The following is a 56,501-nucleotide window of genomic DNA, read 5'->3' on the forward strand; positions in this document are numbered from 1 at the left end:
CTGCAGCTGGGTGACGTGATCCTGAGCATCAACGGCGAGCCAGCCGGTGACGGGCGCAAATCGATGAACCAGGTGGCGCGGATCAAGCCCAACGAGAAGATCACCATCGAGGTGATGCGCAATGGGCAGCAATTGAAGCTGATCGCCGAGGTGGGGCTGCGGCCGCCACCGGCGCCGGCAGTCGCCAAAGAAGAAGAGAAGTAACGCTGCAATCCTGACTGTTTCGCAAACCTGTGGGAGCGGCCTTGCGTCGCGATGGGGCGCGTAGCGGCCCCAGGATTTCAGCTTCGCAGCATATATCCCTGGGGCCGCTTTGCGGCCCTTTCGCGACGCAAGGCCGCTCCCACAGTGGACCGCGTCAGCGGCCCCTCTTGCATCAATGCAGGATCTGGCTCAGGAACAACTTGGTCCGGTCACTGCGCGGCCGGTCGAAGAAGTCATCCGGCGCCGCCTGCTCGACGATCTCGCCCTTGTCCATGAAGATCACCCGGTTCGCCACGGTCCGGGCAAAGCCCATCTCGTGGGTCACGCAAAGCATGGTCATGCCATCTTCGGCCAGGCCCACCATGGTATCGAGCACTTCCTTGACCATTTCCGGGTCCAGCGCCGAGGTCGGTTCGTCGAACAGCATGATCTTCGGCTTCATGCACAACGCACGGGCAATCGCCACACGCTGCTGCTGGCCACCGGACAACTGCCCAGGGTACTTGTGCGCCTGCTCCGGAATACGCACCCGCTCCAGGTAATGCATGGCGATTTCCTCGGCCTTGCGCCGGGGCATCTTGCGCACCCACATCGGTGCCAGGGTGCAGTTCTCCAGGATGCTCAGGTGCGGGAACAGGTTGAAGTGCTGGAACACCATGCCCACCTCACGGCGGATCGCCTCGATCTGCTTGAGATCGTTGGTCAGCTCCACGCCATCGACCACGATGCGCCCCTGCTGGTGCTCTTCCAGGCGGTTGAGGCAACGGATAGTGGTGGACTTGCCCGAGCCGGACGGCCCGCACAGCACGATACGCTCACCCTGGCGCACGTTCAGGTTGATGTCCTTGAGCACATGGAACTGGCCGTACCACTTGTTCACGCCCTGCATCTGGATGATGCCTTCGGGGCCGGCAGGCTGCTTGATCGCTTCACTCATTTCGAAACTCCTAACGCTTGTGGCCAGTGTCCAGCTTGCGCTCCAGATGCATGGAGTAGCGGGACATACCGAAACAGAAAATCCAGAACACCAGGGCGGCGAACACGTAGCCCTCGGTAGCCATGCCCAGCCAGGCCGGGTCGGCGGCAGCTTGCTTGACGCTGTTCAGCAGGTCGAACAGGCCGATGATGATCACCAGGCTGGTGTCCTTGAACAGGGCAATGAAGGTGTTGACGATGCCAGGGATCACCAGCTTGAGCGCCTGCGGCAGAATCACCAGGCCCATCGCCCGCCAGTAGCCCAGGCCCATGGCCGCGGCGGCTTCGTACTGGCCCTTGGGGATAGCCTGCAGGCCGCCCCGCACCACCTCGGCGATGTACGCCGACTGGAACAGGATCACGCCGATCATCGCCCGCAGCAGCTTGTCGAAGCTCATGCCCTCGGGCAGGAACAAAGGCAGCATCACCGACGACATGAACAGCACCGTGATCAACGGCACGCCGCGCCAGAACTCGATGAAGGTCACGCACACCACCTTCACCGCCGGCATCTTCGAACGCCGCCCCAGGGCCAGCAGGATGCCCAGCGGCAAGGCGCCGACGATGCCCACGGTGGCGATCACCAGGGTCAGCATCAGCCCGCCCCACTGGCTGGTCGCTACGTTTTCCAGGCCCAGGACGCCCCCGTGCAGCAGGGTGTAGGCCAGCACGGGGTACAGCACCAGGAAGCCCAGGCCATAGAAGGCCTTGCGCGGGAAACGCTTGATGAACAGTGGCGCGGTGCCGAGCACGGCAAGCCACACGGTCAGGTCCACGCGCCAGCGCAGCTCGGCCGGGTAGTAGCCGTACATGAACTGGCCGAAGCGCTGCTGCACGAACACCCAGCAGGCGCCCTCCTTGGTGCAGTCGGCACGGGTGGTGCCGACCCAGTTGGCGTCAAGCAACGCCCACTGCAGCAACGGCGGCACGATCAGCCACACCAGATAGATGGCGAACAGGGTCAGCAGCGTGTTGAGCCAGCTGGAGAACAGATTGGCACGCATCCATGCGAGCACGCCGACGGTTTTCACCGGTGGCGGCATATCGGGTTTGAAAACATGGGCATTCACGGGCGTATCCTCACCGCTCGATCAGCGCAATGCGCTTGTTGTACCAGTTCATCAGCAGCGAAATGCTGATGCTGATGGCGAGATAGACACTCATGGTGATGGCGATCACCTCGATGGCCTGGCCGGTCTGGTTGAGCACGGTACCGGCGAACAGCGAAACCATCTCCGGGTAGCCGATACCGGCCGCCAGCGACGAGTTCTTCGCCAGGTTCAGGTACTGGCTGGTCAGCGGCGGAATGATCACCCGCAGTGCCTGGGGGATGATCACCTTGCGCAGGGTCGGGCCCTCGCGCAGGCCCAGCGAGCGCGCGGCCTCGGTCTGGCCATGGCTGACCGAACGGATACCGGAGCGCACGATTTCGGCGATGAACGCTGCGGTATAGATGGTCAACGCCAGGGTCAACGCCAGCAGCTCGGGGATCAGCACCCACCCGCCGACGAAGTTGAATCCTTTCAATTGCGGCACTTCCCAGTGCACCGGGCTGCCGAACAGCAGTACGCAAACGCCCGGAATGGCGATGAACAGCGCCAGCCCCACCCAGAACTTGTGGAACGGTACACCGGTCTCGTCGAAGCGCTTGTTGGCAAAGCGCACCATTACCACGATGGCCAGCAGCGCCAGGACCAGGGCCACGACGAACGGCCAGAAGCCTTCGGCCATGGACGCGCCGGGCATGTTAAGGCCACGGTTGCTGATGAAGAAGGTGTCGTCGATATTGATACTGCCCCGCGGTCCCGGCAGGGTCAGGAACACGGCGAAGTACCAGAACAGGATCTGCAACAACGGCGGGATGTTGCGGAAGGTCTCCACATACACGGTCGCCAGCTTGTTGATCATCCAGTTCGGCGACAACCGCGCCACACCGATGATGAAGCCGAGGATGGTCGCCAGCACCACACCGATGAAGGTCACCAGCAGGGTGTTGAGCAGGCCGATGACGAACACCCGCGCATAGCTGTCGGATTCCACGTAGGGAATCAGGTGCTGGGCGATGCCGAAGCCGGCACTGCGGTCGAGAAAGTCGAAGCCCGAGGTGATACCCCGGTGTTGCAGGTTGGTTTGCGTGTTGTGGAACAGGTACCAGCCCAGGCCGACCACGAAGACGATCGTGAGGATCTGGAACAGCCACGCGCGCACACGCGGATCGTTAAGGGACAAGCCCTTGGGTGCGCCGATTTGATTTTGCATGAAGTGCCCCGGACAGTAGGGATTCGAACAGCCTGCGGCGGCGGGATGCCGCCGCAGGGTGCAGCCATCAGCGCACAGGTGGCGCGTACTGGATGCCGCCGTTGTTCCACAGGGCGTTCATGCCACGGTCGATCTTCAGGTCGGTGCTCTGGCCCAGGTTCTTCTCGAACACTTCGCCGTAGTTACCGACTTGCTTCACGATTTGCACTACCCAGTCCTTGGGCAGCTTGAGGTCCTTGCCGTACTCACCATCCGCGCCCAGCAGGCGGGCGACGTCCGGGTTCTTGGTGCTCTTGGCTTCGGCCTCGACATTCTTCGAGGTGATGCCCGCCTCTTCGGCGTTGAGCATGGCGAACAGGGTCCACTTGACGATGCTGAACCATTCTTCGTCGCCCTTGCGCACCACCGGGCCCAGCGGTTCCTTGGAGATGGTTTCCGGCAGTACCACGTACTCGGTCGGCGCGGCCAGCTTGGAGCGCTGGGCGAACAGCTGCGACTTGTCCGAGGTCAGCACGTCGCAACGGCCCGACTCCAGCGACTTGGCGCTTTCGTCCGAGGTGTCGAAGGTGATCGGGGTGTACTTCAGGCCATTGGCGCGGAAGTAGTCCGATACGTTCAGCTCGGTGGTGGTACCGGCCTGGATGCAGATAGTCGCGCCATCGAGTTCCTTGGCGCTGGATACACCCAGCTTTTTGTTGGCCAGGAAGCCAACGCCGTCGTAGTAGGTAACACCGGCGAATACCAGGCCCATGCCGGCATCACGCGAGCTGGTCCAGGTGGTGTTGCGCGACAGCACGTCGACTTCGCCCGACTGCAGGGCGGTAAAGCGTTCCTTGGCGTTGAGCTGGCTGAACTTGACCTTGGTGGCATCGCCGAACACGGCGGCGGCCACGGCGCGGCACACGTCGGCGTCGATACCAACGATCTTGCCCTGCGCATCAGGTACCGAGAAGCCTGGAAGACCGTCGCTCACGCCACACTGGACGAAGCCCTTCTTCTTTACCGCATCGAGGGTGGCGCCGGCCTGGGCGTTGCTCACGGCGCCCAGCGCGGCGGCAGCGGTCAGGACTGCCAGGGTGGTTTTCAACATCTTCATTCACAACCTCCAAATCGCTCTTGTTGTATCGAGCCGGAATTGCACCGCACCCTTTTGAGGCGTGTCCGACCCGTATTGGCTTGTTATTGGGTCAAATGGCGCAATGGACTGTTCTGTGACAGCCTTCGCGTGCTAAGGGTGTTACCGTCACGGCCTGCCCTTTGCATCACAGGTTGAATTGCAAAGCGCGTACCAAAATTTCTGGCTGTAGCGTTTAAGCGCTCGTCAAGTAGGGAAAGTTGTATCGTTGCGACATTCTTTTTCAGACAATCATTTCCAGCGCCTTCTTTTCACGCACGCCATAACAAGACCCGCACACTTTCGGAGCAGTCATGACCAACCCGTTGATTCTCGAACCGCAGAAAACCGCAGACGCCTGTGTGATCTGGTTGCACGGTCTGGGTGCCGACCGTTACGACTTCCTACCAGTGGCCGAATTCATGCAGGAACGCCTGCTCAGCACCCGTTTCGTCATGCCCCAGGCACCCACCCGCCCGGTAACCATCAACGGCGGCTATGCCATGCCCAGCTGGTATGACATCAAGGCCATGACCCCGGCCCGCGCCATCGACGAAGCGCAGCTGGAAGAATCGGCCGAGCAGCTCATTGCCCTGATCAAGGCCGAGCAGGCCAAGGGCATCAGCCTGTCGCGGATCTTCCTGGCCGGTTTCTCCCAAGGCGGTGCGGTGGTGCTGCACACTGCCTATATAAAGTGGCAAGAAGCGCTGGGTGGCGTGATCGCCCTGTCCACCTACGCCCCCACCTTCAACGACCAGCATCAGTTGAGCGCCTGCCAGCAACGCACCCCGGCCCTGTGCCTGCACGGCGTGCACGACCCGGTGGTGATCCCGTCCATGGGCCGCACCGCCTTCGAGTACCTGAATACCTGGGGCGTCGCCGCCCGCTGGCACGAATACCCGATGGAACATGAAGTGGCGGTGGAAGAGCTGAACGACATCCACGACTGGCTGGGCCAGCAATTGCAATAAGCCAAGGCAGCCTGTAGTTGTGAGGCTATTCCGCTACGCCGCGCCTGAATCTTGCATTACACTGCCCGGCGTACATTCCTTAACCAGTTGATGAGACGATCGTGCTCAAGGCACTCAAGAAAATATTCGGCAAGGGAGACGCCGCGCCACAGGCCGTCGCTCCTGCTGCCAGCGTGACCCCGCCTGCGCCCGCGCCAGCCAGCGAGGCCCGGCCCGCAGCAAAGCCGGCCACCCCGCGCGCCAACCGCACTGCCGAGGCTGAACAGCCTGCCGCCGTTACGCCAGCCACCGACAAGCCGGCCAAGGACAAACCGCGTCGCGAGCGCAAGCCCAAGCCGCAGGCCAGCCTGTGGAAACCCGAAGACTTCGTGGTCGAGCCGCAAGAAGGCAAGACCCGCTTCCACGACTTCAAGCTGTCCAACGAGCTGATGCACGCCATCCACGACCTGGGCTTCCCGTACTGCACGCCGATCCAGGCACAGGTGCTGGGTTACACCCTGCGTGGCCAGGACGCCATCGGCCGGGCCCAGACCGGTACCGGCAAGACGGCGGCGTTCCTGATCTCGATCATTTCCCAGCTGCAGCAGACGCCGCCGCCGAAGGAACGCTACATGGGCGAGCCACGCGCGCTGATCATCGCGCCCACCCGCGAGCTGGTGGTGCAGATCGCCAAGGACGCCATCGCCCTGACCAAGTACACCGGCCTGAACGTGATGAGCTTTGTCGGCGGCATGGACTTCGACAAGCAGCTCAAGGCCCTGGAAGCGCGCCACTGCGACATCCTGGTGGCCACCCCGGGCCGCCTGCTGGACTTCAACCAGCGCGGTGAGGTGCACCTGGACATGGTCGAGGTAATGGTGCTGGACGAAGCCGACCGCATGCTCGACATGGGCTTCATCCCCCAGGTACGCCAGATCATTCGCCAGACGCCGCCGAAAAGCGAGCGCCAGACCCTGCTGTTCTCCGCCACCTTCACCGACGACGTGATGAACCTGGCCAAGCAGTGGACCACCAACCCGGCCATCGTCGAGATCGAGCCGGAAAACGTGGCCAGCGAAACGGTGGAGCAGCACGTGTATGCGGTGGCCGGCAGCGACAAGTACAAGCTGCTGTACAACCTGGTGACCCAGAACAAGTGGGAACGGGTGATGGTATTCGCCAACCGCAAGGACGAAGTGCGGCGCATCGAGGAAAAACTAGTGCGCGACGGCATCAATGCCGCGCAGTTGTCGGGCGACGTGCCGCAGCACAAGCGTATCCGTACCCTGGAAAACTTCCGCGAAGGGCGAATCACCGTGCTGGTGGCCACCGACGTGGCAGGGCGTGGTATTCACATCGATGGCATCAGCCACGTGATCAACTTCACCCTGCCGGAAGACCCGGACGACTATGTGCACCGCATTGGCCGGACCGGCCGTGCGGGGACCAGTGGCGTGTCGATCAGCTTTGCCGGCGAGGATGACTCCTACCAGCTGCCGGCGATCGAAGAGCTGCTGGGGCGCAAGATCAAGTGTGAAATGCCACCGGATGAGCTGCTGAAGCCGGTGCCGCGCAAGCACCATTGACCTGTGCCGGCCTCTTCGCGGGTAAACCCGCTCCCACAGAGGTACTCCACAGCTTTCGAAACCTGTGCAGTACCTGTGAGAGCGGGTTTACCCGCGAACCGGGGCTACGCCCCGGCCATCAAACAAGGATCTACCAGCGCCCAGCGGCATCCTGGTCACTCTGCTTCCCTTCCACCCACCTTGCCCCTTCCTGGGTATTTTCCTTCTTCCAGAACGGCGCCCGGGTCTTCAGGTAGTCCATGATGAAGTTGCAGGCATCGAACGCCGCCTGCCGATGGGCACTGGCCACGCCGACGAACACGATCGGCTCGCCCGGTTCCAGCGCACCGATGCGGTGCAGCACCTCCACCTTGAGCAACGGCCAGCGCTGCTCGGCCTCGACCACGATCTTGGCCAGCGCCTTTTCGGTCATGCCCGGATAGTGCTCAAGGAACATCCCCGCCACTTCGCGGCCATCGTTGAAGTCCCGCACATAACCGACAAAACCGACCACCGCACCCACGCCGACATTGGCCGCATGCATGGCATTGGTCTCGGCCCCCGGGTCGAACGCGCCTTCCTGTACTCGTACAGCCATGTTCAGCCTCCGGTCACCGGCGGGAAGAACGCCACTTCATCGCCCTCTACCAGCGGCTCATCGAGCTTGCACAGCTCTTCGTTGCGCGCACACATCAGGTTCTGCTCGGCCAGCACTTCGTACTGCCCGCCCTTGGCCACCAAAGCCTGTCGCACATCATCGAGCACCTTGAACACGCCCTCCACCCGCTCGGCATCCACGCCCAACAGTTCGCGGTAACGGGCGAAGTACATCACCTTGACCTTCATCACGCCTCCACCTTGTAGTGGCCGCTCTTGCCGCCAAGTTTTTCCAGCAGGCGCACCTGCTCGATGACCATACCTTTATCCACAGCCTTGCACATGTCGTAGATCGTCAGCGCGGCCACGCTGGCGGCGGTCAGCGCCTCCATCTCCACGCCAGTCTGCCCGGCCAGCTTGCAGCGGGCGACGATGCGCACGGCGTCCTGCCCCTCGGCACTGAGCTCGACCTTGACGCTGGTCAGCATCAGCGGGTGGCACAGCGGGATCAGGTCACTGGTCTTCTTGGCCGCCTGGATCCCGGCGATGCGCGCCACGGCGAACACGTCGCCCTTGGGGTGTTCACCGTCGACAATCATCTGCAAGGTCTGCGGCAACATGCGCACCCGCGCCTCGGCGGTGGCCTCGCGCTCGGTCACGGCCTTTTCAGTGACGTCGACCATGTTGGCCCGCCCCTGGGAATCAAGATGTGTCAGCACTGCTCTGCTCCTGTGAAGGGAACTCGCAGTGTAAACCTGTGAGTCAGGTTTGAGCAGAGGGATGCGTCAACCGGTACGGCCTCTTCGCGGGCGTGCCCGCGAAGAGGCCGGGCGGCGAACCGCCCGGCGCAGAGGGTTACAGATGCGACTCGGCGTACTCGGCCAGCACCGAGCGTGGCACGCCCTGCAGGGTGATGTGCACGCCATGGGGGAAGTCCTTGAAGCGCTCGGTCAGGTAGGTCAGGCCCGAGCTGGTCGCGGACAGGTAGGGGGTGTCGATCTGCGCCAGGTTACCCAGGCAGACCACCTTGGAGCCGGAGCCGGCACGGGTGATGATGGTTTTCATCTGGTGCGGTGTCAGGTTCTGGCACTCGTCGATCAGGATCAGGCTCTGCTGGAAGCTACGGCCACGGATGTAGTTCAGCGACTTGAACTGCAACGGCACGCGTTCGAGGATGTACTCGACGCTGCCATGGGTGCTTTCGTCATCCATGTGCAAGGCTTCGAGGTTGTCGGTGATGGCGCCCAGCCAGGGCTCCATCTTCTCGGCCTCGGTGCCCGGCAGGAAGCCGATCTCCTGGTCCAGCCCCTGCACACTGCGGGTGGCGATGATGCGCCGGTAGCGCTTGCTGACCATGGTCTGCTCGATGGCCGCGGCCAGGGCCAGGATGGTCTTGCCGGAACCGGCGGCGCCGGTCAGGTTGACCAGGTGGATATCCGGGTCGAGCAGGGCGAACAGCGCCAGGCTCTGATGGATGTCCCGCGGCTTCAGGCCCCAGGCTTCCTGGTGCAGTAGCGGTTCCTGGTGCAGGTCGAGCAACAGCAACTCATCGTTGCGGATACCCTTGATCCAGCCGACGAAGCCCTGTTCATCGATGATGAACTCGTTGACATGCACCGCCGGCAGGTTGTCGATCAATTGCACGCGGTGCCAGGTACGGCCACGCTCCTGGCGGGTATCGACCTTGCTCACCCGGTCCCAGAACGAGCCGGTGACCGAATGGTAGCCCTTGGACAGCAAGGACACGTCATCGACCAGCTGGTCGGTGCTGTAGTCCTCGGCCGCGATGCCACAGGCACGTGCCTTCAGGCGCATGTTGATGTCTTTGGTGACCAGCACAACGTCCAGGTCGGTGCGCCGGGCCCGTACTTCGAGCAACTGGTTGATGATGATGTTGTCGTTGAGGTTTTCCGGCAGCAGCTTGTTCGGCTCGTTGCGCGGGGTCATCAGGATGGACAGGAAGCCCTTGGGTCCGCTCTTGCCACGCTGGATCGGAACGCCCTGCTCGACATCGCTGGGCGAGGCGTCACCCAGGGTCTGGTCGATCAGGCGAATGGCCTGGCGGCATTCGGCGGCGATGGTCTGTTTGCCGGTCTTGAGCTTGTCGAGTTCCTCCAGCACCGTCATCGGGATGGCGACATGGTGCTCCTCGAAGTTCAGTAACGCGTTAGGGTCGTGAATCAGGACGTTGGTATCGAGCACATACAGGATAGGCTTGCTGGAGGAAGGGTTGCGTCCTTGGTCATCCATACTCGGTCACCTTATGTCGAAGCCACACGGCGTGGTCTGTTACGCCGCAGAGTGACTGCCGCTGTCCCCGTATCCGCGTTGTTACGGGCGGGAAGCGAACCTGGCTAGGTGGGCCTGGATGACGCCACCTGTGCTGCAGGAATCGGCTGTCTGGTTTCTTCATACCGCAAAAATGATGACTAAAAAAAGTCTTTTTACGTGTAGGTGAAGTTTATTTTTCCAAATGACGAACAGGGGTTGGCGAGGGGGCGCGTGAGGACTACAGTAAAAATTCAGGCTGGCCTTGCCGAGGCCATCGCCAGCAGCCCATGCACGGTACCTGTGGAAGCTGGCGTGCCGGCGATGGGCCGCAAAGCGGCCCCCTACTCCCGCCAGGCATACGCCTGACAGTCCTCCCAACCAATCCCGCTCTGCGCGGTATTGCGCAACAACCACTCCACCGCCGGCTGCGCCTTGGGCAGGCTGTCATGGAACTGGATCACCCCTTTGCGCCACAGCAGCATCAAGGTCAGCACCCGCTGCGCCGAGGCCTCGGCGCTCAGTGCGCCATCATCCTGGGCATCGATGTCCCACAATGACACCCGCAACTGCTGGCTGGCCATGAATGCCTCGCCATCGGCCCGACGCTGCCCGTAAGGTGGCCGGAACAACGGCACATACTGCTCCGGCAGGTCTGCCTGCACCCGCGCCTGGCTACGCCGCAACGAGTCCTGCCAACCATTCCACAGCGCATGGGAGCGGTACTCCCAACCCTGTATCCCCACGCACTGCCCGCCATAGAGCTGACGCAAGGCATTCGCCACCCCGGCGTCGCGGCGTTGCTGCAGGCGGTTGCCGAGCACGAAGAACGTGCCTTCAAGCTTTTGCCGGCGCAGGTAATCAGCCAGCAGGTCGGTGCTGCCGCCCTCCGGCCCGGGCCCGCCGACGAAGGTCAGCAGGAACATGCGGTCGTTCAGTTCATCCCCGTTGCGCTCGCGCGAGGACAGCCGCTCCAGCTCGCTACTGGTCTGTGGCAGCAACGCAGCCTTGCGCAGTTGCTCGTCCAGGTAGCGCACATGGAACTGGTGACTCGGCTCGACCCAGCCGGTGTAGAACGTGCCGACATCGGCAGCGAACGTCGCCGCTTGAGCACGCAACTCCGCCATCGACGTTACCGGGTAACAGAACGACGCATCCTGCTCGCAACTGCGCTGCGCCTGTTGATAACCTTCCCACAACCGCTGCCACATGCGCGCCCGCACCAGGCGCACCTTCTGCAGGTTGATCTGCCGCAGCCCCAAGCGTGCCGCCAGCGCTGCGTCGTCCAACTGCTCGCTTTCGTGCAGCACCTGGGCGAACGAGAGGATTTCGGCGCGCGAGGCCACATCGAACAGCGCCGGGCTGTCCAGCTGTTCGGGCCACAGGCTGCGGTCCAGGCTCACCTGGGGTAACGGGGCAGCTTGCACGGCCAGGCTCAGCAGAGCGGCCAGCAAGGCAGAGGCAATGCGCACGGTTGAAGGCTCCGCAACGGCAAAACGCGCACTATAGCGTCTGTACCGGCCATGGTCTGTGACTATCGTCGCCATAGTTTGGACTTGCACCGCCCAGCCCGTAGAATTCCCGGCCAACGATGCCAGGAGCCGACCCGATGCTGACGGTGATTTCCCCCGCCAAGACCCTCGATTACGACACCCCGCCGGTGACCGAGCGTTTCACCCTGCCCCAGTACCTGGACGACTCCCAGGAACTGATCCAGCAACTGCGCGACCTGTCGCCGGCGCAGATCAGCGAACTGATGCACCTGTCCGACAAGCTCGCCGGCCTGAATGCCGCGCGCTTCGGCAGCTGGACCCCGGACTTCACCCCGGCCAATGCCAAGCAGGCGCTGCTGGCGTTCAAGGGTGACGTGTACACCGGCCTCGACGCCGAGAGCCTGGGCGAGGATGACTTCAGCTACGCCCAGCAGCACCTGCGCATGCTTTCGGGCCTGTACGGCCTGCTGCGCCCGCTCGACCTGATGCAACCCTACCGCCTGGAAATGGGCACCAAGCTGGCCAACGCCCGCGGCAAGGACCTGTACGCCTTCTGGGGCACACGCATCAGCGAATGGCTGAACCAGGCCCTGGCCGAACAGGGCGATGACGTGCTGCTGAACCTGGCCAGCAACGAGTATTTCAGTGCGGTGAAACGCAGTGCGCTCAAGGCCCGGGTGATCAACGTCGACTTCAAGGACCTGAAGAACGGCCAGTACAAGATCATCAGCTTCTACGCCAAGAAAGCCCGCGGCATGATGAGCCGCTTCGTCATCCAGCAGCGCATCAGTGACCCGGAGCAGCTCAAGCAGTTCGATGTGCAGGGGTACTACTACAGTGCCGAGCAGTCGAAGCCTGACCACCTGGTGTTCCTGCGCGATCATCCTTCCGAGTGATCCTGTCACGCCCTCTTCGCGGCTGAAGCCGCTCCCACAGCCCCCCCACTGAACTCAAGACCAGTGCACAACCTGTGGGAGCGGCTTTAGCCGCGAAGAGGCCAGCAGCCATTACGCACCTCTCCTGCCCCGCAACAGGGCGCACTTCATATCGCCATTACGTCATAAACCTGGCGTCAATAAATCGCCACTACCCTACTTATAGCCAAACGCCATAAGACCGTTCGTAGCTTTTTTGACGAATTTTTCAAAATATTTTTCGATGCTGGCATAAAAATATCTCGCAACAGTTTCGCCCTTTATATATCGGGGTAAAACACCCGTGTGCTATCAGATTGAAATTGTCCGCCACTGAAAAAATATTTAGAAATCTTTCATCCGCGCCGAACCCACTCCGGAACTTCTGCTACGACGAATCGCTCATAGTGCCGTAACGATTTTCCTGCCCCCGGGCTGTGAGAGATGACTTACAAGTGACAACGGCAGGTATCCACTACCAGCCCCAACAACTTCGACAGGTATGACAGGCACCCCCTGAAAACCCTGTCCACGCAGGAGAGACGCGTCCCTTACATATCGTCCTAGTGGTTGATTTCAAAGGATTTTTCCACTTGAAAAAACAAGCACAGCAACGCGCCATGTAGCGCATTGCAATAAAGACGGCTGCATTCCAGGGCACGTTTTTTAATTAATGGCTTTTTACTGCCACATTTGAGTGCATAACTTTTTGCGCTCCGGATTTATTTTGCCTGCGCTCGGCGAAGTGTGCATTTCGCCATGGATCCGTGCGCCCGAAAACTGTTGTTAATCAACCCAGCCCGGCTCTTCCCGGAGAGGCCGGCGTGATAAACACATGAGGTGATAGCGATGCGTATCAGCATCTTTGGTTTGGGTTATGTGGGTGCAGTCTGTGCAGGCTGCCTGACGGCGCGAGGCCATGAAGTGATCGGTGTGGACGTGTCCAGCACCAAGATCGACCTGATCAATCAGGGCAAGTCCCCCATCGTCGAACCTGGCCTGGAAGCACTGCTGCAACAGGGCATCGCCAACGGCCGCCTGCGCGGTACTACCGATTTCGCCGAAGCCATCCGTGCCAGCGACGTATCGATGATCTGCGTGGGTACCCCAAGCAAGAAGAACGGCGACCTGGGCCTGGAATACATCGAGTCGGTGTGCCGCGAAATCGGCTACGTACTGCGCGATAGCGAGCGCCGTCACACCATCGTGGTACGCAGCACCGTGCTGCCAGGCACCGTGAAGAACGTGGTGATCCCGATCCTCGAAGACTGCTCGGGCAAGAAAGCCGGCGTCGACTTCGGTGTCGCGGTCAACCCGGAATTCCTGCGTGAAAGCACCGCGATCAAGGACTACGACCAGCCACCGATGACCGTCATCGGCGAACTGGACAGCGCCAGCGGCGACATCCTGCAGGCCCTGTACGAAGAGCTCGACGCACCGATCATCCGCAAGCCGATCGAAGTGGCCGAGATGATCAAGTACACCTGCAACGTATGGCACGCCACCAAGGTCACCTTCGCCAACGAGATCGGCAACATCGCCAAAGCCGTAGGCGTGGATGGCCGTGAGGTGATGGACGTGGTCTGCCAGGACAAAGTGCTGAACCTGTCCCAGTACTACATGCGCCCTGGCTTCGCCTTCGGCGGCTCGTGCCTGCCCAAGGACGTGCGCGCCCTCACCTATCGTGCCGCCAGCCTCGATGTACGCGCACCGCTGCTCGACTCGCTGATGCGCAGCAACGAGTCGCAGGTGCAGAACGCCTTCGAGCTGATCGAAGCCCACGACAAGCGCAAGGTCGCCCTGCTCGGCCTGAGCTTCAAGGCCGGCACCGACGACCTGCGTGAAAGCCCGCTGGTGGAACTGGCCGAGCGCCTGATCGGCAAGGGCTACCAGCTGGACATCTACGACGAGAACGTCCAGTACGCCCGCGTCCACGGCGCCAACAAGGACTACATCGAATCGAAGATCCCGCACGTGTCGTCGCTGCTCAACGCCGACTTCCAGAAGGTGATCGACAACGCCGACATCATCGTCCTGGGCAACCGTGACGAGCAGTTCCGTGCACTGGCCCAGCAAGCACCGGCCGGCAAGCACGTGATCGACCTGGTCGGCTTCATGAGCAAACCGACCTGCGCCACCAGCCGCACCGAAGGCATCTGCTGGTAAGTGCTGGCCGGGCAGCGGGGGCCTCCCCACCCCCGCTGCCCACCTTTTCCCGAATTCTCGACGGATGCTGAACATGCAAAGGCTCCAGACAGTGCTGTTGCAGTGCGCCGGTTGGCTGCTCTACATGAGTCTGCTCATGCTGATCGCCCTGGCCCTGCCAGCCGATATCTTCGACTCGCAGTCGAAGCACTTCATATTCCTGGTCGGCGCAGTCGGCATCTGGCGCTATTCCATGGGCGCCACCCATTTCATCCGCGGCATGATCTTCCTCTACGGCGTGTATCCGTACCTGCGCCGCAAGGTGCAGAAGATGGGCAAGGACACCGACCCGTCCCACGTGTACCTGATGGTGACCAGCTTCCGCATCGAAGCACTCACCACCGCCCAGGTGTACAGCTCGGTGATCCGCGAGGCGATCAACTGTGGCTTCCCCACCACCGTGGTCTGCTCGCTGGTGGAAATGTCGGACGAACTGCTGGTGAAAAGCCTGTGGGCCAAATACAACCCGCCAGCCCACGTGAAGCTGGACATCGTGCGCATCGCCGGTACCGGCAAGCGTGACGGCCTGGCCTACGGCTTCCGTGCCATCTCGCGCATGCTGCCGGACGACAACGCCGTGGTGGCGGTGATCGACGGCGACACCGTGCTGGGCGATGGCGTGGTACGCAAGACCGTGCCGTGGTTCAAGCTGTTCCCCAACGTCGGCGGCCTGACCACCAACGAGTTCTGCGAAGTGCGTGGCGGCTACATCATGAGCGAGTGGCACAAGCTGCGCTTCGCCCAGCGCCACATCAACATGTGCTCGATGGCCCTGTCCAAGCGCGTGCTGACCATGACCGGGCGCATGTCGATGTTCCGCGCCAGCGTGGTGACCAACCCCGAGTTCATCGCCGACGTCGAAAGCGACTCGCTGATGCACTGGCGCCTGGGCCGCTTCAAGTTCCTTACCGGTGACGACAAGTCCAGCTGGTTCAGCCTGATGCGCCTGGGCTACGACACTTTCTACGTGCCGGACGCCGCCATCAACACGGTCGAGCACCCGCCGGAGAAGAGCTTCCTCAAGGCCAGCCGCAAGCTGATGTACCGCTGGTACGGCAACAACCTGCGGCAGAACTCCCGCGCGCTTGGCCTGGGCCTGCGCCGCCTGGGGCTGTTCACCAGCATCGTGCTGTTCGACCAGCGCGTGTCGATGTGGACCAGCCTGCTGGGCCTGACCGTGGCGGTGATCGCCAGCCTCAAGTTCGGCCTGGGCTTCCTGCTGGTGTACCTGCTGTGGATCGGCATCACCCGCCTGATCCTCACCATCATGCTGCTGTGCTCCGGCCACAACGTAGGCCCGGCCTACCCGCTGATTCTCTATTACAACCAGATCATCGGCGCGCTGATGAAGATCTACGTGTTCTTCCGCCTCGACAAGCAGTCCTGGACGCGTCAGCCCACTGCCCTCAAGCGTGACCTCGCCAGCTTTCAACAATGGTTCAACACCTGGTCCTCGCGGACCATGACCTTCTCGGCTGCCAGCATCTTCGTCGCTGTGCTGTTCATGGTCGTGTGAGCCCAACCCGGATCGGAACTAACAGGAACAAACCACATGAATACCGCCGTGAACGTCAACGTCGTGCATGAGTCCGAAGCCCAGCGCCAGCATGCCCGGGTACGCATCCCCGCCAAGCTGCGGTTCCTCGACCCTCAGCGCCAGGCCCACGATGTGAAGGTCGACGACCTCTCTGCCGGTGGCCTGAGCTTCCATACCAAGCAACAACTGACGGTTGGCGACGTACTACGCGGACGGCTGCAGTTCACGGTCGACAACCTCGGCCTGTCGATGGACATCGAGTTCCAGGTGCGCTCCTACCACCCGGACAGTGGCCGCACCGGCGCGCAGTTCCAGAACCTCGAGCCACGCGACATCGCCACGCTGCGCCATATCATCACTTCGCACCTCTCGGGTGAGCTGATCACTGCCGGCGATGTGCTCAGCACCTTGCAGCGCGACAACTTCACCAAGGCACGCAAGCAGAAGGATGGCGGCAGTGGCCTGAGCGCCTTCGGCCGCCTCAAGGCGGTCACCGTCACCCTCGGCGTGTTCGTGGTCGGTGTCGCCGCCTTCGGCTTCATCGCCAAGTCGCTGTACGGCATGTACTTCGTCAGCCATGCCGAAGCCGGCGTGGTCGCAGTGCCCACCACCACCATCACCATGCCGCGCGACGGCACCGTGAACAGCCTGGTCGACAGCGGTGGGCAGATCGCCAAGGGCGCGCCACTGGCCAGCTTCACCACCAGCATGCTGGACATGCTCAAGGGCAACCTGGAGGACGCACAGCTGGAGCCGGCGAAGATCGAGGAACTGTTCGGCAAGCAGCTGTCCGGCACCCTTACCAGCCCATGTGATTGCGTGGTCGCCCGCCAGCTGGTGGACAACGGCCAGTACGCCGCCAAGGGCCAGCCGATCTTCCAGCTGATCCCGCGCACCACCAACCCGATGATCGAGGCGCGCTTCACCTACCGCCAGTTCGACGAGGTCAAGCCAGGTACCCGGGTCAACTTCCAGGTAGCCGGCGAAGACGAAGTGCGCACCGGCCAGATCGTCAGCAGCGCCAGCCTCAACAGCGAAGACCTGGCCGCCGACATCCGCGTGCAGATCAAGCCCGACAGCGCCCTGCCCGCCGAACTCGCCGGCCGCCCGGCTTCGGTCAACAGCGACCGTGGCCCGTCGCTGAACTGGCTGATCGACAAAGCCATGGCCCGTGGGCTGTAAGAGGATCACAACATGATTCCCTACAAGAAAAGCGCCAGCCTGGGCCTGTGTGCCCTGGCTGCAGCCATCACCCTGGCTGGCTGTGCCGGCCTGCCCGACCAGCGCCTGGCCAACGAAGCCATGAAGCGCGGTGACACGGCACTGGCCGAGCGCAACTACAAGGCCCTGGCCGACCTGGGCTACAGCGAAGCGCAAGTGGGCCTGGCCGACATCAAGGTCGCCACCCGCGACCCCGCGAAAATCAAGGAAGCCGAGGCCACCTACCGCGCCGCGGCCGCCATTTCGCCGCGTGCCCAGGCGCGCCTGGGCCGCCTGCTGGTGGCCAAGCCCGACAGCACCCAGGCCGAGCGCGAAGAAGCCGAGACCCTGCTCAAGCAAGCCGCCAGGCAGGGCGAAAGCAACACCCTGATCCCGCTGGCGATGCTCTACCTGAGCTACCCGCAAAGCTTCCCCAAGGTCAACGCGCAACAGCAGATCGACCAGTGGCGCGCCGCCGGCAACCCGGAAGCGGGCCTGGCCCAGGTGCTGCTGTACCGCACCCAGGGCACCTACGACCAGCACCTGGGCGAAGTGGAGAACATCTGCAAGGCCGCGCTGAACACCACCGACATCTGCTACGTCGAGCTGGCCACCGTGTACCAGAAGCGTGGCCAGGCCGACCAGCAGGCCGCCCTGCTCGGCCAGCTCAAGGCTGCCTACGCCCGTGGTGCAGTACCGGCCACCCGGGTCGACAGCGTTGCCCGGGTACTGGCTGACCGCAGCCTCGGCCAGACCGACGAGAAAACCGCCAAGGACCTGCTCGAACAGGTAGCCCCGGCCAACCCGGCGTCCTGGGTCAGCCTGGCGCAGCTGGTGTACGACTTCCCCGAGCTGGGCGATACCGACCAGCTGATGGCCTACATCGACAAAGGCCGCGAAGCTGAACAGCCACGCGCCGAACTGTTGCTGGGCCGCCTGTACTACGAAGGCAAGACCGTACCTGCGGATGCGGCCAAAGCCGAACAACACCTGCAGGCTGCCGCCGACGCCGGCGAAGTCAGCGCCCATTACTACCTGGGCCAGCTCTACCGCCGCGGCTACCTGGGCAACGTCGAGCCGCAAAAGGCCGTCGACCACCTGCTGGCCGCCGCCCGCGGTGGGCAGAACAGCGCCGACTATGCCCTGGCCCAGCTGTTCAGCGAAGGCCACGGCATTCGCCCGCAACCGGGTAACGCCTGGGTCTTCGCCCAGCTGGCCCAGGTCAACCCGACGCCACAGTCCGCTGAACTGCTGCAGCAGCTCGACCAGCAACTCACGCCTGACCAGCGCAGCCAGGCCCAGCAACTGCTGGACCAAGAAAAACAGGCGCGCGGCAGCATGAGCCAAGGCGCCAACAGCACCTTGGCCATCGAAGCCCTGCAAGACGACGAAAAAGAAGTAACCGGTGAGGACTCGCTATGACGCTCAATCCCCTCGTGAAAGCTGGCATCGGCCTGAGCTTCGCCCTGCTGTGGTCCTGCCCGACCCTGGCGGCAATGACCGCTGAAAAGAACTTCGGTCTGGATGTGAAAATCACCGGCCAGTCGGAAGACGACCGTGACCTGGGCACCCGCTCCGGCGGCGACGTCAACGGCCTCGGTCTCGATCTGCGCCCCTGGGTATATGGCGAGCGTGGCAACTGGAGCGCCTATGCCATGGGCCAGGCCGTCACCGCCACCGACACCATCGAAACCGACACCCTGCGCCAGAACGACGACGGCACCAGCACCGACACCGCCGCCGACGGCCGCGAGCAGGACAAGAGCTACCTGGCCATGCGCGAATTCTGGGTCGGCTACAGCGGCCTCACCGCCTACCCTGGCGAGCAACTGCGTTTCGGTCGCCAGCGCCTGCGCAGCGACGATGGCATGTGGCGTGACACCAACATCGAGGCGCTGAACTGGACCTTCGACACCACGTTGCTCAAGGCCGACCTGGGTGTGGCCCAGCGCTTCAGCGAATACCGAACCGACCTCACCGAGCTGGCCCCGGAAGACAAGGACCGCACACACCTCTACGGCAACGTCGCCACGCAGTGGACCCCTGGCCACTGGGTCGGCGTACGCGCCCATCACACCCACGACGGCGGCAGCCTGAAGAACCCGGGCGAAACCGTCGATGCGCTGGACAAGACCCGCACCGGCGACCTCACCTGGCTGGGCCTGGAAGCCAACAGCGACGCCTACAACTGGCGCAACGATCACACCGTCAACTACTGGGGCAGCGTCACCTGGCTGACCGGTGACCGCGACACCCTCAGCAGCCAGGTCGTCGGCGACCAGACCGTGGCCACCGGCAAGCAGAGCGGTGACGTCAACGCCTGGGCCACCGACTTCGGCGTCCGCCTGCGCCTCGACCCGCAATGGCAGGTTGGTGCGGCCTACGCCCGTGGCAGCGGCGGTGGTGGCGACGACGGTTCGAGCAACTACGAGCAGACCGGCCTGGAGAGCAACCGCTCCAACTACACCGGTACCCGTTCGCGCGTACACCGCTTTGGTGAAGCCTTCCGTGGCGAGCTGGGCAACCTGCAGGCGGCCACCCTGTTCGCCTCCTGGCAACTGCGCGACGACTACGACGCCAGCTTCATCTACCACAAGTTCTGGCGTGTCGATGGCAACCAGAACATCGGTTCCAGCGGCATCAACGCGGTGGTCAACGACAACGGTGTGAACCGCCCACTGGTCGATGGCGAAAAAGACCTTGGCCAGGAAATGGACGTGGTCGTGACCAAGTACTTCAAGCAAGGCCTGCTGCCAGCTTCGATGAGCCAGGCCATCGACGAGCCATCTGCCCTGGTGCGTCTGCGTGCCGGTGTGTTCAAGCCGGGCGATGCCTACGGCAAGGAAGCGGACTCGTACATGCACCGCGCCTTCGTCGATGTGATCTGGCGCTTCTGAGGCCGGTAGAGGACTTACCGTTATGAACCTTCACCCGCACTTACGCCACAGCCTGTTGGCCAGCGCCTTGCTGCTGGCCAGTGGCCTGGTCGCTGCCGCAGAACCCCAGGTGATCGCCAAGGAACTGCAGCAAGCCAAGACCTATACGGTCTCCAGCGCACCGATCGAGCCGCTGCACATGGACCCGCCGAAGCTGCCTGACCTGACCGGCTACACCTTTGATGCGGTGCAGAAAAAAATCGACCGCCGCCACAAGGGCAAGGTCAGCCTGCGCCGCATGTTCCAGGAGGATACCCTCAAGGAATTCGTCGGTGGCGACAACAAGGCGGCCGAGTGGGTCCAGCGCCAGCATGGCATTCCGCAGGCGATCTTCGTCGATGACGGCCATGTCGACCTGGTCGAACTGAGCAAGAAGGTACCCAGGCAGTACCTCAGCGAAGTCGAGCCGGGCGTTTACCTGGCGCGCCTGCCGATCGTGGTCGGGCCGAAGGGCATCCTCGAGATCGACGGTAAGGTCAAGCAACTGCGCCTGTCCCAGGAAGGCGGTTCGTTCCTGGTCAACGACGGCAAGCTGTTCGTCACCGACACCCAGGTGACCGGCTGGCGGGAAAAGGACAACGGCCCGGCGACCTTCCGCTCGCCCAAGGAATTCCGCCCGTTCCTGCTGTCGTGGGGCGGCACCGAGACCTACATCGTCAATACGAAAATGGCCAGCTTCGGCTATGCCAAGTCCAAGTCGTATGGCGTGAGCATCTCGCAGTACACGCCGAACATGGCCAAGCGCATGGGCCGCCCTGAACCCACCGGCTGGATCATCGGCTCCGAGTTCAGCGACATGTGGTACGGCTTCTACTGCTACGAGACCCAGGACTTCGTGGTCAAGGACAGCACCTACCGCGACAACATCGTCTACGGCATCGACCCGCACGACCGCTCGCACCGGCTGATCATCGCCGGCAACACGGTGTACGGCACCAAGAAGAAGCACGGCATCATCGTGTCGCGTGAGGTCAACGACAGCTGGATCATCAACAACAAGAGCTTCGACAACAAGCTCTCGGGCGTGGTGATCGACCGTAACAGCGTCAACAACCTGATCGCCTACAACGAGATCTACCGCAACCACACCGACGGTATCACCCTGTACGAAAGCGGCGACAACCTGATCTGGGGCAACAAGCTGATCAACAACCGCCGCCACGGCATCCGCGTGCGTAACAGCGTGAACATTCGCCTGTACGAAAACGTCGCCATGGCCAACGGCCTGGTGGGTGTGTACGGCCACATCAAGGACCTGTCCGATACCGACCGCGACATCGCCCTCGACCCGTTCGACACCAAGGTGTCGCTGATTCTGGTCGGTGGCGAACTGTCGGCCAACGGCTCCGGCCCACTGTCGATCGACTCGCCACTGTCGGTCGAACTGTACAAGGTGTCCATGCTCGCCCCGCGCAAGGCCAGCGGCATCAGCCTCAACGGCGTCCTCGGCGAACGCCAGGACGAAATCCTCGACCTGCTGGTACGCCAGCAAAAGGCTGTGCTGATCGACCCGGTCGAACGCCAGACCGAAATGATCGATTAAGGAAGCCCAGACCATGACGCCACATCTGATGAAACTGCTGGGCCTGTCCGCCGCCCTCCTGGCGATCAGCCAGGGCGTGCGCGCCGAAGACGTCAAGGCCCCCACCTTCAGCGCCGAGCCCTGCTGCCAGCTGTGCCCTGAAGCACATGACGCCAGCCGCTACACAACCCGCTACCAGCAGAACTTCACCACGCTGGTGCAGGCCCAGGGCGACTGGCTGTTCCGTACCCGCGAAGACCTGCGCACCGAGTTCAACACCACCCCTGCCGGCTACAAGCGTCTGCAGCAGGTGCACGACGCGTTCAAGAAGCGCGGCGTGGAACTGGTGGTGGTGTACCAGCCGACCCGTGGCCTGGTGAACCGCAACATGCTCAACCCGGCGGAAAAAGCCGCCTTCGACTACCAGAAGGCCCTGGGCAACTACCAGGCCATGCTCAAGCGCTTCGCCAGCATGGGCTACAACGTGCCCGACCTGTCGCCACTGACCAACGAACAGCTGGCCGCTGCCGACCAGGGCAAGGACTTCTACTTCCGTGGCGACCAGCACTGGACGCCATATGGCGCCGAGCGTGCAGCGAAGATCGTGGCCGACACCGTGCACAAGATGCCGGCCTTCGAAGGCATCCCGCGCAAGGAGTTCGAAACGAAGAAGTCCGGGCGCATGGGCAAGACCGGCACCTTGCATAACGTCGCCGGCCAGCTCTGTGGCACCAGTTACGCAGTTCAGTACATGGACCAGTTCGCCACCGAGCCGAAAGGCTCCGACGGTGGCGGTGACGACCTGTTCGGTGACGCCGGCAACGCGCAGATCACGTTGGTGGGTACCAGTCACAGCGGCAAGAACTACAACTTTGCGGGCTTCCTGCAACAGTACATTGGTGCCGATGTATTGAACGTGGCCTTCCCTGGCGGTGGCCTGGAAGGCTCGATGATCCAGTACCTGGGCAGCGAGGAATTCCAGAAGAACCCGCCGAAGATCCTGATCTGGGAATTCTCCCCGCTGTATCGCCTGGACCAGGAAACCATCTGGCGGCAAATCCTTGGCCTGCTCGACGACGGCTGCGATGACCGCCCGGCCCTGATGAGCGCCAGCGCCACCCTCAAGCCCGGCAAGAACGAGCTGATGGTCAACGGCAAGGGTGGCGTGCTCAAGGACCTGGTCAACCGCAACATACAAATGGACGTGAAGTTCGAAGACCCGTCGGTGAAGGTGCTGCAGGCCACCCTCTGGTACCTCAACGGCCGCCACGAGGACATCAAGCTGGAGAAACCGGAAACCTCCGACACCGACGGCCGCTTCGTCTTCCAGATGCGCGAAGACGAGGACTGGGCCAGCCAGAGCCTGTTGGCGTTCGAGGTGCAGGGGCCGGAAAGCGGTACCCAGAAGGTCGAAGCCAAGCTCTGCAAACGCAACAACTTCGCCGTGCCCGCGCAGACCGCGCAGGCCGGCCAGTGAGGCGACCATGATCCCGTTCAAGCGAATTTCCCGCCCCGCCCTGCTTGCCCTTGCGTTGTGCGGCGGTGCCGCGCACGCCGCGCTGGTACCACCCCAGGGTTACTACGAGGGGATCGAAAAGCTCAAGACCGGCGACGGCAACTTCCGCTGCGAGGCTGCCCCCAAGCCGTACACCGGCGCCCTGCAGTTCCGCAGCAAGTACGAAGGCTCGGACAAGGCGCGGGCCACGCTCAATGCCGTCTCGGAAAAGGCCTTTCGCAAGTCCACCGAAGACATCACCACCCTTGAGAAAGGTGTGAGCAAGATGATCGGCCAGTACATGCGTGACGGCCGCCCGGCACAGCTCGACTGCACCCTGGCCTGGCTGGGCAGCTGGGCCCGCGCCGATGCGCTGATGTCCACCGACTACAACCACACCGGCAAGTCGATGCGCAAATGGGCACTGGGCAGCATGAGCGGTTCGTGGCTGCGCCTGAAGTTCTCCAGTTCGCAGCCGCTGGCCGCGCACCAGGCCGAAGCCGAGCTGATCGAAAAATGGTTTGCCCGGCTGGCCGAACAGACCGTGCGCGACTGGAGCGACCTGCCGCTGGAGAAGATCAACAACCACAGCTACTGGGCAGCCTGGGCGGTAATGGCCAGCGCCGTGGCCACCGACCGTCGCGACCTGTTCGACTGGGCCGTGAAGGAATACCGGGTTGGCGCCAACCAGGTCGACCAGCAGGGCTTCCTGCCCAACGAACTGAAACGCAAGCAACGCGCCCTGGCCTACCACAACTACGCCCTGCCGCCGCTGGCGATGATCGCCAGCTTCGCCCAGGTCAATGGCGTGGATGTGCGTGGCGAGAACAACAACGCCCTGCAGCGCCTGGCGCAGCGGGTGCTGAACGGGTCGAAGGACCCAAGCGCGTTCAAGGCCCGCAATGGCGAGAAACAGGACATGAAAGACCTGAAGATCGACAGCAAGTACGCGTGGATGGAGCCCTACTGCAGCCTGTATGCGTGCAGTGGCGACACCCTGCAACGCAAGCGTGGCATGCAGCCGTTCAACAGCTTCCGGCTGGGCGGCGACCTGACCCGGGTCTACGACCCGAGCGCAGAATCGAAAAAGTAATGCAAAACCCCTGTGGGAGCGGGTTTACCCGCGAAAAGGCCAGACCTGCCATGTGCGGTGCCTGTGCCGGCCTCTTCGCGGGTAAACCCGCTCCCACAGGAATCTAGGTAGCCCGCCACGAACATGTGGGGGGTTTGGGGGGCGCTTTGCCCCGGATGCTGTGAACAAAAAGGAGAACCGGGATGGTCTTCTCGTCCAACGTGTTCCTGTTCCTGTTCTTGCCGATCTTCCTCGGCCTGTACTACTTGAGCGGGCAACGTTATCGCAACCTGCTGCTGCTGGTCGCCAGCTACATCTTCTACGCCTGGTGGCGGGTGGACTTCCTGGCCCTGTTCGCCGGGGTCACCCTGTGGAACTACTGGATCGGCCTGAAAGTCGGCGCCGCCGGTGTACGCACCAAGCCCGCGCAGCGCTGGCTGCTGCTCGGCGTCGGTGTCGACCTGGCGATCCTCGGCTACTTCAAGTACGCCAACTTCGGCGTCGACAGCCTCAACGCGATCATCTCCTCGTTCGGCCTGGAGCCGTTCATCCTCACCCATGTGCTGCTGCCGATCGGTATCTCGTTCTACATCTTCGAGTCGATCAGCTACATCATCGACGTGTACCGCGGCGATACCCCGGCCACCCGCAACCTGATCGACTTCGCGGCGTTCGTGGCGATCTTCCCGCACCTGATCGCCGGCCCCGTGCTGCGCTTCAAGGACCTGGTCGACCAGTTCAACAACCGTACCCACACCCTGGACAAGTTCTCCGAAGGCTGCACCCGCTTCATGCAGGGCTTCATCAAGAAAGTGTTCATCGCCGACACCCTGGCGGTAGTGGCAGACCACTGTTTCGCCCTGCAGAACCCGACCACCGGCGATGCCTGGCTCGGCGCCCTGGCCTACACCGCGCAGCTGTACTTCGACTTCAGCGGCTACAGCGACATGGCCATCGGCCTGGGCCTGATGATGGGCTTCCGCTTCATGGAAAACTTCAAGCAGCCGTACATCAGCCAGTCGATCACCGAGTTCTGGCGGCGCTGGCACATCAGCCTGTCGACCTGGCTGCGCGACTACCTGTACATCACCCTGGGTGGTAACCGCAAAGGCACCTTCAACACCTACCGCAACCTGTTCCTGACCATGCTGCTGGGCGGCCTGTGGCACGGCGCCAACTTCACCTACATCATCTGGGGTGCCTGGCACGGCATGTGGCTGGCCATCGAGCGCGCGCTGGGCATCGACACCAACCCGCAGCGTTTCAACCCGGTGAAGTGGGCGTTCACCTTCCTGCTGGTGGTGGTCGGCTGGGTGATCTTCCGTGCCGAGAACCTGGAAGTGGCCGGCCGCATGTACGGCGCCATGTTCAGCTTCGGCGACTGGCAGCTGTCGGAACTCAACCGTGCCCAGCTCACCGGCCTGCAGGTAGCCACCCTGGTGGTCGCCTACATCACCCTGGCGTTCTTCGGCCTGCGCGACTTCTACCGCAACGCCAGGCCAACGCCCAAGGCCACCCCGGTGGAGGTCAACAACGACGGTTCGATCGGCCTGGACTGGACCCGGGTGATGACCCGCGCCCTGGTGCTGCTGCTGTTCGTGGCCTCGATCCTCAAGCTTTCGGCGCAGAGCTACTCGCCGTTCCTTTACTTCCAGTTCTGAGGTTGATGACATGACCCGGACATTACGCATTACCTATTCGCTGTCGTTCCTTGGCCTGCTGGTGGGCATGGGCGTGTGGTCCACCGGTGGCCTGCAAAGCTTCCAGCGTACCGAGCAGATGACCCTGCTCAACGGCAAGCTGGCCAAGGCCGCCGAGACCCACTACGACGAGCAGTTCCCGATCAAGCGCCTGGGCACCAACCTGTGGGCGGCGATGGACTTCAAGCTGTTCAACGAAGGCCGCCCCGGCGTGGTTCTGGGCCGCGACCAGTGGCTGTTCAGTGACGAAGAGTTCAAGCCCACCGCCGGTGCCGAGCAGCTGATGCAGGAAAACCTGGCGCTGATCCGTGGCGTGCGCGACACCCTGCAGCAGCACGGCAGCCAGCTGGTGCTGGCGATCGTGCCGGCCAAGGCGCGGGTGTATGCCGAGTACCTGGGCAATGAGCTGCCGACCAGCCTGCATGACGACCTGTACAACCAGTTCCATGCCCAGGTGCGCCAGGCCAACGTGTTCGCCCCGGACCTGATGGCACCTATGGAGCAGGCCAAGGCCCGCGGCCAGGTGTTCCTGCGCACCGACACCCACTGGACGCCGATGGGCGCCGAAGTGGCGGCACAGGCACTGGCCGAAGCGGTAAGCCGCCAGAGCCTGCTCAATGGCGCCCCACAGACATTCATCACCGAAGCCGGCAGTACCGCGCCGTACAAGGGCGACCTGACCAACTTCCTGCCACTGGACCCGCTGTTCAGCAACCTGCTGCCGGCCCCGGACAACCTGCAGCAGCGCACCACTCGCCCGGTCGAGGCCGAAGGTGAAGCCGGTGACGCACTGTTTGCCGACACACAGATCCCGGTTGCGCTGGTAGGCACCAGCTACAGCGCCAACCCGCACTGGAACTTCCTCGGCGCGCTGCAGCAGGCCTTGCGCAGCGACGTGGCCAACTACGCCGAAGACGGCCATGGCCCGCTACTGCCGATGCTCAAGTACCTGCAAAGCGATGCTTTCAAGAACGCCGCCCCGCAAGTGGTGGTGTGGGAATTCCCCGAACGTTATCTGCCAATGAAGAACGACCTCAGCAGCTTCGATCCACAGTGGATCGCCCAGCTGAAGAACACCCGTAAATCCGAAGAAAACCTGGCTTTGTCGTCCACCCGGACAACCCACTGATCAGAGGAAACATACACATGACTACCAAGACTTCCATTGCCAAAGCCCTCACCCTCGCAGCCGGCCTGTCCCTGGCCTCCATGCAGGCCTTCGCCGGCGCCGACGCCGCGCTGTACGGCCCGAGCGCACCGAAAGGCTCGACCTTCGTACGCCTGTACAACGCCTCCAGCGCACCGGCTGCAGCCTCGGTCGGCAACACCCAGATCAAGCAGGTTGGCGCCCAGGCCAGCAGCGACTTCAGCTTCCTGCCAGGGGGCGACTACACCGCCCAGGTCGGCGGCAAGAGCGTGCCGGTCAAGCTGGCCTCGGACAAGTACTACACCCTGGTCAACAGCGCCAGCGGCAACCCGCAGCTGATCGAAGAGCCGCCGTTCAAGAACAAGCAGAAAGCCCTGGTTCGCGTGCAGAACCTGAGCGACCAGCAACTGACCCTGAAGACTGCCGACGGCAAGACCGAAGTGGTCAAGCCGGTGGCCGCCAACGGCCGTGGCGAACGCGAAATCAACCCGGTCAAGGTCAACCTGGCGCTGTACCAAGGAGACAAGAAAGTGGGTGACGTCAAACCCGTCGCCCTGGAGCGCGGCGAAGCCGCAGTGCTGTACGTAACGGGTTCCGGCAATGCCTTGTCGCCGGTGTGGGTAACTCGCCCCGTGGCTAGCAACTGATTCCCCTGCCTCTCAACGACTATTGGAGAAACATGATGATCCCGGTAATTCTTTCTGGTGGTAGCGGTTCCCGTCTGTGGCCTCTGTCGCGCAAGCAGTTCCCCAAACAGTTCCTGGCCCTGACCAGTGAACACACGCTGTTCCAGCAAACCCTCGAGCGCCTGGTGTTCGAAGGCATGGACACGCCGATCGTGGTCTGCAACAAGGACCACAAGTTCATCGTCCAGGAGCAACTGGCCGCGCTGAAGCTGGAAACCCAAGGCATCCTGATGGAACCGTTCGGCCGCAACACCGCGCCGGCCGTGGCCATGGCGGCCATGAAACTGGTCAACGAAGGCCGCGACGAGCTGATGCTGGTGCTGCCCGCCGACCACGTGATCGAGGACCAGAAGGCCCTGCAACGCGCCCTGGCCCTGGCCACCGTGGCCGCCGAGCGTGGCGAGATGGTGCTGTTCGGCGTGCCGGCGACCAAGCCGGAAACCGGCTACGGCTACATTCGTTCCAGCCAGGACGCCCTGCTGCCTGAAGGCGTGGCGCGCGTGGCGCAGTTCGTCGAGAAGCCCGACGAAAAACGCGCCGCCGAGTTCGTCCAGGCCGGCGGCTACTTCTGGAACAGCGGCATGTTCCTGTTCCGTGCCAGCCGCTTCCTCGAAGAGCTGAAGAAGCACGACGGCGACATCTACGACACCTGCGTACTGGCGCTGGAGCGCAGCCAGGAAGACGGTGATGTGCTGAGCATCGACGAGGCCACCTTCGCCTGCTGCCCGGACAACTCCATCGACTACGCGGTGATGGAAAAGACCCAGCGCGCCTGCGTGGTGCCGATGTCGGCCGGCTGGAGCGACGTTGGCTGCTGGTCGTCGCTGTGGGAAGTGCACGAGAAGGACGACAACGGCAACGTCACCAAGGGCGATGTGGTGGTGCAGGACAGCCGCAACTGCATGATCCACGGCAACGGCAAGCTGGTGTCGGTGATCGGCCTGGAGAACATCGTGGTGGTCGAGACCAAGGACGCCATGATGATTGCCCACAAGGACAAGGTCCAGGGCGTCAAGCAGATGGTCAAGACCCTCGACGAGCAGGGCCGCAGCGAAACCCAGAACCACCTGGAAGTGTATCGCCCATGGGGCTCGTACGACTCGGTGGACATGGGTGGCCGCTTCCAGGTCAAGCACATCACCGTCAAGCCGGGCGCCAGCCTGTCGCTGCAGATGCACCACCACCGCGCCGAGCACTGGATCGTGGTGTCCGGCACCGCCGAGGTGACCTGTGACGAGAACGTGTTCCTGCTGACCGAGAACCAGTCGACCTACATCCCGATCGCCTCGGTGCACCGCCTGCGCAACCCGGGCAAGATCCCGCTGGAGATCATCGAAGTGCAGTCCGGCAGCTACCTGGGCGAGGATGACATCGAACGCTTCGAGGATGTGTATGGGCGTACCTCCACACCGATCGAGCGTGGTATTTCGGTGAAGACCATCGCGCAGTAAGCAAGACCCTGGGGCCGCTTTGCGGCCCCGCTTTTTGAGCCACTCCCCATTTCGGGCTACGATGGTCAGACCCCGCGCAATCAAGGTCTGCCCGCCCCATGATCATCGGTGCCTTCCTCATCCTCACCTGGCTGGTGCTGCTGCTGCGCTACCCGGCCAAGGCCCTGCCGATCTCGCTGGCTGCCGTATGCGGCCTGGGCCTGGTGGCCCTGTTCGTCGTCTGGCAGGACACCCGCGAAACCTCGCAACTGGCCCGTCTGGACCTGCGCCTGACCTACGCCCCCGAACACTGCCCCGCCGACCGCGCCCTGCAGGTGCGCATGAAGAACGGCAACGACGTGCCGCTCACCGAACTGCGCTGGCGGGTGGCGGCCTATGCGCCGGGCGATACCGTGAACCTGGCCGAGAATACCTACAACGCCCCGCGCTACCGTGGGCCGGGTGAACTGCAGCCAGGGGCCGAGTGGAAAGACTGCCTGCCATTGCCGCCCCTGCGCTCCGGGTACCGGCCGCAGACCCTGGAATTTCGGGCAGAGCACCTGCAAGGTACGTTTGCCAACTGATTTATCGCCTGTGCGGGCCTCTTCGCGGGTAAACCCGCTCCCACAGGGACCACACAGGTCTCAAATTCTGTGGTGTACCTGTGGGAGCGGGTTTACCCGCGAAGAGGCCCGCACAGGAAAAACCAATCCTCCCTGACAACAGGCCCCAACCATGCCCACCGTCCTGATCACCGGTTGTTCCAGCGGCATCGGCCGCGCCCTGGCCGACGCCTTCCGCGACGCCGGCCACCAAGTCTGGGCCACCGCCCGCAAACCAGAGGATGTCGCACAGCTGAGTGCCGCTGGTTACACCGCCCGGCAACTTGATGTAAACGACAGCGAGGCGCTGGCCCGCCTGGCCGAGGAACTGGAAAACCTCGATATCCTGATCAACAACGCCGGCTACGGCGCCATGGGCCCGCTGCTCGATGGCGGTGTGGATGCCCTGCGCCAGCAGTTCGAAACCAACGTCTTCGCCGTGGTTGGCGTTACCCGCGCATTGTTCCCACAGCTACGCCGCTCACGGGGCCTGGTAGTGAACATCGGCAGCGTATCAGGCGTGCTGGTCACCCCGTTCGCCGGCGCCTACTGCGCCTCGAAAGCAGCCGTGCACGCCCTGAGCGATGCCTTGCGCCTGGAACTGGCGCCGTTTGGTGTGCAGGTCATGGAAGTGCAGCCAGGAGCGATTGCCTCACAGTTCGCCAGCAATGCCCAGCGCCAGGCCGAGCAGGTGCTGGCGGCGGATTCGGCATGGTGGCCGTTGCGCGAGCAGGTGCAGGCTCGGGCGCGGGCTTCGCAGGACAAACCTACTTCAGCTGCGGTGTTTGCCCAGGGCGTGCTGGCGGCGGTCGGGAAGTCGCCGGTGCCGGCGGTGGTGCGGTTGGGCAATGGCAGCATGGCGTTGCCGTTGATGGCCCGGTTACTGCCGCGGCGGTTGCTGGATTGGGCGCTACGCAAGCGGTTTGGCCTACTGCGCCCGCTCTGATTGACGGGTTGCCTGTGCTGGCCTCTTCGCGGGTAAACCCGCTCCCACAGGTACAGTGCAATCTTCGGAATCACACTCTCCCTGTGGGAGCGGGTTTACCCGCGAAGAGGCCGGTACAGGCAAAACAGATCAGGCAATGGAACGCAGCACCCCGCCATCCACCCGCAAGGCAGCCCCGGTGGTAGCACTGGCCTGCATCGATGCCAGGTACACCACCATGTTCGCCACCTCCTCCACCGTCGCCAGCCGCTTGATCAGCGAGGTCGGCCGGTGTTCAGCCAGGAAGTTGGCTTCCAGTTCTGCAGTCGACACCCCCTGCTCCTCGGCCAGCTTGGCAAAGAAGTCACCCACCCCCTCCGAACGTGTAGGCCCCGGCAGCACCGAATTCACCGTCACCCCGGTACCAGCCAGCGTCTCGGCCAACCCGCGCGACACCGCCAGCAACGCCGTCTTGGTCATGCCGTAATGAATCATCTCGGTCGGAATCTGCAGCGCCGACTCACTGGACAGGAACACCACCCGCCCCCATTTGCGCTCGGCCATACCCTGGGCATAGTGGCGCGACAGGCGAACGGCACTGAGCACATTGACGTCGAAGAAACGCTGCCAGTCCTCATCCCCGATCTCGAAGAACGGCTTGGGCTCGAAGATACCCAGGTTGTTGACCAGGATGTCGGTGTGCGGCACCTGGTTGAACAGCTGCTGCGCACCGGCCTGGGTGCCCAGGTCGGCAGCAATGCCGATGATGCGCGCCTGCGGCAGGCGCTCGCGCACGGCCTTGAGGGCTTCGTCGACCCGGGCCTGGGTGCGACCGTTGAGGACCACTTCGGCCCCCGCCTCGGCCAGGCCAGTGACAATGGCCAGGCCAATGCCGGCGGTGGAGCCGCTGACGATGGCGCGCTTGCCGTTCAGGGAAATATGCATTTGTGCCTCCTCGGTAATCAGGACAATTGCCGGGGCTGCTTGGCAGCCCCAAAAATCACACTTTCTTCACAGGCTGCTCATCAAACGCCTGCCAGCCACCCCCCAGAGCCTTGTACAGCCCCACCAGCGCCTGCGACACCGCCGCCGAACTGTCAATCCACTGCTCCTCGCTGGCCAGCAATGCACCCTGCACCGTCAGCACATTGAGAAAGTCCACTGCCCCTTCCACATACTGGCGCTGGGCAGTTTCCAGGGCGATGCGGTTCTGCCGCACTGCCTCGGCCAAGTGATCGCGGCGCAGCTGGCTGGCGTTGTACAGGCGTAGCACATCGTCGATTTCATGCCAGGCGCCCAACACCACCTTGCGGTAGTTCAGCGCCGCTTCCTGCTGTTGCGCCTCGCGCAGTTCCAGGGTGCCCGTGAGCCGGCCACCCTCGAAGATCGGCAGCGACAGCTGCGGCCCGAAGGCGAAACGGCGCGAATCCCAGGCGCCGAAATCGGACAGCTGCATGGCCTGGAACCCGACACTGCCCGACAGCCGGATGCTGGGGTAGAAGTCGGCCTTGGCCACGCCAATGCTGGCGGTGGCGGCATGCAGGCGGGCCTCGGCCTGGCGAATGTCCGGGCGGCGCTCGGCCAGTTCGGACGGCAAGCCAATGGCGAACGTCTGCTGCGGCGCAGGCAGTTCGCCGCCCTGCAGCAACTCGGCCTGCAGGCTGCGCGGCGGTTCGGCGGCGAGCAGGCTGAGGGCGTTGATCAGGTCATCGCGCCGTGCTTCCAGGCTTGGCAGGCGCGACTCGATCGAGGCGACCTGGGCACTGGCCTGGGCCACGTCCAGGCGCGTGGCGACACCTTCGGCCTGGCGGTTTTCAGACAACTTCAGGCTGTGCTGGGCAACTTTGAGGTTGTCGCGGGTCACATCGATGGTGTGCTGCACGGCGCGCAGCTGGATGTAGTTGCCGGCGGTTTCCGCAAGCAATGCCAGCAGCACGCCACGGCGATCGTTCTCGGCCACTTCGACCGTGGCATCGGCAGCCTCGACCTGGCGCCGCACGCGGCCCCACAGGTCCAGCTCCCAGCCAGCCACCAGGTCGCCCTGCCAGAGGTTGAAGGCTTCCTTGCCCGCCTTGCCGGACGGGTCACTCAGGCCTTCGGCACTGATGCGCGCGCGGCTGTAGCCAGCATTCACATCCACCGACGGTACTTCGTCGGCAGCCACGGTGCTGCGCAGGGCGCGGCTTTGCAGCAGGCGGGCGCTAGCCATCTGCAGGTCGAGGTTGCGCTCGGCAACGCGCTGGATCAAGGCACTCAGGCGGGCGTCGTGGAAGCTTTCCCACCAGCGCAGTTCCAGCGGTTCGGCCTGCGGCTGGCTGACTGCCGCCTCACCTTGCAGCGGCGCCCACTGCTGCGGTGCCTGGCTGTCAGGGCGCTGGAAGTCCGGGCCCAGCGTGCAGCCAGCCATCAACACGGCCAGCAGCAACGGGCTCAAGCGTAATGCCGGTTTCATCGTGCGCTTACCTCTTTGCCGTCGAGCTTGTCGCCACGGGTGTCGATGGTCGCTTCCACCGACATGCCCACGCGCAGGCGGGCAAGCAGCGGCTGGCCATCATCGAAAACGATCTTCACCGGGATGCGCTGCACCACCTTGGTGAAGTTGCCGGTGGCGTTATCCGGCTTTACGGCGGCGAAGGTCACGCCGGTGGCCGGGGCGATGCTTTCCACATGGCCTTGCAGCTTCTCACCGGCAAAGGTGTCGACGCTGATGCTCACCGCCTGGCCGGGCTGCACGTGGGTCAGCTGGGTTTCCTGGAAGTTGCCGACCACGTAGGCATGCTGCAACGGCACCACCGACAGCAGGCGAGCGCCCGGGTTGACGTAGGCACCGACACGCAAGGCGCGCTCGCCGACCATGCCGTCCACTGGTGCGGTGATGCGGGTGTAGGACAAGTCGAGCTGAGCCTTTTCCAGCCCCGCTTCGGCCCGCTTCAACTGGCCGTCGGCGCTGGCCACCTGGGCGGTAAGGATATCCACCTGCTTGCGCGCCGCGACCAGTGCCGCCTGGGCATTGGCCAGGCGCGCACGGGCCTGGTCGACCCCGCTGCGCGCCTGCTGGGCGTTCTGCACGGTGCCGGCACCCTGCTCGGCCAGGCGGCTGTAGCGGTTGACCTCATGGTCGGCGAACGCAGCTTCGGCCTGGGCCGCCTTCACCGCCGCCTCAGCCTGGGCAATCAGCGACGCCTGGCGCTCGAGGGTGGCGCGGGCATCGGCGCTTTGCGCCTGGGCCACCAGCAACTGCGCCTGTGCGGCATCCAGCGCGGCCTGGTAGTCACGGGCATCGATGGTTGCCAGCAACTGACCGGCCTTGACCTGCTGGTTGTCTTCCACCAGCACCTCCTTGATGAAGCCGGCGACCTTGGGCGCGACCACGGTGTAGTCAGCGATCACATAGGCGTCATTGGTGCTCTGGCGGTGGTCGCTGCCGAACATCCAGGGGCCGACGATGCCGGCCAGGACGGCCACGGCCAGCACCGAGCCGATGAACAGGGTTTTGCGGTTGTTGGTCATTTCAGTGGTTCTCGAATTCATCCAGGGTTCAGGCCACCGCGCGCGGCGGATAGACCCGGGTAGGCACGAAAGGAATCAGGCAGATCAGGGCTACGGCAATGCAGGCCATGACCAGATAGAGGTCGGCCGAGGTCAGCACCAGCGCCTGGTCGTGGATACGCCTGGCCAGGCCGGCTGCGTTATCGTCGACCAGCGGGGCGTTGCCCAGGCTGTCCACCAGGTGGTTGGAATGGAAGTGCCGGCGCAGGGTGCCCAAGGCGTCCAGCAGGCCACCGGCGATCACTGCGGCGATGCCCTTGACGGTGTTGAACCAGCTGGAGGCGAACGGGCCTTCCTGCGGGGTCATGCCGTTGGTGGACAGCATCAGCAACGGCAGCACCGCCATCGGCTGGCCGAACACCTGCAGCAGGTAGAACGGGTAGAAATCGCCACGGATCCACTGGCTGGTCAACAGGCTGCTGCCCACGCAGGACACCGCCAGCATCGCCAGGCCGATACCCAGCACCCAGCGGCAGTCCACCGCACGGATGTTGCACAGCGCCGCCGTCAGCGGCAGGGCGATGAGCTGTGGCATGGCGACCAGCATCATCAGCGGGCTGGTCTGCGCCGGGCGGTAGCCCTGGATCTGCGCCAGGTAGGCCGACGGGATGCTGCCCACGCCCGAGAGCACGATCAGCACGCCAGCCAGGGTCACCAGGGCGAAACTCAGGTTGCGCCGCGACAGCATGCGCAACTGGAAGAACGGCAGCGGCTCGGACCATTCGTTGTACATGAACAGCACCAGCAACAGCAGGCCACCGCCGAGCAGCCAGCAGATCAGCGGCGAATCGAACCAGCCCCAGCGGTCGCCCAGCGACAGGCCCAGCACGATGCAACTGATGGCCGGCAGGCCGAGCAGCAGGCCGCGCCAGTCGAACTGCTTGAAGCGCTCCAGGCGCAGCGGGTCCTGCGGCAGGCCCCAACCGACGCAGGCAGCGGCCAGCGCCGAGGGCAGGATGATCTGCCAGAACGCCCATTGCCAGCCGACGTATTCGGTCCACAGCCCTGCCAGCGGTGTGCCGAGGTTGGGGCCGAAGGTAGCGGTGAGGGCATAGCAGGCCAGGCCATAGACCTTGATGCCCGGCGGCAGGAAGCGCAGCGCCACGCTCATCAGCATCGGTGGCAACGCGCCAGAGGCGAAGCCCTGGAGCACACGCAGCAGCATCAGGCTGTGCAGGTTGGGGGCGAACGGTTGCAGCAGGCCGAGCACGGCGAACAGGCCGATGGCGCTCATGGTGAAGCGCCGCAGCGAGAACGTGGTGGCCAGCCATGGCGCGAAGGCCATGGCCGAGACCGAGGCGGCGCTGTAAACCGCCAGCAGCCAGGCGCCTTCGTCGGCACCGATGCCCATGGCCCCGCGGATATCGGCCAGGGAGATCTTGGTCACCGACTCGTTGAGGCCCGCGCACAGCACGGCCAGCAACACGCCGAACAGCCCGACCACTACCTGCAGGCCAAACGCAGTCTGCGCAGGCGCGGCCGGCGCGGGGGCGGCGGCAAGCGCGGCAGACGGGGCGGACAGGGAACTCATGGGCAGACATCTCCAGCAACAAATTTGCGACTGGAGCAAGTCTAAGAAGGTCGAATGCTGACGAAAACTGACTTCTCGGTAGGTTTATGTTGCGTTAGACGCAATTCACTTCAAAACCGAGTCGCCTGCTTCGCGGGTGAACCCGCTCCCACAGGTACAACACACCTCTCAAGGCTTGTGATGTCCTGTGGAAGCGGGTTCACCCGCGACAAGGCCGGCCCAGGCGGAACATCACTCAAGGGTCGACACTGCAGCAAGCCTTCAGGGTCTGCCGCAACCAGCGATGCGCCGGGTCATTGTGAAACCGTGGGTGCCATGCCTGAAGCACGGTCACCCGCTCCAGCGGCACCGGGATCTGGAACGAGCGCAGCGGCAGCCCAAGCTTGTGCACGCTGTTGAGGATGTTCGCCGGCATCGGCAGGATCAGGTCGGAATCCGGCAGCGAGAACAGCGCCGAGTGAAAGCTCGGGGTGATCAGCGCCACCCGCCGCTGCACCTTGAAGTTGGCCAGCTCCACATCGATCGGCCCGTTGGCCCGACCACGGCGGGACACGCTGATCTGTGGATAACTGGCAAAGCTGGTCGGCGTGATCGGCTGCTCGAAGATTGGGTGGTCACGCCGCGCCAGGCCCACGTAGTAGGTCTGGAACAGGCTCTGCACCTTGATCTCCGGGCCCAGATCCACGGTCGAGCTGATGATCAGGTCGGTACGGCCGTCGCGCAGCACGCTGTCGTCATCGCCGCCGGGGCTTTCCGGCACGAAGCGCAGCACCGTGCGCGGCGCCTGCTCGTGCATGCGCCGCAGCAACTGGGCGCCGTAAAGGGCGATGAACAGGTCATTGGTGCGAATGTTGAAGGCCCGGTCGAGCTTGGGCAGGTCGACCTCGTCGGCACTGCGGAACACCTCGCCAGCCTGCTCCACCAGTGCCGCCACCTGCTCGCGCAGGGCCAACGCCCGCGGCGTCGGCACCAGGCCACGGCCGGCGCGGACAAGAATCGGGTCCCCCAATGCATCGCGGATACGCCCCAGGGTCCGGCTCATCGCCGCCGGGCTCAGGTTCATGCGCTGCGCCGCGCCAACCACGCTGCCCTCATCGAGCAGGGCATCGAGGGCGACGAGCAGGTTCATGTCCGGGAGTTGCATGGCCGTTTCCGTTACAGCTGTGAGGAATGGCGATGGTAGCAGGTTGGTGGAATGCACCAGACGCAATGCGCTCGTGCGTGGTGGGGCATTTATCCTGAGGGTGGGTTGAGCCAAGAATGAGGAACGGCAGGTTCGGCCTCTTCGCGGGTGAACCCGCTCCCACAGTGACTGCACAGATTCTGAATATTGTGGCACACCTGTGGGAGCGGGTTTACCCGCGAAGAGGCCAGAACAGACAACCCCTCAGCCAGCCTGGAACAAGGATTCCACATGCCCAGCCCCGTCCTGATCGCCATCGATGCCTCCCCTGCATCCACCGCCCTGCTCACCCTCGCCCGCCGCTACTGCCGCCCCGACGAGCACGAACTGCACGTGCTGCTGGCCATCGACTCTACCTTCGCCGTCCACGACCAGCCCGCGCCCTACACCGCCGAGGAACTGGAAGAATACCCCGCCGCCTGCGAAGAGCAGCACCAGGCCGACCAGGCCGTGGCCAAGGCGGTGCGCGAGCTGCAGCAAGCCGGCTTCGCCAGCCAGGGCTGCATGGTAGCCGGGCAGCCGGTCGAGGCGATCGTGGCCAAGGCGCAGGAACTGAATTGTGAACTGATCATCATGGGCCACCGCCACCTGTCGCGGCTGGGGCGGTTGCTGGACCCGTCGATCAGCGCCAAGGTGATTGATCGGGTGAAGGTGCCAGTGTTGGTAGGGGCTGCGAGCTAACTGCTCTGCGAGAAGTGTTCATTGCTCCTGGCCTCTTCGCGGGCAGCCCGCGAAGAGGCCAGGAGCCGTACTTCCTCACCCCGGCTCATCCCTCGCTCGGCTTCACCACCACCGTACAAGTCGTCCCCGCCGCCAGCAAAAACCCGTCCGGCACTTCATCGATATGAATGCGCACCGGCACCCGCTGCGCCAGTCGTACCCAGTTGAAGGTCGGGTTAACATCGGCGATCAACTCGCGGCTCTGCGGGTTGTCGCGGTCGTAGATGCCGCGGGCGATGCTCTCCACATGGCCCTTGATGCGCTCGCCGCTCATCATCTGCAGCTCGGCCTGGTCACCCACCTTCACATGCGGCAGCTTGGTCTCCTCGAAGAATCCATACACCCAGAACGAGTTTTCGTCGACCACCGCCATCACCGCTTCACCGGTGCGCGCATAGTCACCCTTGTGGATATTCAGGTTGGTCACGTAGCCGTCCACGGTGGCCACGATCTGCGTGCGCTTGAGGTTCAGCTCGGCTGCGGCCAGTTCGGCGAGGGCCTGCTGGTAGTCCGCCTGGGCGGAGTTGGCGATGTTGCTGGCGTCGTCGCGGTTTTCCTTGGAGATCACCAGGTTGTCCATGTCGGCACGGCGCTTGGCGTTGACCTTGCGCATCTCCCAGGTGGCCTTGCGCGATGCAACCTGCGCCTTGGCCTGGTCGACTGCCAGCTGGTAGTGCTCGGGGTCGATCTGGATCAGCAAGTCGCCCTTCTTCACCCGCTGGTTGTCCTTGACCGGCACGTCCACCACATAGCCGGGCACGTCGGCGGCGACGTTGATGATATCGGCACGCACGCGGCCGTCGCGGGTCCATGGCGTGGTCATGTAATGCAGCCACAACTGGCGACCGATCACCACGGCAGCGGTCAGCACCAGCAGGGTGGCGATCAGGCTGAAGAACTTTTTCATCGAAGGATTCTCACCAGTAGAGCGACAGCGCCAGGGCGCCGAACAGGCAGACGAACAGGCTCAGGCGCAGCAGCGCCGGGTGCCAGAAGAAGCGGTAGCCATCATGGCTGGCGATGAACCGGTCCAGGCCCCAGGCCAGGCCCAGGGCGAACAGGAACATCAAGGTCATGGTGGGCATGTACACGCCATGGAAGGCGATTTCACGGGGCATGGTTTCACGGAGCATCGTGCAGTCCTTTCGCCGGTGCCAACGGCGACTGTGGGTCGAGCAGGGAAGAACGGATGAAATGCAGGTAGCTTTGCGCGCGGCGCAGCACCGAGGTGTCGAAGTGACGAGCGAAGGGCTCGTCGGTGGCCTGCACACGGGCGATGGCGTGGTCCACTGCCACCAGCGCGCGTTCGTGGTTGCTGGCGCTGGGCTGCAGGAACAGCCGGGCCAGGGCACGGCCCATCACGCGGATCGCCTGGCGCCAGGGCTGCGACTCGGCGTAGGCCGGGTGCACCGGCGCACGGGCCTGCTCCTTGCGCAGCTCGATGACCGCGTGGCCGATCTCCAGCACGGTGAACATCCAGCCCATCAGCTGGCTCTGCACCTGCGGCTTGCCAGCGGCCAGGCCATAGGCTTGGTGCAGCAGGTCACGGGTGCGGCTTTCGAAGGCGGTGCCGATGCCTCGCAGGCGGCCGCTGATGGCAAACAGCACCTGCTCGCGCAGTTCCTGCTCCAGGCGGCTCCACAGCCAGCGGCTGTTGGGCGGCAGGATGATCGCCCCGGCCGCGGCACAGACGAACATGCCAATGACCATGCCGATATAGTCGTTGATGAAGGTGTACGGGTCATACACGGTGAGGTTGTTCGGCACCGAACCGATGGCGAAGAACACCAGCAGGCCGATGCCGTAGCCGGCATAGGCTGGCCGTGACGAGAGGAACGCGCCCAGCACGAACACCGGTGCCAGGACCATGCACAGCAGTGGGAAACCGTCGATCCAGGGGAACACGAAGAAGGTTTCGAAGAAGCCGACAAAGGCACCGATCGCTGTGCCGCAAGCCATCTGGAACGACATGCGCTTGGGGTTCGGCGAGGCCGCCGAGAGGCCCACGGTGACGGTGGCGATCAGGGTCATCATGGCGCCGCTGGGCCAGTCGCTGAACAGCCAGTAGCTGCCCAGCAGCAACAGCACCGCCGAGGCGCGCACACCGGCGGCCAACGACACCAGCCAGCTGGTCTGCGCCACGTAGGGCTCATCCCACTGCTCGCGTTCGTGCCGGTGCGCGGCCAGCGAGGCGTGGGTTTCGGCGTAGCTGTACATCTCGTCGACGAAGCGGTAAAGCAGCTCGAAGGCGGTGTGGAAGTCGAGCAGGTCGGACTCGCTCGGCTCGGTCGCCAGGTACTCGGCGCGCAGGCCGCGCACCTGGGCCTGCAGGCCTTCCTTGTAGGCGGCCAGCTCCAGGGTCAGGCGCAGCGCATCGGCGTCGGTCAGCGCCCGGCCCACGTAAGGTTGCAACAGTTCCACCAGGGTGTTCAGGCCCGGTTCGATGGCGCCGACGATCTGCAGCGGGCCACGGGCGCGCAGGCGCTCCAGCAAACGGTGCAGGGCATTGAAGCGCGTGGTGATGGCCATGAATTCGCTGTTCATGCGCACCAGGCGACCAGAACGCCGGCGCATGTGCGGGTCCTCGAAGGCGGTGACGTTGCGCAGGCTCTCAAGGCCCACTGCTTCAGCGACGAAGCGCACGTTGCTGCTCTCGAAGCGGTCCCGCTGGCTGTCGCCACGCAGGGCCTCGACCACCACCCCGGCGAACACGCCAAAGCGCTGGTACAGGGCGTTGCGCATGGCGGCACTGGCCGACTGCGGCAGGATCGCGGCGCTGACGAAGGTCGACACCAGAATGCCCAGGGCGATTTCCAGCACCCGCCATACCGCCGCCATGAACGCCTGGTCGGGGTGCTGCAGCACCGGCAGGCCGATCATCGCTGCGGTGTAGCCGGCCAGCACGAAGCCATAGGCGCGGAAAGTGCGGTAGCGCATGGCACCGGCCGAGCACAGGCCTACCCACAGGGCCAGGCTGGGCAGGAACAGCTCGGTGTTCTGCGGGAAGATGGCGATCAGCGCCACCATCATCGCCGAGCCGGCCAGGGTGCCGAGCACCCGGTAGAAGCTCTTGGCGAACACATGCCCGCTTTGCGGCTGCATGACGATGAACACGGTGATCATCGCCGTGCGCGGTTGCGGCAGCTCCAGGCGCATGGCCAGCCACAGGGTGATGAATGCAGCGGCCAGCACCTTGAAGATGTACACCCAGGTCACCCCGTCGGTGCGCGCCCAGGCAAAGAAGCCCCGGCGCCATTCCAGGCTCTGCAGCCAGCGCAAGGGCAAACTGGAAGTGCTCATTCGGCGTTATCCGGCTTCTTGTCGAAAATGGCCAGGGTGGCCGGGGTTTTCGGTGCTGCCTGGCGCTCCTCTTCCGGCACGTCCTGACCGGCCTGCAGGCCCCCGCCCAGGGCGGTGACCAGCTCGGCATGGGCAATCAGGCGGGCGGCCTGCACCTGCTGTTGCACCTGCTGCTGGCGGAACAGCAAGGTCTGGGCGTTGAGCACGTTGAGGTAGTCGGTAAGGCCACGCTGGAAAGCGACCATGGCGATGTCGTAGGTTTTCTGCGCAGCCGCGACCGACTCGGCGGCGAAGTGCGACTGCTCTTTCATCGACTCGCGGCGGATCAGCTGGTCGGAGATGTTCTTCAGCGCACCGACCACGGTCTGGTTGTAGCGCGCCACGGCCACGTCATAGCCCGCCGAGGCCACGCCCAGCTGCGAGCGCAGGCGGCCACCGTCGAAGATCGGCAGGCTGATGGCCGGGCCGACGTTGTAGTTGAACTTGCGCCCGGTGAGGAATTCCAGCGGGCCACCGCCGGTGGCCATGAAGCCAAGGCTGCCGACCAGGTCGACATTGGGGAAGAAGCCGGCGTGGGCAACATCGATGCCACGCGCCTGAGCAGCTACCTGCCAACGGCTGGCAACCACGTCAGGGCGCTGGCCGACCAGTTCGGCCGGCAGGTTCGACGGCAGCTTAAGTGGCGCGGCCAGGGCCAGGCTCGGGCGCTGCAACTGCGCACCCTCCCCCGGGCCCTTGCCGGCCAGGGCGGCCAGCTGGTTGCGGGCCAGGGCAATTTCTTCGTCGAGGCTGTCGAGCTGGCGGTGGGTTTCCGGCAACGGCGCTTCAGCCTGGCTGACTTCGAAGTGGGTGCCGATGCCGGCATCCAGACGGCGCTTGGCCAGGGCCAGGATCTGCTCCTGCTGTTCCAGCTCGGCCTTGACGATATCGCGCTGGGCGAAGTGCAGGCTCAGCTGAATGTAGGCGCGCACCACGTTGTTCTGCAGCTCCAGCTGCGCCTGGCGGGCTTCGGCCACGCTCATGTGCGCCTGGTCCACGGCCTGCTCGCTGGCATTGCGTTCGCGGCCCCACAAGTCGAGCGCGTAGCTGAAGCCAATCGCGGCGTTGTTGTCCCAGGTGTTGGCGCCGGACAGCGCGCCCGGGCCGTAGAACTGGTCTTCAGGCCAGTTGTGGCGCTTGAGCGTGGCCTGGCCATTGGCCTGGAGCTTTTCCGCCGACTCGACCACACCGGCCATGGCCCTGGCTTCGCGTACCCGCGCCGCAGCCATGGCCAGGCTCGGGCTGCCGGCCACGGCCAGGGCAACCCAGCGGTCCAGCTGTGGGTCGCCATAGGCGCGCCACCACTGCTGGTCGGGCCAATGGGCGTCGGTCGCGGCTTCACGTATGGCCGCGTCGGTGGTCAGGGTGTTGGCTTGCAGCGTCTTGCTTTGCGGGGCAATGCCCCAGGTTCCGATACAGCCGCTCAAGGTGAGGGCAAGGGCACAGGCACTGAACGCATTGAGCGTTCTGATGATGCGACGCGGCACAGCTGCGATTTCCCGAGGAAGAGGTGAAGAGGCCGGGCAATTCTAGGGGGCGTCAGCACTGGCGATAAGCGTGGATTCCTGCGAATCTTTGTTACCAAAACGGCGATAATCCGCCTTTGGTCGAAGGCAACTTTTCATCTCTTTTACGTTACTTCGTGACACAATTTTGTCCTCTACATCGAGAGTGACCCATGGACACCCTGCAAAACATGCGTGCTTTCAGTTGCGTAGCCCAACTCGGCAGCTTTACCGCTGCCGCCGGGCAACTGGATACGACCACCGCGAACGTGTCGCGGGCGGTCTCCAACCTGGAAGCCCATCTGCAAACAAGGCTGCTCAACCGTACCACCCGCCGCATTGCGCTGACCGAAGCCGGCAAGCGCTATCTGATGCGTTGCGAACAGATTCTTACCTATGTCGAAGAAGCCGAGGCCGAGGCCAGCGATGCCCATGCCCGCCCGGCCGGGATGTTGAAGGTGCACTCGATGACCGGGGTCGGTCAGCACTTCGTGGTCGACGCCATCGCCCGCTATCGCGAATCGCACCCGGACGTAACCTTCGACCTGACCATGGCCAACCGCGTGCCCGACCTGCTCGACGAGGGCTATGACGTGTCCATCGTGCTGGCCACCGAACTGCCCGACTCAGGGTTCGTGTCCCAACGGCTGGGCATCACCTACAGCATCGTCTGCGCCTCGCCCGCCTACATCGCCCGCCACGGCGTGGCGCACAAGCCTGCCGACCTGCTCAAGCACGCCTGCCTGCGCATGGTCAGCCCGGTGATCCCGCTGGAGAAATGGCTGTTCGACGGGCCGGAAGGCCAGGAAATGGTCAACATCACCAGCTCGCCGTTCATGGTCAATACTGCCGATGCCATGAAGACTGCGATCCGCAGCGGCATGGGTGTGGGCGTGCTGCCGATCTATTCGGCCATCGACGGCCTGCGCGACGGCAGCCTGGTGCGGGTACTGCCCGAGTACCGGCTGCAGGAGCTCAACCTGTACGCCATCTACCCGTCGCGGCAGTACCTGGATGCCAAGATCAAGACCTGGGTCGAGTACCTGCGCAACTCGCTGCCGGAGATTCTCGCGGCGCATGAGGCGGACCTGAAAACCCATCAGGTGATGATCGCCAACTAAAAAGCTGCTGTATTGCGGGGGCGGACAATGGTAGGTTGCTAACCATTGCCGACCTCTTCGCGGGTAAACCCGCTCCCACAGGTACACCACTGCCTTCCACGCCTGTGCAATACCTGTGGGAGCGGGTTCACCCGCGAAGAAACCACCACCGTCCCACGCCTTGCAGAGACGTAGCCCGATGAAAAAGACCGTCCTGGCCTTCAGCCGTATCACCCCGGCCATGGCCGAACGCCTGCAGCAAGACTTCAACGTGATCATCCCGAACCCCAAGCTCGGCGATATCAACGCCCAGTTCAACGAAGCCCTGCCCGAGGCCCATGGCCTGATCGGCGTTGGCCGCAAGCTCGGCCGGGCGCAGCTTGAAGGCGCGGCCAGGCTGGAGGTGGTATCCAGCGTGTCGGTCGGCTACGACAACTACGACCTGGACTACTTCAACGAGCGCGGCATCGCCCTGACCAACACCCCCGACGTGCTGACCGAAAGCACCGCCGACCTGGGCTTTTCGCTGATCATGGGCTGCGCCCGCCGCACCGCCGAGCTGGATGCCTGGACCAAGGCCGGCAACTGGCAGGCCACCGTGGGCCCGGCCCACTTCGGCAGCGATGTGCATGGCAAGACCCTGGGCATCGTCGGCATGGGCAACATCGGTGCCGCCATTGCCCGTCGCGGCCGGTTCGGTTTCAACATGCCGGTCATCTATTCCGGCAATAGCCGCAAGACCGCGCTGGAGCAAGAGCTGGGGGCGCAGTTCCGCAGCCTGGAGCAACTGCTGGCCGAAGCCGATTTCGTCTGCATCGTGGTGCCGTTGTCCGATGCCACCCGCAAGCTGATCGGTGCGCGTGAGTTGCAACTGATGAAGCCGAGCGCGTTCCTGATCAACATCGCCCGCGGGCCGGTGGTGGATGAAGCTGCGCTGATCGATGCACTGCAGAACGGTACCATTCGTGGTGCGGGCCTGGACGTGTACGAGAAAGAGCCGCTGAGCGATTCGCCGCTGTTCAAGCTGCCCAATGCGCTGACCTTGCCGCACGTTGGCTCAGCTACCGCCGAAACCCGCGAGGCCATGGCCAACCGGGCAATCGACAACCTGCGCGCGGCCCTGCTGGGTGAGCGGCCGCGGGACCTGGTGAACCCGCAGGTGTGGAAGGGCTGATAGCCCTCTACTGCCGGCACCGGCCCTTTCGCGGGTAAACCCGCTCCCACAGGTATTGCACAGGCTCTGAGGGCTGCGGGGTAGCTGTGGGAGCGGGTTTACCCGCGAAGAGGCCGGTGCAGGCAACACATTACCTATTTGGCCACCACAACACCCTCAGCCAACTTGACTCTGGGCTTGCGAAACACCAGCACATTCCCCGCCATCACCGCCACCAGCCCCAACAAGGCCGGCGCCGTCCACTGATATCCCTCGGCCACCGCCGACACATTCAACGCCACCAACGGGAACAGCACCGTGCAGTACGCTGCCCGCTCCGGCCCCATGCGCCCGACCAGGGTCAAGTAGGCGGTAAAGGCGATCACCGAGCCCGGCACCACCAGGTACAGCAACGAGCCGATGTAGCGCACGTTCCACTCCATGCTGAACGGCACGCCACTGACCACACAGAACACCGCCAGCATCGCTGCCCCGTAGACCATGCCCCAGGCATTGGTGGTCATGGGCTTGAGCCCGGCCTTCTGCTGCATGCTCGACAGCATGTTGCCGGCCGAGAAGCATAGCGTGCCGAGCAGGGCCAGGCCGAGGCCGTACAGGGTTTCGCGGCTGGCCGCCTGGTGCGACAGCTCCGGCCAGAACAGCAGGCCCAGGCCGAGCAAGCCCAAGGCGCCGCCGCCGAGCACATTGCTGGCGATCTTCTGGCCAAAGAAGATCCGTGCGTTCAGCGCGTTCCACAGGGTGGCGGTGGAGAACACCACGGCGATCAGGCCGCTGGCGATCCACTGGCTGGCACTGAGGAAGCAGATGAAGTTGACGCAGAACAGGCACAGGCCCTGGGCCAGGCAGATCTGGTGGCCACGTCGGTTCATCGGCTGCAGGCGCCGGGTGAGCAGCAGGAAGGCGAACAGGATCAGCCCGGCCAAGGCAAAGCGGTAGACGATCGAGACCGGAATGGCGACCACGCCCAGCTGGAGTTTCAGGGCGATCCAGGTGGTGCCCCAGATCAGGACGGTGAGCAGGTAGAGTGACAGGTTCATGGCGGCGGTTCCTTGGGCCTTTCAAGATCGGTGCCCGGCGCTTCGCGGCTAAAGCCGCTCCCACAGGGACCACGCTGCTCTCGAGGCTGGCGCGGTCCCTGTGGGAGCGGCTTTAGCCGCGAATCGAGGGCGCAGCCCTCGCCGAGGCATTTCAGTGTTCTCCTGTCGAACACCCACGCGCTTGCACAAACTTGCGCATTTGTCCTGCCGGTAGCTGTAAGCCTGCCCAAGGCGCAGTAGGATGGCTGGCAAGAGGAACCGCCCATGACCCCACTCACCCAGCTGCAAGTGTTCAACGCCATGCACGCCTCGCCCCACGCCCGGCTGGAGCTGAGCGCGCACCTGGGCGACGGGCTGGCAGCGGCGTTGTGGAGCAACCGCGATGATGCCCGCGACTACCAGGCACCGAGCCATCACACCCTGTCGTGCTACATCGCCGACGGCACTGGCACCTTCCGCCGCCAGCGCCCGGGCGACAAAGGGGCGCCCGACAAGCTGTGCGTGATGCCGGCCGGGCACGAGTCGAACTGGGTGGTCAATGGCGCGATCCGCCTGGCACACCTGTATGTCAGCGAGGCGCAATTCGCCCTGGGCTGCGTGCGCCTGCTCGACCGTGAACCGCGTGAGCTGCAACTGCAGGAAGCGACCTTTCTCGATGACCCGCAACAAGCCACGCGCTTTCGCCAGCTGATAACCCTGGACTGGGATGAACCTGGCGAACGCCTGCTGGCCAGCAGCCTTGCACACGAGATCGTCGACCATGCGCTGCTCAGCCAGGTCGGGCTGCGCCAGGGCCTGCGCCTGAAAGGCGGGCTGGCACCGAACCTGCGCCGGCAGCTGGTCGACTACATCGAAGCACACCTCGAACAGCCCATCACCCTGGGTGAACTGGCCTTGCGCTGCAACCTGTCCGAATACCACTTTGCCCGCATGTTCCGCGCCAGTTTCGGGCTGCCGCCGCACCAGTACCTGCTGGCCCGGCGGCTGCATCGGGCCTGCCAGCTGTTGCGGCTGGGGGGGATGCCGTTGGGGGAGATTGCCCTGTTGTGCGGGTTTGCCAGTGCCAGCCATTTCAGCAACCGGTTCCGCCAGGCGGTCGGTGCAACACCGGGCGAATACCGTTTAGCCTTCAATTCGTGAAACTGGGGCCGCTTTGCGGCCCCAAATACCTAGAACTCGAAGGTACTGGACAAGCTCACCTGCCGCGCATCGCCAATGGCCACAAAGTACTGGTTCACCGCCGAGCTGTAGTAAACCTTGTCGAACAGGTTCTTCACGTTCAGCTGCAACAGCACCTTGTGCTCGTCGAGCCTGGTCTCGTAGCTGGCAAAGGCATCGGCCACGGTATAGGACGGCAGGTCGAAGGTGTTGGTCGGGTTGCCAGCGCGCTCGCCCACGTACCGCGCCCCCGCGCCAATGCGCAGGCGATCGCCACCGAACAGGCTGCCATAGTCATACACCGCCGACAGCGAACCACTGTGCCGGGCCACGTTTTGCAGGCGGTTGCCCTTGAGGTCCGGGTCCTTGGTCACTTGCGCATCGGTGAAGGCGTAGCTGCCGATCAGGCTCCAGCGCTCACTCAGCTGACCGGTCAGGTCCAGCTCGACGCCCCGTGAGCTGACCTCCCCGGCATTGCTGTACACCGTTTCGCGCGTAGTGGTGTCAAAGTTGGAAACGAGCACGTTGCGCTTGGTGATATCGAACAACGCCAGAGTGCCCGTGACACGGCCAGGCATGTCGAGTTTGGCGCCCAGCTCCCATGATTTGCCTTCCTCCGGGGCAAAGCTGCCGTCGAGGGTCTGGGTAAGGCCACCGCCAATGCTCAAGGGTGCAATCGTCGAGTTGGGCTTGAACGATTCGCTGTAGCTGGCATAGAGCGACAGCTGCTCATCGACCTTGTAGACCACACCGGCATGCGGTACCCAGCTCTGGCCGCTGGTGTCGGTGTTGACCAGGAACGGCCGGCCGCGCCCGGCCAACTGGTCGTATTGCTGGAAGCGTGCGCCAGCCACCAGGATCCAGTGGTCGTCCAGGTGCAGGGCATCCTGGAAGAACAGCGAATCAGTACGCAGCTTGTCGGTCTGGTCGCTCTCCTTGGCACCGACTTGGGTGCCCTCCACTTCCTGACCGTAGACCGGGCTCACATAGCTGAAGGTGGATCGGGCCGTCTGCCGGATCAGGTCGCCGCGGAAGATCTTGCGGTCCTCATGATCGACACCGAACAGCAGGTCGTTCTGCATCCCGGCCAGTTCCACATTACCGGCCAGGCTCAGCGTGGCGAACTGGTCACGGCTCATGGCGTTGTGGGTGCCGTCGATGCTGCGCGCCAGCGTGCCGCTTTCTTCATTTACGCCGGTCACCCGCACCTGGCTGGCATCATAGGTTTCGCGGTTGAAGCTGTAGCCGAAGTGCAGCTTCCAGTCATCGGCCAGTTGGTGGTCGACTTCCAGACGGTACAGGTCGGAACGCCCCTCCATGTCGTTGAACGGCTCGTCAAGGCGCCGCGTGGCCGGGATGTCCAGCGGGTGGCCGTTGTTGCCGAACGCCGTACCACGGTCGAAGGGGGAGAGAAATTCGCGGTGCTCGTAGGCCAGTACCACCTGGGTATCTTCACCCAGCCAGGCCAGCGACGGCGCCACCAGCGATTCGCGGTGCACGCCGTAGTTGCGCCAGTAGTCCTCATCCTCGTGATCGACGATCAGGCGATAGGCGAAGTTGCTGTCGCCCAGCGCACCGGTGCTGTCGAGCCCGCCGCCGCTGCCGTTCTTGCCGCTGCCGTAGGTGGACCCGCGCACGGTCAGGGCGTTGTACTGCTCGAGTTGCGGGCGCTTGCTGACCACGTTGATCACCCCGCCCGGGTCCTGGATGCCGTACAGCAGCGAGGCCGGGCCCTTGAGCACTTCGACCCGCTCGGTGCTGGCGCTGAGGTTGCGGCCCTGCACGACGGGCATGCCATCGCGCATGATCGAGCCGTCGCGGTTGTCGCCGAAGCCGCGCTTCATCACCGTGTCGGAGGTACCGCCGAAGTTGTTGCCCTGGGTGATGCCGCTGACGTTGGCCAGGGCGTCGTCGAGGTTGCGCGGGGCCTGGTCACGGATGACCTGGGCCGGTACCACATTGATTGCCTGGGGGATGTCCTGGCTCGGGCCCTGCCCGCGCATGATCGAGGCGGTAGCCGGGGGCTGGTAGCTGTAGTCGTCCAGTTGCGAGGTCACGGTGGTGGCCTGCAGGTTGAGGGCGCCGGAGGTGTCCACCGCCTCAAGGGTGAGGGTGCGTGCATCGACGCGGCGCCAGGCCAGCCCGGTAGTGCCCAGCAGCTGTTGCAGGGCCTGCTCGGCGCTGAACCTGCCGTTCAGCGCCGGCGCCTGCACGCCGGGCAGTTCCAGGGTGTAGACCACGCTCTGGCCGGTGGTGCGGCTGAAGGCGCTGAGTGCCTGGACCAGGGGTTGCGCCGGCTGGGCAAAGGCGTACGCCTGCTGTTGCTCGGCGGCGCAGGCCAGGGGGGCGACAGCGAGTGCCGGGAGCACGGAAAGGCCTAGCCAGAGGGGGACACAACGCGGGGTGAACTTCATGGACGCTGACCTGTGAGAGGGATTTGACTGCGAATGAATCGCACTTCCACTCATTACACGGATGCCACGTCCTGTTACCTCACCTGTTGACTGAAAAATATTTTCTGCCTGTGCCGGCCTCTTCGCGGGCTTGCCCGCTCCTACAGGGACTGCACAAGTTTCGAATCCGGTGCAGTACCTGTGGGAGCGGGCAAGCCCGCGAGGAGGCCGGCACAGGCGCCTACCGGACCAGGGTCAACCGCCCCAGCACAGTCTGCCGCGAAAAGCCCATTACCTTGCCCAGCGAATCCAGCGCCAGCAACGGCTCGGCCACCGGGAAACTACCACTGACCTTGCGCTGCCCCAGCTCACCATCGAGCAACAGGATGCGCCCCGGGTAATAGCGCCCCAGGTCCTCGACCACCTGCGCCAGCGGCACCTGGTAGTAATTCAGCCAGCCCTGGCGCCAGGCCAGGCGGTTGTCGCTGTCCACTGCCTGGGTATCGCCCACCCGACCGGCAGCGTAGGCCACCTGTTGGTTGGCCGTCAGTTCACGCGATATGGCGCCCGGTGCCGGGCTCACCGCCACCCGCCCGCTGCGTACCGTGACGTGGGCACCATCGTCCTGCTCGCGCACTTCGAACTGGGTGCCGAGCACCCGCACCTCGCCACCGCCAGCTTCGACCAGGAATGGCGCGCCGGTATGCGTAACCTGGAAGAACGCTGCACCATGCAGCAACCGCACGCGGCGCTCGCCATGGGCGAAATTCACCGCAATCGCACTACCCGCATCCAGCGTCACTTGTGACTGGTCAGCCAACGTTACCTGGCGAACTTGCCCGGTGCTGCTGTAGTCGGCTCGCAGGTCCTGCAACCAGTATCCCGGGTGCCAACCACCGGCGACACCAAAGGCCAGTAGCAGGCAGGCCGCCACTGCAATCGCCCCGACCCGCCACCGGCGCGTGGCCGGTGGCCTGGCCATGGCATCCAGGTAGCGCTGCAGGCCTTCATGCTCTTCATCAGCCAGGCGCGCCGCCGGGATGGCACTTCTCTGCCACAGCGCCTGGGCCTGTTCGTAGGCTGCGCGATGCCCGGGGTCGGCCAACAACCAACGCTTGAACGCCGCCCCCTCGGCCTGCGCGGGCTGCTCGTTGATTCGGCTGAGCCATTGCAGCGCGGCCCGGGACTGCGCCTCGGTGATCTGCGGTAAACGGCTCATCGACGGGCACTCCCTGGCCGGCGTGGGGTGGACGCGGGCTCGGCAACACTCGCCTTGCACGCTTCGAGGGCGCGCATCATATGCTTTTCCACAGCACTCTGGGACAGTTGCATGGCCTTGGCGATCTCGCCGTACTTGCAGCCGTGGATGCGGTTGAGCAGGAAGATCTGCCGGGTGCGTTCAGGCAAGGCACGCAAGGCAGCTTCGATGCGCTGCAAGTCGTGGTCGACCTCCACGGCCTGCTCCGGCGCCTGGGCCGTGGCCGCCGCATCCACCGGCAACACAGCTTCGGCCGCACGTTCACGGCTGCCTTCGCTGCGCAGGTGGTCGATGGCCAGGTTGCCGGCGCAACGCAGCAGGTAGGTGTCCAGCGCCTCGACCTTGACCTCAGGGCGGCGCCAGAAGCGCAGGAACAGCTCCTGGACCAGGTCCGATGCCGTGGCCCGGCAGCCGACCCGGCGGCTCACCAGTGCCTCCATGCGTGCCCGCTGGGCCAGGAACACCTGGACGAAGCGCGCACGCCCGCCGCCGCTTTCGGCATCCGCCTCGGTCATGTCGCCCGGCTCGCTCACCGGGTCACTCGGCGAACACGGCCAGCAACGGCCCCAGCACCACGCTGGCGGCCGCCAGGCCCAGCAGCAGGCGGGGCTGGTATGGCAGGCCGAACACCCACAGGGTCACCCCGGCCATCAGCACTGCAGTCCACTCCACCAGGCCATGGGCCATGCCGCGCAGGTGCACGCTGTGCACCAGCGAAAGCACCAGCAGCAGCCAGCCGGCGCTGCGCAACAGGCGCAACTGCCCCGGGCGCGGCTTGCGCCCGAGCAGGTCGGTGAAATGTTTCTCCATGGCCAGGCACAGGGCAACGAAGCCTGCGAAGGCGATCAGTGCATTACCCAGCATCAGCTTGCCTCCGCCGTTTCAGTGCTCGGTTTTTTTGCTGCACGAGGGGCGCGCTTGGCCACTGGCTTGGGGCTGCGCAACATCTTGCCGGCCAGCCAGGCCAGGAACAGGCCGGTGCCTAGCGCGGTCAGGTCGAAGCCGGCCATGGCCCAGTCACCCGCCTGCAGCGAATGGTTCAAGCCCTGGCCGGTGGTCAGGCCATTGAGCAGCGGCAGCAAGGCGAAGGCCAGCGCGCCGAGTACCAGTTGCTCGCCCCAGGCCCGGCGCCCGCTGCGCAGCACGGCATGCACCAGCGAAAGGCCCCAGGTGATGAAAAAGGCATTGACCTCCCAGTCGGCCCGGCCTTCGACGCCCATGGGGATCAGGCGGTTGGCCCAGAAGAAGCCCGCCACGGCCAGCAGCAGGCCGCTCATGCTGGCGATATTGAGCACTTCGACCAGGCGCAGTTCACCCGGCAGCCGTTCGCTACTGGCATGCTTGAGCTGGCGCTTGCCCAGCCACATCACCAACCCGGTACCGATCACCGCAGTACCGGCCACGCCAAAGAAGAAGTACAGCCAGCGCAGCCAGGGCCCGGCGAAGTTGCCCATGTGCAGGCCGGCAAAGCTGAAGGCGGTCATCATCGCCCCGCTCTCCGGCTTGCCCTGGCTCAGCAGCGCACCACTGGCACCATCGAAGGTCCAGTTGGCGCTGCGCCGATAGGCCACATGGTCGGCCGCAGACTGAGTGAAGGTGACGCGGGCATTGCTGTCGCCGGCATTGTCCACCTGGATACGGCCGATACGCGCGCCCGGTTGCAGGTCCTGCACCTTGGCATACAGGCTCGGCAACGGTACCAGCGGCGCGGCCACCTGGGCCGCCTTGGGCGCATCGTTACGGCCGAACAGGTCGTTGAAGTACTTGCCGGTGTCATTGCCGTAGCTGGCCATGATGCCGGCCGGCATCACCAGGTACATGAACAGCACCAGGCTGCTGTAGCTGATCATCAGATGGAACGGCAGCACCAGCACGCCGATGGCGTTGTGCCCGTCCAGCCAGGAGCGCTGGCCCTTGCCGGGGCGGAAGGTGAAGAACTCCTTGAAGATCTTCTTGTGGGTGATGATGCCGGTGACCAGGCCCAGCAGCATGATGAAGGCACAGAACGTCGACAGCCAGCGGCCGAAGGGGTGAGGCATCTGCAACTGGAAGTGGAAGCGGTAGAAGAACTCGCCACCGCGACTGTCGCGTGCCTCGACCGGCTGGCCGGTCTGGGTATCGAGGGTCTTGCTGGCGAAGCCGCGCGGCCCGCCATTGGGATCGCGATAGCCCACGCTCAAGGCGGCCTCGCGTGCGTTGGGCATGCGGATCAGCCAGGTGCCCGAGTGCCCGGCGTTGTCCTGCAGGTAACGCTGGGCCACCTCCAGGCTATGGATTGGGTCCAGTGCATGGCTGCGCACTTCGGGCTGCGACCAGTGGGTAATTTCTTCCTTGAAATACGACAGCGTGCCGGTGAGGAAGATGGCGAACAACAGCCAGCCGAAGATCAGTCCGGTCCAGGTGTGCAGCCAGGCCATGGCCTGGCGGAAGCCTTCTTTCATGGGGTTTTCATCCAGTAGGCCAACCCGCTGATCACCCCCAGCAGCACGCTTGGCGCCAGCACGCCCAGCCAGGCGCGCAAAGCGCTGCGGCAGGCGAAGCACCAGATGAACGCCAGCAGGTAGAAGACGAATGACAGCAGCAGGCCGGTGAGCGTGGCATCGACCTGTGGCAGTGGCGCTACCAGGGCAATACAGACGCTGGCCATGGACGCCAGCAGGTAGCCGCCCAGCAGCGCGGCCAGGCTGCGTGAGGTCACGGCCATGCGATAGCTGAGCGAGAGGCCGGCGGTTTTGCGCGTCATGGCGAAGGTCCGGGCGTTTACGGGGCTGCAATAATAATGATTTCAATTCTCATAAGCAAAGGCCGAGCGATGCGCCGCCTGTCGCCTTGAATGCAACAAGAAATTTATTTTCAAAAAGGGCTTGAATTCGTCACGCCATTGCCTGACCTTAGAGTCAAGAGACGCAGAAATACCAAGGGTCTCAAAGGCCTAGGCGCGTCTCCATGCGAGCAAGCTGAATAAGGATTGAATCATGCAAATCCAGGTCAACAGCAGCAACCATTTCGAAGGCAATGCCCGGCTCGACCAGTGGGTCCGCAGCACACTGCAGAACTCGCTGGAACGTTACGAGGACGACCTCACCCGCATCGAGGTTCACCTGCGCGACGAGAACGGCGCCAAGCCCGGACCGCATGACAAACGCTGCCAGATGGAGGCTCGCCCCAAAGGCCATCAACCGATTTCGGTGACCCACACCGCCACTTCGCTGGACCAGGCGGTCGACGGTGCCGCCGCCAAGCTCAACCACGCGCTGGAACACTTCTACGGCAAACTGCGCAGCAAGCGCGGCGCCCTGGAGCTGAGTGATCCGGACGCCTGATCGGCAATGCAAAACGCCCGGCCTGATGCCGGGCGTTTTCGTTTGTATCGATCGATGGCGCTGAACCAACCGGCGATACTTCCGGTCAACTGCTGCATCCATTCAGCGCAGAAGCAAGACCATGAGCAACCCATTCGAACGAATCAGTGCTGCATTCGCCCCCGAATACCGGGTCAACCTGAGTATTGCAAACCTCGACGGCAGCATCATGCTGACCCTTTCCGACGACGCCGGCGTGGTCGCCAAGCGCCTCATCACCCAGGCCCAGCGCAATGACCCGGTGCGCCTGCAGCGGGTAATCGACAGCATCCGCCTGGGCCTGGCCATCGAACTCAGCCAGAACCCCATGCAGGTGCTGGCCGCATTGACCCGCGATGCACGCCACGAGCCGCGCCACTTCATGGCCACCTGAGGGCTACTTGCCCTCCTCCACTTCCTTGCCGCTGGCATCCAGCGCCTTGGTCGAGGGGTAGCGGTAAGAGGCGTAGCGCACCACCAGGATCGCGAACGCCAGCAACAGGATGCCACCGCACACGTACAACAGCCCTGCGTCCGGCGCCTTGTGGTGCGAGACGTCGCCGATCAGCAGGCGGGTCAGCGCAGTGATGGCCACGTACAGCAGGAAGCGGATCGGCATGTGGTTGGTCTTGAAGTAGATACCGACCATCGCCCCCAGTTCCAGGTAGATGAACAGCAGCAGGATGTCATCGACACTGACCCCACCCTTGCCGAGCATGTCCATGAACGTCATCACCGCCGCATAGGCGGTGATCGCGCCGATGCCGAACAGTGCCAGGTAATGGAATGCCTCGACGCACAGGTTGCCCAGCGAGTCGGCCGAGCCGTGCAGGCCCTTGCGCAGCTTTTCTGCCCATTTGATGTTCACGATGTTCCATTCCCCGATACGTCTTGAAGGATGATGCGTCACCGCTGTGACGCTTGTGCCATGCAGTTAAAGGGCCAGGCCCCTGCCTTGGAAGGCGACCGATTGCCGCAAGGCACCTTGAGGCGTGGCAAGTTGCCAGAAACACGGCCCTGTGCTGGGAAAAATCAGATTTAACCCCTTCCTTGTAGGGCATTTCCCAAAGATACTCCCTGCCATTGTGGTGTTCGGGGATGAGCACTAGTCTCGGATCGTCGCTGCCAAACAGCGACCGGCTTTGACAGGCCGCCCTGAACTAACCACATGGCTTTGCCTTTATGGCAGCTGTCATGGGGCACCTCGTGTGCGCCGGCTTTTGGTTCTGTTCACCGGTCTGTCAACCCATGCACAGCTGCCGCCTTCCTGTTTGACAGCAGGAGGTGGTGGCCCAAACTTGAACAGGCCTTCATCATGCTGAAAGTAGTCCCCGATCCACCCCACACCCCCCATTCCCTTGAAGACACCCTGATCCAGGCTACGGACTATGCGTTGTGCGCAGCCACCGTGGTGCATCAGGCCTTGTTGCTTCAGCCCAAGTCGCCAGCATCGATTTTGATGATGGCCTCAATGCATGAGCTGGAGACGTTGCGGGCTTTGCTTGAGTCGGCACTAGTTCAGGTGCAGATGCCCGCTGAGCCTCGGACTTTGCACTGAGGTTTGAGTGTTGCGTTGTCTGGGCTGGCCTCTTCGCGGGTAAACCCGCTCCCACAGGATCTCCACAGGCCCTGAGGTAGATGCAGTACCTGTGGGAGCGGGTTCACCCGCGAAAGGGCCCGTCCAGGCAGTCGAGAATTTTCAGGGGATTCAAAAATGACCACAGAAGACACCCAATTCACCGTCGGCAAAACCACCTTCTTCCAAGGTGAAAACGGCACCCACCCACTCTTCCGCATCGAGCCAGGCATCCCTTGCCGGGACGCCCGCGAGCAGTCCTCAGAGCTGATGGGCTATGTACGCGAACTGACCATCACCGGCCTGATGGACGAGAAACCGATGATGATCTGGGCTGCGCACTACTTGAGCGCGATGGCCAAGGCGCTGATGGATGATGCTGAGTTGGGCATGAAGCAGTAAGCCCTTTGCGCCACGCTACAATTTCTGCTTGCGAACCAATCAACATTGCCATTACTGTATATGGATACAGTATAAACCCAGCAAAAGGCATAGAGGTGATGAATGGCCGTCGAAGTGGTGTACCGCAGCAGCCGCGACCCGGAGCGCTTGTTCATGGATAAGGCCGAAGCAGACCGTCACGACAAGATGCTCGAACTGGCCGAGCGCCTGGCCGAAGTACTGCACAAGGCAGTGCCCTCGCTGACCGAGCAGCAGGTCGAGGAAGCCGGTATCTACATGGCCAGGAACCGCGATGTATTCGCCCGGGCGTTCAAGAGCCAGCCGGATGCGTTGGCCGAGTTGCTCGAAGCGCCAGCGGCCGAGTAATTGCCTGCACTGGCCGCTCCAGCAGGTACGGCACAAGCGCTGGGCTGGAGGTATTCCTGTGGGAGCGGCTTTA

Annotated in this window: 53 protein-coding genes (1 of these 53 only partly in view); 27 read left to right on the forward strand and 26 right to left on the reverse strand. The window is 63.8% G+C overall.

Annotated elements, in window-relative coordinates; all coding sequences use genetic code 11:
- On the forward strand, positions 1–204 hold the 3' end of the coding sequence (algW, locus tag M2S36_RS08690) for a Do family serine endopeptidase AlgW (protein ID WP_207834471.1). 960 nt of this gene lie to the left of the window's left edge; 204 of the gene's 1,164 nt are visible here — the last part of the coding sequence; the start codon falls outside the window, past its left edge; it ends in the stop codon at positions 202–204.
- Positions 205–376: 172 nt separating this feature from the next.
- On the opposite strand, the gene M2S36_RS08695 is transcribed toward algW, so the two are convergent.
- From M2S36_RS08695 to M2S36_RS08710, 4 genes are all read right to left on the reverse strand, one after another.
- The gene (locus M2S36_RS08695) at positions 377–1,141 is read right to left on the reverse strand and encodes an amino acid ABC transporter ATP-binding protein (RefSeq protein WP_003251792.1); all 765 of its coding nucleotides are present in this window, start codon (positions 1,139–1,141) and stop codon (positions 377–379) included.
- A gap of 10 nt (positions 1,142–1,151) precedes the next feature.
- The gene (locus M2S36_RS08700) at positions 1,152–2,249 is read right to left on the reverse strand and encodes an amino acid ABC transporter permease (RefSeq protein ID WP_207834463.1); all 1,098 of its coding nucleotides are present in this window, start codon (positions 2,247–2,249) and stop codon (positions 1,152–1,154) included.
- A gap of 10 nt (positions 2,250–2,259) precedes the next feature.
- Positions 2,260–3,438, reverse strand: a complete 1,179-nt coding sequence (locus tag M2S36_RS08705) for an amino acid ABC transporter permease (RefSeq protein WP_207834461.1) — start codon at positions 3,436–3,438, stop codon at positions 2,260–2,262.
- Positions 3,439–3,505: 67 nt separating this feature from the next.
- Positions 3,506–4,534, reverse strand: a complete 1,029-nt coding sequence (locus tag M2S36_RS08710) for an amino acid ABC transporter substrate-binding protein (protein ID WP_013974141.1) — start codon at positions 4,532–4,534, stop codon at positions 3,506–3,508.
- A 332-nt stretch (positions 4,535–4,866) separates the two neighbouring features.
- Between M2S36_RS08710 and M2S36_RS08715 the strand changes: the two genes are divergently transcribed.
- On the forward strand, positions 4,867–5,523 hold the full coding sequence (locus M2S36_RS08715; RefSeq protein ID WP_233687060.1) for an alpha/beta hydrolase: 657 nt from the start codon (positions 4,867–4,869) through the stop codon (positions 5,521–5,523).
- Positions 5,524–5,624: 101 nt separating this feature from the next.
- Positions 5,625–7,088, forward strand: coding sequence for an ATP-dependent RNA helicase RhlB (rhlB, locus tag M2S36_RS08720; protein WP_333957002.1), 1,464 nt, complete (start codon positions 5,625–5,627; stop codon positions 7,086–7,088).
- A 130-nt stretch (positions 7,089–7,218) separates the two neighbouring features.
- On the opposite strand, the gene moaE is transcribed toward rhlB, so the two are convergent.
- The 5 genes from moaE to M2S36_RS08745 all read right to left on the reverse strand — a co-directional run bounded on the left by moaE (position 7,219) and on the right by M2S36_RS08745 (position 11,404).
- Positions 7,219–7,665, reverse strand: a complete 447-nt coding sequence (gene moaE / locus M2S36_RS08725) for a molybdopterin synthase catalytic subunit MoaE (protein WP_025340575.1) — start codon at positions 7,663–7,665, stop codon at positions 7,219–7,221.
- A 2-nt stretch (positions 7,666–7,667) separates the two neighbouring features.
- A complete protein-coding gene (locus tag M2S36_RS08730; RefSeq protein WP_333957023.1) occupies positions 7,668–7,913 on the reverse strand; it encodes a MoaD/ThiS family protein in 246 nt (81 codons plus the stop codon).
- Positions 7,913–8,383 carry a cyclic pyranopterin monophosphate synthase MoaC gene (gene moaC / locus M2S36_RS08735; RefSeq protein ID WP_003251775.1) on the reverse strand — a complete coding sequence of 157 codons (471 nt, stop codon included), beginning with the start codon at positions 8,381–8,383 and terminating at the stop codon, positions 7,913–7,915. The genes M2S36_RS08730 and moaC overlap by 1 nt, the downstream gene beginning before the upstream one ends.
- A 136-nt stretch (positions 8,384–8,519) precedes the next feature.
- Positions 8,520–9,914 carry a PhoH family protein gene (locus M2S36_RS08740; protein WP_013974146.1) on the reverse strand — a complete coding sequence of 465 codons (1,395 nt, stop codon included), beginning with the start codon at positions 9,912–9,914 and terminating at the stop codon, positions 8,520–8,522.
- A 362-nt stretch (positions 9,915–10,276) separates the two neighbouring features.
- Complete coding sequence (locus tag M2S36_RS08745; RefSeq protein WP_207836304.1) at positions 10,277–11,404, reverse strand: polysaccharide deacetylase family protein; 1,128 nt, start codon at positions 11,402–11,404, stop codon at positions 10,277–10,279.
- 137 nt (positions 11,405–11,541) lie between these two features.
- Between M2S36_RS08745 and yaaA the strand changes: the two genes are divergently transcribed.
- From yaaA to M2S36_RS08820, 15 genes are all read left to right on the forward strand, one after another.
- The gene (gene yaaA, locus M2S36_RS08750; RefSeq protein ID WP_061552453.1) at positions 11,542–12,321 is read left to right on the forward strand and encodes a peroxide stress protein YaaA; all 780 of its coding nucleotides are present in this window, start codon (positions 11,542–11,544) and stop codon (positions 12,319–12,321) included.
- 867 nt (positions 12,322–13,188) lie between these two features.
- Complete coding sequence (locus M2S36_RS08755) at positions 13,189–14,505, forward strand: nucleotide sugar dehydrogenase (protein ID WP_063913336.1); 1,317 nt, start codon at positions 13,189–13,191, stop codon at positions 14,503–14,505.
- A 73-nt stretch (positions 14,506–14,578) separates the two neighbouring features.
- A complete protein-coding gene (locus M2S36_RS08760; RefSeq protein ID WP_207836306.1) occupies positions 14,579–16,060 on the forward strand; it encodes a glycosyltransferase family 2 protein in 1,482 nt (493 codons plus the stop codon).
- 36 nt (positions 16,061–16,096) lie between these two features.
- Positions 16,097–17,263 (forward strand): alginate biosynthesis protein Alg44, encoded by a 1,167-nt coding sequence (locus M2S36_RS08765; RefSeq protein WP_063913337.1) that lies wholly within the window; start codon positions 16,097–16,099, stop codon positions 17,261–17,263.
- 12 nt (positions 17,264–17,275) lie between these two features.
- Complete coding sequence (gene algK / locus M2S36_RS08770) at positions 17,276–18,703, forward strand: alginate biosynthesis TPR repeat lipoprotein AlgK (protein ID WP_333957004.1); 1,428 nt, start codon at positions 17,276–17,278, stop codon at positions 18,701–18,703.
- The gene (locus M2S36_RS08775) at positions 18,700–20,178 is read left to right on the forward strand and encodes an alginate export family protein (RefSeq protein ID WP_063913339.1); all 1,479 of its coding nucleotides are present in this window, start codon (positions 18,700–18,702) and stop codon (positions 20,176–20,178) included. The genes algK and M2S36_RS08775 overlap by 4 nt, the downstream gene beginning before the upstream one ends.
- Positions 20,179–20,200: 22 nt before the next feature.
- Positions 20,201–21,760, forward strand: a complete 1,560-nt coding sequence (gene algG / locus M2S36_RS08780; protein WP_063913340.1) for a mannuronan 5-epimerase AlgG — start codon at positions 20,201–20,203, stop codon at positions 21,758–21,760.
- Between the two features lie 13 nt (positions 21,761–21,773).
- Positions 21,774–23,216 (forward strand): alginate O-acetyltransferase, encoded by a 1,443-nt coding sequence (locus M2S36_RS08785; RefSeq protein ID WP_063913341.1) that lies wholly within the window; start codon positions 21,774–21,776, stop codon positions 23,214–23,216.
- Between the two features lie 7 nt (positions 23,217–23,223).
- Positions 23,224–24,327, forward strand: coding sequence for a mannuronate-specific alginate lyase (locus M2S36_RS08790; protein ID WP_233694125.1), 1,104 nt, complete (start codon positions 23,224–23,226; stop codon positions 24,325–24,327).
- Positions 24,328–24,509: 182 nt separating this feature from the next.
- Positions 24,510–25,967 carry an MBOAT family O-acyltransferase gene (locus M2S36_RS08795; protein ID WP_063913343.1) on the forward strand — a complete coding sequence of 486 codons (1,458 nt, stop codon included), beginning with the start codon at positions 24,510–24,512 and terminating at the stop codon, positions 25,965–25,967.
- 10 nt (positions 25,968–25,977) lie between these two features.
- Positions 25,978–27,135, forward strand: coding sequence for an alginate O-acetyltransferase (locus M2S36_RS08800; protein ID WP_233694124.1), 1,158 nt, complete (start codon positions 25,978–25,980; stop codon positions 27,133–27,135).
- Between the two features lie 17 nt (positions 27,136–27,152).
- Positions 27,153–27,800 (forward strand): alginate O-acetyltransferase AlgF, encoded by a 648-nt coding sequence (locus M2S36_RS08805; protein ID WP_063913345.1) that lies wholly within the window; start codon positions 27,153–27,155, stop codon positions 27,798–27,800.
- Between the two features lie 35 nt (positions 27,801–27,835).
- Positions 27,836–29,290, forward strand: a complete 1,455-nt coding sequence (locus M2S36_RS08810) for a mannose-1-phosphate guanylyltransferase/mannose-6-phosphate isomerase (RefSeq protein ID WP_207836554.1) — start codon at positions 27,836–27,838, stop codon at positions 29,288–29,290.
- 98 nt (positions 29,291–29,388) lie between these two features.
- On the forward strand, positions 29,389–29,853 hold the full coding sequence (locus M2S36_RS08815; RefSeq protein WP_015271749.1) for a hypothetical protein: 465 nt from the start codon (positions 29,389–29,391) through the stop codon (positions 29,851–29,853).
- 151 nt (positions 29,854–30,004) lie between these two features.
- Positions 30,005–30,817: an SDR family oxidoreductase gene (locus M2S36_RS08820; RefSeq protein ID WP_233687062.1), complete on the forward strand. Its 813-nt coding sequence runs from the start codon at positions 30,005–30,007 to the stop codon at positions 30,815–30,817.
- Between the two features lie 129 nt (positions 30,818–30,946).
- Here the strand turns inward: M2S36_RS08820 and M2S36_RS08825 are convergent, their stop codons facing one another.
- The 5 genes from M2S36_RS08825 to M2S36_RS08845 all read right to left on the reverse strand — a co-directional run bounded on the left by M2S36_RS08825 (position 30,947) and on the right by M2S36_RS08845 (position 37,020).
- Positions 30,947–31,741 carry an SDR family NAD(P)-dependent oxidoreductase gene (locus M2S36_RS08825; RefSeq protein WP_207836330.1) on the reverse strand — a complete coding sequence of 265 codons (795 nt, stop codon included), beginning with the start codon at positions 31,739–31,741 and terminating at the stop codon, positions 30,947–30,949.
- A gap of 55 nt (positions 31,742–31,796) precedes the next feature.
- A complete protein-coding gene (locus tag M2S36_RS08830; protein ID WP_333957005.1) occupies positions 31,797–33,248 on the reverse strand; it encodes an efflux transporter outer membrane subunit in 1,452 nt (483 codons plus the stop codon).
- Positions 33,245–34,306 carry an HlyD family secretion protein gene (locus M2S36_RS08835; protein WP_087500494.1) on the reverse strand — a complete coding sequence of 354 codons (1,062 nt, stop codon included), beginning with the start codon at positions 34,304–34,306 and terminating at the stop codon, positions 33,245–33,247. Before M2S36_RS08835 ends, M2S36_RS08830 begins: the two co-directional genes overlap by 4 nt.
- 28 nt (positions 34,307–34,334) lie before the next feature.
- On the reverse strand, positions 34,335–35,876 hold the full coding sequence (locus M2S36_RS08840; protein WP_233694121.1) for an MFS transporter: 1,542 nt from the start codon (positions 35,874–35,876) through the stop codon (positions 34,335–34,337).
- Positions 35,877–36,111: 235 nt separating this feature from the next.
- The gene (locus tag M2S36_RS08845) at positions 36,112–37,020 is read right to left on the reverse strand and encodes a LysR family transcriptional regulator (RefSeq protein ID WP_063913352.1); all 909 of its coding nucleotides are present in this window, start codon (positions 37,018–37,020) and stop codon (positions 36,112–36,114) included.
- Between the two features lie 270 nt (positions 37,021–37,290).
- Here M2S36_RS08845 and M2S36_RS08850 point away from each other — a divergent pair, with 270 nt between their 5' ends.
- The gene (locus tag M2S36_RS08850) at positions 37,291–37,740 is read left to right on the forward strand and encodes a universal stress protein (RefSeq protein ID WP_063913353.1); all 450 of its coding nucleotides are present in this window, start codon (positions 37,291–37,293) and stop codon (positions 37,738–37,740) included.
- 85 nt (positions 37,741–37,825) lie between these two features.
- Here M2S36_RS08850 and M2S36_RS08855 read toward each other — a convergent pair whose 3' ends face one another.
- Genes M2S36_RS08855 through M2S36_RS08870 form a run of 4 tightly spaced genes read right to left on the reverse strand, consistent with a single transcriptional unit; the run spans position 37,826 to position 42,605 of the window.
- Positions 37,826–38,686, reverse strand: coding sequence for an efflux RND transporter periplasmic adaptor subunit (locus tag M2S36_RS08855; protein ID WP_207836351.1), 861 nt, complete (start codon positions 38,684–38,686; stop codon positions 37,826–37,828).
- Between the two features lie 10 nt (positions 38,687–38,696).
- On the reverse strand, positions 38,697–38,897 hold the full coding sequence (locus tag M2S36_RS08860; RefSeq protein WP_008097766.1) for a DUF1656 domain-containing protein: 201 nt from the start codon (positions 38,895–38,897) through the stop codon (positions 38,697–38,699).
- A gap of 4 nt (positions 38,898–38,901) precedes the next feature.
- Positions 38,902–41,079, reverse strand: coding sequence for an FUSC family protein (locus tag M2S36_RS08865; RefSeq protein WP_207836354.1), 2,178 nt, complete (start codon positions 41,077–41,079; stop codon positions 38,902–38,904).
- Positions 41,076–42,605 (reverse strand): efflux transporter outer membrane subunit, encoded by a 1,530-nt coding sequence (locus M2S36_RS08870; RefSeq protein WP_207836357.1) that lies wholly within the window; start codon positions 42,603–42,605, stop codon positions 41,076–41,078. Before M2S36_RS08870 ends, M2S36_RS08865 begins: the two co-directional genes overlap by 4 nt.
- Positions 42,606–42,796: 191 nt before the next feature.
- On the opposite strand from M2S36_RS08870, the gene M2S36_RS08875 reads away from it, so the two are divergent.
- Positions 42,797–43,744: a LysR family transcriptional regulator gene (locus M2S36_RS08875; RefSeq protein WP_015271759.1), complete on the forward strand. Its 948-nt coding sequence runs from the start codon at positions 42,797–42,799 to the stop codon at positions 43,742–43,744.
- Between the two features lie 178 nt (positions 43,745–43,922).
- The gene (locus M2S36_RS08880; protein WP_207836363.1) at positions 43,923–44,897 is read left to right on the forward strand and encodes a 2-hydroxyacid dehydrogenase; all 975 of its coding nucleotides are present in this window, start codon (positions 43,923–43,925) and stop codon (positions 44,895–44,897) included.
- A gap of 134 nt (positions 44,898–45,031) precedes the next feature.
- Here M2S36_RS08880 and M2S36_RS08885 read toward each other — a convergent pair whose 3' ends face one another.
- Complete coding sequence (locus tag M2S36_RS08885) at positions 45,032–45,934, reverse strand: DMT family transporter (RefSeq protein ID WP_233687067.1); 903 nt, start codon at positions 45,932–45,934, stop codon at positions 45,032–45,034.
- 264 nt (positions 45,935–46,198) lie between these two features.
- Here M2S36_RS08885 and M2S36_RS08890 point away from each other — a divergent pair, with 264 nt between their 5' ends.
- Positions 46,199–47,074: an AraC family transcriptional regulator gene (locus tag M2S36_RS08890; protein WP_333957007.1), complete on the forward strand. Its 876-nt coding sequence runs from the start codon at positions 46,199–46,201 to the stop codon at positions 47,072–47,074.
- 29 nt (positions 47,075–47,103) lie between these two features.
- Here the strand turns inward: M2S36_RS08890 and M2S36_RS08895 are convergent, their stop codons facing one another.
- The 6 genes from M2S36_RS08895 to M2S36_RS08920 all read right to left on the reverse strand — a co-directional run bounded on the left by M2S36_RS08895 (position 47,104) and on the right by M2S36_RS08920 (position 53,486).
- Positions 47,104–49,506 (reverse strand): TonB-dependent siderophore receptor, encoded by a 2,403-nt coding sequence (locus tag M2S36_RS08895; protein ID WP_207836378.1) that lies wholly within the window; start codon positions 49,504–49,506, stop codon positions 47,104–47,106.
- Between the two features lie 220 nt (positions 49,507–49,726).
- Positions 49,727–50,704 (reverse strand): FecR family protein, encoded by a 978-nt coding sequence (locus tag M2S36_RS08900; RefSeq protein WP_333957009.1) that lies wholly within the window; start codon positions 50,702–50,704, stop codon positions 49,727–49,729.
- Entirely contained in the window at positions 50,701–51,258 is a 558-nt protein-coding gene (locus M2S36_RS08905; RefSeq protein WP_233687102.1) for an RNA polymerase sigma factor, read from the reverse strand. Before M2S36_RS08905 ends, M2S36_RS08900 begins: the two co-directional genes overlap by 4 nt.
- Before the next feature lie 22 nt (positions 51,259–51,280).
- On the reverse strand, positions 51,281–51,607 hold the full coding sequence (locus M2S36_RS08910; protein WP_333957010.1) for a DUF3325 domain-containing protein: 327 nt from the start codon (positions 51,605–51,607) through the stop codon (positions 51,281–51,283).
- Positions 51,607–53,184: a PepSY-associated TM helix domain-containing protein gene (locus M2S36_RS08915; RefSeq protein ID WP_333957012.1), complete on the reverse strand. Its 1,578-nt coding sequence runs from the start codon at positions 53,182–53,184 to the stop codon at positions 51,607–51,609. Before M2S36_RS08915 ends, M2S36_RS08910 begins: the two co-directional genes overlap by 1 nt.
- On the reverse strand, positions 53,181–53,486 hold the full coding sequence (locus M2S36_RS08920) for a DUF3649 domain-containing protein (RefSeq protein ID WP_207836392.1): 306 nt from the start codon (positions 53,484–53,486) through the stop codon (positions 53,181–53,183). The genes M2S36_RS08915 and M2S36_RS08920 overlap by 4 nt, the downstream gene beginning before the upstream one ends.
- A gap of 232 nt (positions 53,487–53,718) precedes the next feature.
- Here M2S36_RS08920 and M2S36_RS08925 point away from each other — a divergent pair, with 232 nt between their 5' ends.
- The gene (locus tag M2S36_RS08925; protein WP_063913366.1) at positions 53,719–54,066 is read left to right on the forward strand and encodes an HPF/RaiA family ribosome-associated protein; all 348 of its coding nucleotides are present in this window, start codon (positions 53,719–53,721) and stop codon (positions 54,064–54,066) included.
- A gap of 121 nt (positions 54,067–54,187) precedes the next feature.
- Positions 54,188–54,478 (forward strand): DUF3509 domain-containing protein, encoded by a 291-nt coding sequence (locus M2S36_RS08930; RefSeq protein ID WP_207836394.1) that lies wholly within the window; start codon positions 54,188–54,190, stop codon positions 54,476–54,478.
- A 3-nt stretch (positions 54,479–54,481) separates the two neighbouring features.
- Here M2S36_RS08930 and M2S36_RS08935 read toward each other — a convergent pair whose 3' ends face one another.
- Entirely contained in the window at positions 54,482–54,952 is a 471-nt protein-coding gene (locus tag M2S36_RS08935) for a phosphate-starvation-inducible protein PsiE (protein ID WP_087500522.1), read from the reverse strand.
- A 447-nt stretch (positions 54,953–55,399) separates the two neighbouring features.
- Here M2S36_RS08935 and M2S36_RS08940 point away from each other — a divergent pair, with 447 nt between their 5' ends.
- From M2S36_RS08940 to M2S36_RS08950, 3 genes are all read left to right on the forward strand, one after another.
- The gene (locus M2S36_RS08940; protein ID WP_333957014.1) at positions 55,400–55,642 is read left to right on the forward strand and encodes a hypothetical protein; all 243 of its coding nucleotides are present in this window, start codon (positions 55,400–55,402) and stop codon (positions 55,640–55,642) included.
- 156 nt (positions 55,643–55,798) lie between these two features.
- Positions 55,799–56,062: a DUF3077 domain-containing protein gene (locus tag M2S36_RS08945; protein ID WP_063913369.1), complete on the forward strand. Its 264-nt coding sequence runs from the start codon at positions 55,799–55,801 to the stop codon at positions 56,060–56,062.
- Between the two features lie 102 nt (positions 56,063–56,164).
- The gene (locus M2S36_RS08950; protein ID WP_063913370.1) at positions 56,165–56,428 is read left to right on the forward strand and encodes a YebG family protein; all 264 of its coding nucleotides are present in this window, start codon (positions 56,165–56,167) and stop codon (positions 56,426–56,428) included.
- Positions 56,429–56,501: the final 73 nt, after the last annotated feature.

Origin of the sequence: Pseudomonas sp. SF2, assembly GCF_036858055.1 — a bacterium.
Classification (GTDB): Bacteria; Pseudomonadota; Gammaproteobacteria; order Pseudomonadales; family Pseudomonadaceae; genus Aquipseudomonas.

Bases quoted from the DNA above. Each gene is read 5' to 3' on its own strand.
- M2S36_RS08695 (WP_003251792.1), bottom strand. From the start codon at position 1,141: ATGAGTGAAGCGATCAAGCAGCCTGCCGGCCCCGAAGGCATCATCCAG.
- M2S36_RS08705 (WP_207834461.1), bottom strand. From the start codon at position 3,438: ATGCAAAATCAAATCGGCGCACCCAAGGGCTTGTCCCTTAACGATCCG.
- M2S36_RS08710 (WP_013974141.1), bottom strand. From the start codon at position 4,534: ATGAAGATGTTGAAAACCACCCTGGCAGTCCTGACCGCTGCCGCCGCG.
- M2S36_RS08715 (WP_233687060.1), top strand. From the start codon at position 4,867: ATGACCAACCCGTTGATTCTCGAACCGCAGAAAACCGCAGACGCCTGT.
- moaE (WP_025340575.1), bottom strand. From the start codon at position 7,665: ATGGCTGTACGAGTACAGGAAGGCGCGTTCGACCCGGGGGCCGAGACC.
- M2S36_RS08730 (WP_333957023.1), bottom strand. From the start codon at position 7,913: ATGAAGGTCAAGGTGATGTACTTCGCCCGTTACCGCGAACTGTTGGGC.
- M2S36_RS08740 (WP_013974146.1), bottom strand. From the start codon at position 9,914: ATGGATGACCAAGGACGCAACCCTTCCTCCAGCAAGCCTATCCTGTAT.
- yaaA (WP_061552453.1), top strand. From the start codon at position 11,542: ATGCTGACGGTGATTTCCCCCGCCAAGACCCTCGATTACGACACCCCG.
- M2S36_RS08755 (WP_063913336.1), top strand. From the start codon at position 13,189: ATGCGTATCAGCATCTTTGGTTTGGGTTATGTGGGTGCAGTCTGTGCA.
- M2S36_RS08760 (WP_207836306.1), top strand. From the start codon at position 14,579: ATGCAAAGGCTCCAGACAGTGCTGTTGCAGTGCGCCGGTTGGCTGCTC.
- M2S36_RS08765 (WP_063913337.1), top strand. From the start codon at position 16,097: ATGAATACCGCCGTGAACGTCAACGTCGTGCATGAGTCCGAAGCCCAG.
- algK (WP_333957004.1), top strand. From the start codon at position 17,276: ATGATTCCCTACAAGAAAAGCGCCAGCCTGGGCCTGTGTGCCCTGGCT.
- M2S36_RS08775 (WP_063913339.1), top strand. From the start codon at position 18,700: ATGACGCTCAATCCCCTCGTGAAAGCTGGCATCGGCCTGAGCTTCGCC.
- algG (WP_063913340.1), top strand. From the start codon at position 20,201: ATGAACCTTCACCCGCACTTACGCCACAGCCTGTTGGCCAGCGCCTTG.
- M2S36_RS08785 (WP_063913341.1), top strand. From the start codon at position 21,774: ATGACGCCACATCTGATGAAACTGCTGGGCCTGTCCGCCGCCCTCCTG.
- M2S36_RS08790 (WP_233694125.1), top strand. From the start codon at position 23,224: ATGATCCCGTTCAAGCGAATTTCCCGCCCCGCCCTGCTTGCCCTTGCG.
- M2S36_RS08795 (WP_063913343.1), top strand. From the start codon at position 24,510: ATGGTCTTCTCGTCCAACGTGTTCCTGTTCCTGTTCTTGCCGATCTTC.
- M2S36_RS08800 (WP_233694124.1), top strand. From the start codon at position 25,978: ATGACCCGGACATTACGCATTACCTATTCGCTGTCGTTCCTTGGCCTG.
- M2S36_RS08805 (WP_063913345.1), top strand. From the start codon at position 27,153: ATGACTACCAAGACTTCCATTGCCAAAGCCCTCACCCTCGCAGCCGGC.
- M2S36_RS08810 (WP_207836554.1), top strand. From the start codon at position 27,836: ATGATCCCGGTAATTCTTTCTGGTGGTAGCGGTTCCCGTCTGTGGCCT.
- M2S36_RS08815 (WP_015271749.1), top strand. From the start codon at position 29,389: ATGATCATCGGTGCCTTCCTCATCCTCACCTGGCTGGTGCTGCTGCTG.
- M2S36_RS08820 (WP_233687062.1), top strand. From the start codon at position 30,005: ATGCCCACCGTCCTGATCACCGGTTGTTCCAGCGGCATCGGCCGCGCC.
- M2S36_RS08825 (WP_207836330.1), bottom strand. From the start codon at position 31,741: ATGCATATTTCCCTGAACGGCAAGCGCGCCATCGTCAGCGGCTCCACC.
- M2S36_RS08830 (WP_333957005.1), bottom strand. From the start codon at position 33,248: ATGAAACCGGCATTACGCTTGAGCCCGTTGCTGCTGGCCGTGTTGATG.
- M2S36_RS08835 (WP_087500494.1), bottom strand. From the start codon at position 34,306: ATGACCAACAACCGCAAAACCCTGTTCATCGGCTCGGTGCTGGCCGTG.
- M2S36_RS08840 (WP_233694121.1), bottom strand. From the start codon at position 35,876: ATGAGTTCCCTGTCCGCCCCGTCTGCCGCGCTTGCCGCCGCCCCCGCG.
- M2S36_RS08845 (WP_063913352.1), bottom strand. From the start codon at position 37,020: ATGCAACTCCCGGACATGAACCTGCTCGTCGCCCTCGATGCCCTGCTC.
- M2S36_RS08850 (WP_063913353.1), top strand. From the start codon at position 37,291: ATGCCCAGCCCCGTCCTGATCGCCATCGATGCCTCCCCTGCATCCACC.
- M2S36_RS08855 (WP_207836351.1), bottom strand. From the start codon at position 38,686: ATGAAAAAGTTCTTCAGCCTGATCGCCACCCTGCTGGTGCTGACCGCT.
- M2S36_RS08860 (WP_008097766.1), bottom strand. From the start codon at position 38,897: ATGCCCCGTGAAATCGCCTTCCATGGCGTGTACATGCCCACCATGACC.
- M2S36_RS08865 (WP_207836354.1), bottom strand. From the start codon at position 41,079: ATGAGCACTTCCAGTTTGCCCTTGCGCTGGCTGCAGAGCCTGGAATGG.
- M2S36_RS08875 (WP_015271759.1), top strand. From the start codon at position 42,797: ATGGACACCCTGCAAAACATGCGTGCTTTCAGTTGCGTAGCCCAACTC.
- M2S36_RS08880 (WP_207836363.1), top strand. From the start codon at position 43,923: ATGAAAAAGACCGTCCTGGCCTTCAGCCGTATCACCCCGGCCATGGCC.
- M2S36_RS08885 (WP_233687067.1), bottom strand. From the start codon at position 45,934: ATGAACCTGTCACTCTACCTGCTCACCGTCCTGATCTGGGGCACCACC.
- M2S36_RS08890 (WP_333957007.1), top strand. From the start codon at position 46,199: ATGACCCCACTCACCCAGCTGCAAGTGTTCAACGCCATGCACGCCTCG.
- M2S36_RS08895 (WP_207836378.1), bottom strand. From the start codon at position 49,506: ATGAAGTTCACCCCGCGTTGTGTCCCCCTCTGGCTAGGCCTTTCCGTG.
- M2S36_RS08900 (WP_333957009.1), bottom strand. From the start codon at position 50,704: ATGAGCCGTTTACCGCAGATCACCGAGGCGCAGTCCCGGGCCGCGCTG.
- M2S36_RS08905 (WP_233687102.1), bottom strand. From the start codon at position 51,258: ATGACCGAGGCGGATGCCGAAAGCGGCGGCGGGCGTGCGCGCTTCGTC.
- M2S36_RS08910 (WP_333957010.1), bottom strand. From the start codon at position 51,607: ATGCTGGGTAATGCACTGATCGCCTTCGCAGGCTTCGTTGCCCTGTGC.
- M2S36_RS08915 (WP_333957012.1), bottom strand. From the start codon at position 53,184: ATGAAAGAAGGCTTCCGCCAGGCCATGGCCTGGCTGCACACCTGGACC.
- M2S36_RS08920 (WP_207836392.1), bottom strand. From the start codon at position 53,486: ATGACGCGCAAAACCGCCGGCCTCTCGCTCAGCTATCGCATGGCCGTG.
- M2S36_RS08925 (WP_063913366.1), top strand. From the start codon at position 53,719: ATGCAAATCCAGGTCAACAGCAGCAACCATTTCGAAGGCAATGCCCGG.
- M2S36_RS08930 (WP_207836394.1), top strand. From the start codon at position 54,188: ATGAGCAACCCATTCGAACGAATCAGTGCTGCATTCGCCCCCGAATAC.
- M2S36_RS08940 (WP_333957014.1), top strand. From the start codon at position 55,400: ATGCTGAAAGTAGTCCCCGATCCACCCCACACCCCCCATTCCCTTGAA.
- M2S36_RS08945 (WP_063913369.1), top strand. From the start codon at position 55,799: ATGACCACAGAAGACACCCAATTCACCGTCGGCAAAACCACCTTCTTC.
- M2S36_RS08950 (WP_063913370.1), top strand. From the start codon at position 56,165: ATGGCCGTCGAAGTGGTGTACCGCAGCAGCCGCGACCCGGAGCGCTTG.